Below are 43,324 nucleotides of genomic sequence, written 5' to 3'. Positions count from 1 at the left end.
GGTTCGTCGGCCGGACAAGGGATTGCTCGGCGGGATGCTGGGCCTGCCGACGGGGGAGTGGGGGGCCGTGCCGTCGGGCATGCCGCCCGTCGAGGCCGACTGGCGCGATGCGGGAGCCATCGAACACGTCTTCACCCACTTCAGCCTGACGCTGTCAGTGGCGGTGGCGGTGGTGGAAGGCGAGGGGGAATTCATCTGGACCCCCGAAGACGAGGCGCTCAAGGCCTTGCCGACCGTCTTCGCCAAGGCGCTGACGCGGGGGTTGGCGGGATGATGTCCTCACCGCTTCGCCACCTCATGGTCGCTTCGTAACGGGCGGGAGAGTTAGTCCAGCCCGCCACTCACAGCCGGCGCGCCGGGCTCGCGACGGAGCACGGCCTTGAGCTCGGCGGGGGTCACGGCGCGGAAGGCGATCAGGCAGGCGGCATAGACCAGGCCGCCGACGCCGCAGACCGCCAGCACCGCGATCTCCTTGGCCAGTAGCCATCGTGACAGATCCTCGTAGAAGACGCTGGCGGCGAACAATACGCCGGCCATGGCCGCGCTGGCGGCCAGGACGCGGGCGATGCGCGACACGAACCGGGGCGAGGCGTGCCAGGCCTTCTCGCGGATCAGGGTCCCGCCCAGAAGCGCGACATTGACCCAGGCCGAGACCGAGGTCGCGATCGCCAGGCCCAAGACGCCGTCGACGCCGATCCGGCTGAACCAGAAGAACAGCCCGGCCCCCAGAACCACGGTGATGACCACCGAGGTGATGGCGAAGATCATCGGCCGACGCGTGTCCATCCGCGCAAAGAACGGGGGCGTCAGGACCTTGGCCAGGACGAAGGCGGGCACCCCCCAGGCGAATTGGCGCAGGGCGTCGGCCGTCCGCGCCGCATCGGCGGTGGTGAAGGCCCCGCGCGTCATGGTCGCGTCGATGACCACGAAGGGCATTACGAACAGGGCGATGGCAGCGGGCAGGGTGAAGGCCATGGCCAGGGTGATGCCGTCGTCCAGCGTCCTCTGGCCGCCCTCGTGGTCGCCGGAGACGAAGGCCTTGGTCAGGCGCGGGACCAGGGCCAGGCCGATCGCGACGCCGACGAGGCCCAACGGCAGCTGGTAGAGGCGGTCGGCGTTGTAGAGCACCGAACGCGCGCCGGCGTCGGACCCGGTCAGGACCTGGCTGACCACCGAGTTGAGTTGCAGGGCGCCACCGGCCATGGCACCGGGGATGGCGAGCTTCAGGGTGGTCTTCACACTGGCGGTGACCCTGGGCCAGTGGATGCGCAGGCGCACGCCGAGGCGCCGGACGCCCCACCACAAAAGACCCGCCTGGACGAGGCCGGAGACCGTCACCGCCGCCGTGACGGCCTTGAGCGTATCCGGCTGGCTCATCGGCAGGAATTCTGGTGCCAGCAGCGGGATCAGGGTGCAGACGTTCAGAAACGCGCCGACCCCCGCTGTCAGGGCGAATTTGCCGGCCGTGTTGAGCACGCCCGACAGCAGGGAGGCGATGGTCATGCAGGCGAGGTAGGGCATGGCCAGCTGGGTCGCGGTGATGGCGACCTGCATGACCCCGGAATCGTCCTTCCAGGCCGACATCAGAAGCGGAATGATCCATGGCATGGCGACCTGCATGGCGATGCAGAAGGCGGTCACCACCGCGAACATGAAGCTGAGCGCCTCGGACGCGGTGACGGCGGCGGCCTCCTCGCCCTCGGCGGCGCGGACCCCGCCGTAGATCGGCACGAAGGCCTGGGCGAAGGCACCCTCGGCGAACAGGCGCCGGAACAGGTTGGGCAGCATGATCGCCGTGGCCCAGGCGTCCATCATCGGTCCCTGACCGAACCGTGCCGACAGGGCCAGATCGCGCGCGAACCCCAGGATACGGCTGCCGAGCGTCAGGGTCGACTGGACGATGGTGTTGCGGGCGAGGGACATCGGCGGCCTCTAGCGCGCTTCCGGCGATGTCGAAACGGCCTTTCGCCGGATCGGGCGGTTCAGGTCGGAGACATCGCGGGCGCTGGCCCGGGCGGCGGTGATGCGCCTGCCCGCCGGGGCGGCGGGAGTGCGTTCCAGCACGGCCTCCAGCGCCGTCTGGATCTCGGTCAGGATCTGTTCGGCGAAGACCTTCCGGCCCTTGCGGTCGACGACGTAGAAACTGTCCACAGCCCGCTCGCCATAGCCGGCGACGTGGGCCGAGCGGATCGACAGGCCGAGGTCCGTCAGGGTGCGCGACAGCTCGGCCAGCAGCCCCGGCCGGTCGGCCCCCGAGACCTCGATCACCGTCGCCGTATCCGACGCCGCCGTGTCGATCATCACCACCGGCCGCACGTCGAATACGGCGCGGCGGGGCGTAGCGGCTGGCATCGGTGGAGGCGCGATGGGGGTCTCGCCCCGGGCGGCGGCTTCCAGCGCGGCGACCAGGGTGGTCAGACGGCGCGGCTCGTTCTGGCCATAGGGGGCGTCGGCCCCGTCCTGGACCTGGAACACGTCCAGCACCGTGCCGTCCGGCGTGGTGGCGACCCGCGCGCCCGTCACGTCTGCTCCGGCTGCGGCCAGCGCGGCGGTCAGGTCGGCGAACAGGCCGGGACGATCCCGGGCGGCCAGAGAAATCTGGGTTGTCGATTCGATCCGGCCCGGCCCTTGGCGTGTCTCGACAGCAGCCCCGGTCTGCGCCGCCCTTGCCACCAGGTCGGCATGGTCGGCCAGGGGATCAAGCGCCTGGACGTCCTCGCCCCGGAACAGGGCCTCGGTGGCGTTGTACAGGCTGGTGATCAACTGGCCCTTCCAGCTGTTCCACACGCCCGGCCCCACGGCCCGGATGTCGGCGACGGTCAGGACCTGCAGCAGCCTCAGCCGCTCGGGATCGCCGACCAGTTCGGCGAAGGCGCGGATGGTGGCGGGGTCCGATGTGTCGCGCTTCTGGGCATAGTCCGACAGGGCCAGGTGGTTCCGGACCAGCCAGACCACCAGCTCGATCCGCCGCGGATCGACGCCCAGCCGCTCGCAGGCCCGGCGCGCCGCGATGGCTCCGTCCTCGAGCTGGCCCCGCTCGCCGCCCTTGCCGACGTCGTGCAGCAGCATGGCCAGCATCAGCACCTCGGGATCGGCGATCAGGTGGATGATGGCCGAGGCGTTGGGGTGGTCGTGCTTCAGCTTGCCGCGCGCGATGTCGTTGATGATGCCGATGGCCTGGAGCGTGTGCTCGTCGACCGTATAGGCGTGGTACATGTTGAACTGGGTCTGGCCGACGATCCGCCCCCATTCGGGCAGGAACCGGCCCAGCAGTCCCGTCTCGTTCATGATCGTCAGGACGCGATAGGGCCGCGCGCCGTGTGCCAGGATGTGCAGCAGCGCCGCCGTCGCCTCCGGATTGCGCCTGAGTTTCGGCGTCACCAGCCCCAGCGACCGGGTCACGGCCGAAAAGGCGTGAGGATGGACGTCGAGGTCATGCTGGTCCGCACAGACGAACAGTCTCAGCAGCTTGACCGGATCGTCGGCAAAGACCTCCGGCCCCGTCACCGACAGTCGCCCGCCCTCCTCAATGAAGCCTGGTACGCCCAAGTTGCGCTTCCGTCCCGGGATCAGCCGCGACAGGCTCATCGTCTTCTTCTGCTGGCGCGCTTCCAGGGTGGCGCTCATCGCCCGGGTCAGGGCACCGACGTCGCGGGCGACCAGAAAGTATCGGCGCATGAACCGCTCGACCGCCGGTTCGTCGCCGCGTCCGCGCCAGCCCATCCGCCGCGCCACCTCGGGCTGGAGGTCGAAGGTCAGCTTCTCCTCGGCCCGCCCGGCCGTCAGGTGCAGATGGGCCCGCACCCGCCACAGGAAATCGAACGCCTCTTCGAAGGTCCGCCGCTCCCGCGCCGTCAGCAGGTCGTCCAGCACGGCGGCGCCCAGCACCGAGTTGGGTGCCAGCGAGCGCGCGATCCAGAACAGGGTGTTGAGGTCGCGCAGGCCCCCTTTGCCGTCCTTGATATTGGGCTCGACGCGGTATCGTACGGCTCCGACCTTTTCGTGCCGGGCGGCACGTTCTTCCAGCTTGGCGGCGATGAAGGGCCGAGGATCGGCGTTCGTCACCATCCCCCGGAACCGCCACAGGAAATCCTCGGTCAGCAGCCGGTCCCCGGCCAGATATCGCGCTTCCAGCAGGGTCGTGCGCACCACCATGTCGGTGCGCGACAAGCTCAGGCATTCCTCGACCGCCCGCGCCGCCGACCCGACCTTGAGCCCCAGATCCCACAGCACATAGAGGACGAAGGCCGCCACCGTCTCGGTCCGGGCCGTCGTCTTCCACGGCCGCAGGAACAACAGGTCGAGGTCCGAAAACGGCGCCAGGACGCCGCGCCCGTAGCCGCCGACCGCGATCAACGACAGCCGTTCGGCCTCATTGGGGGCTGGCGAGGGATAGAGGGTCTCGGTGGTGAACCGCCACAGGGCGATCAGGATCTCGTCCGCCGCCTGACAATACAGCCGCGCCACCTCGACCCCGCCCAGCCCGTTCGCCAGTTTCGACCCGATCCTGTGCCGGGCGGCGGCATGGTGCGCGCCCAGCAGGGTCGCCACCTCGGCCCGCACGTTCGGCCCGCCGACCAGGGCGTCAAGACGCCGGTCGAGGTCGGAGAGTTCGGCAATGACGGGGGGGACAGGGGACATCGGCCTGCACACTATAGGCACAATCCTTGACCGTTTGGACGCCATCGACCGGGAATCTGTGGGTCTCGTGCGACACCTCGTCGCCAAGCTTCGCCTGACGGGCGTCTGGTCTGGAAACCCGTGATTTCCTGAGGCAGTGTCGATTCAACAAGTCGGGGCTGACTTCTTGAAACGCTTTCTATTCGCCGCAGCGGTGCTTTGCGCTGCCCCGGGCCTGATGGGCCTGGGGGCGACGGATCGACTCGTGACCGCCATGCCGGCGAGCACCGGCCCCGGTGGGGGTGCCGGCCAACTGTCGCGCGAAGTCTTCGACGAGATGAACCTGATGCGGGCCGACCCGCAGGGCTATGTCGCCGTTCTGCAAGAATACCGATCCCAGTTCCGCGGCGACGTCGTGATCCGTCCGGGCCGAATCTCGATCCAGACCCGCGAGGGCGTCGCCGCCGTGGACGAGGCGATTCGCTTCCTCCAGGCCCAGTCGCCGATGCCGCCGCTTCAGCCCGACACCATCCTGGGCCTGGCCGCCGCCGACCATGCGCGCGACCAGGGACCGGCCGGCTATATCGGCCACCATTCCTCAGACGGCTGGGACTTCGCCACCCGCGTCGCCCGTCGCGGCGGCGAGCCCTATGGCGGCGAAAACATCTCTTACGGCTACGACACCGCGCGCGAGGTCATCATCCAGCTGCTGGTCGACGACAACGTCCGCGACCGTGGCCACCGCGTGAACCTGTTCCGCCCCGGCTATGTCCGCGCCGGCGTCGGCTGCGGCCCGCACACGGTGTTCAGCTATATGTGCGTGATCGACTATGGCTACGCGCCGAGGAAGCCGGCGGGCGCTGCACGGGCGGCCATGCCGTAAATCTTTCTGTTGCCCGTTCGTCGCGTGGCGAACGAATAGGCGAGACGACCTATCGCGCCGTCAAGATTCGCACGTCACCCGACTTTCCGCGCGGCATCAGCACGGTTCCCTCGCCGATACGCTCGAAGATCAGATCGACCTTGGATCCCCCGACCCGCAGGTCGGTGACCGCCAGGCGATCGACCCCGTTCGGCAGGGTGGGGTTGGTGACGGTGACGACGCCGTTCAGTGCATCCACATCCACACCCAGCGCCGCCTGAAGCATCAGGAAGGCCGACCCCGCAGCCCAGGCCTGGGGCAGGCAGGCGACCGGATAGGCGATCGGGCCTTCTCCCGGCTCGCGATCGAAGCCGCAGAACAGTTCGGGCAGGCGCATCTGGAAATGGCTGGCGGCCGTGTAGATCTCGCTGATGATCATGGCCACGGCGTCGCGCTCGCCGTAGCGGGCCATGCCGGCGACGGCCAGGGAGGTGTCGTGGGGCCAGACCGAGCCGTTGTGATAGCTCATCGGATTGAACCGCGCCTGACCCTTGGCCAGGGTGCGCAGGCCCCAGCCCGATCGGAACTCGTTTGACAGCATCCGCCGGGTCACCCGCTTCGCCCGTTCGGCCGAGGGCAGGCCGCTGAACAACAGGTGGCCCGCGTTCGATCCGATCGAGCGGACCTGCTCGCCGTCGCCGTCCAGGGCGATGGCGTAGAAGCCCTCGTCCTCCATCCAGAACCGGTCCTCGACCAGGAACCGGACCTCGTGCGCGTGATCCTCCCAGGCCTGGGCGCGGGCGTCGCCCAGACGTGCTCCCAGATCGGCCATGGCCAGCCAGGCGGCGTAGGCATAGCCCTGAACTTCCAGCAGGGCGATCGGCCCCTTGGGGAAGCGGCCGTCGCGGTGGAAGATCGAGTCCTCGGAATCCTTCCAGCCCTGGTTCGACAGGCCGGTGTCGGCGGCGCGGGCGTAGTCGATCAGGCCGTCGCTATTGGAGTCACCGTAGTCGCGCATCCATTCCGACGCCGCGACCAGATTGGGCCACAGGGTGCGGATCAGCTCCAGGTCGCCGGTCCTGCGGGCATAGGCACCCGCCAGGGCGATGAACAGGCAGGTGGTATCGACCCCGCCGTAATAGAGACCGAACGGTACCTCGTGCAGGGCGCTCATTTCGCCGCCGCGGGTCTCGTGCATGATCTTGCCGGGCTGGCTGTCGCGGAAGGCGGAGACCTCCGTCGCCTGTCTCCGCGCCAGATAGGTCAGGACACCGCGCGCCAGCGACGGATCGAGCCACAGCATCTGCCAAGCACTCAGGATCCCGTCTCGCCCGAACGGGGTCGAGAACCAGGGGGTCCCTGCATAGGGATAGGGGCCGGTGGGCAGGTCGGTGGTCAGCAGGGCGATGTCGGCCCGTGACTGGTCCAGCCAGGCGTTGAACAGCGGGCTGCGTGGTCCTCGCAGGGATGCACCGCGCCGTCGCCTTTGGCGCATCGACAGCTGGGCCTTCAGCGCATTCTGGCGCCAGCGCAGGGCGTCCGGTGCCTCGCAGGCATTGCCGCCGCACTCGATATAGAGGTCGATCCGCTTGCCCATCGGCAGGCTGAACATGAACTCGGCACGGCTGGCGGTCAGGCGGGCGGGGGGCTCGGAGAAGGACAGACAGCTGGTACGCTCGACCTCGTCCAGGCCTGTGTAGCGGAAGGTGACGCGGCGGCCGTCGTGGGTCGGGGTATGCTGGGTGCCGCGCTTCTCGCGCAGCGTCCCGCGCACCTGGAAAATGTCGGCGAAGTCGGCCCCGAAATCGAACGCCAGCGGCAGCAGCACGTCCTCGATGCCGTGGTTGACCACCCGCACCCGCTCGAACATCCGCCGATCCCACAGGAACCTGCGCCGCTCGATATGGAGCACCCCTGCGGGGGCCGAACGCCCGCCCATCGGCGGCAGGGGACGGTTGGTCAGGTGGGCGGTGAAGAAGACGTTGTCGCGCGACACGCCGCTGCTCAGGCGCGACGGCCGCGCCAATCCAGCCGAAAGGGTCAGGCGCGACAGGATGCGGGTGTCCTGATCGAACAGGCCGTCCGCCCCGCCCTTCAGGTCGCCCCAGGTATCGGCCACCAGAAACGTGTCGCCGTCCTTCAGCGCCTGGAGCGTATCCAGCCCGCCGCTGTCCGACGTTTCGGCGGCTGTGGTCTGAACCGAATAGGTATCGTCCATGAGGTCTCTGTGCGCGGCTTGGGGACGAGCGAACGTGTCACCCGAATGCGGCGCTTAAGGGCCGCTCGCGTGACCAATGCTCAAGACCGCGAACGGTTCAGCTTGAACCGCTGACGACCTGTTTCAAGCCACGTGGCCGAAACTGCGCGGCTCGTGCAGGGTGGTCACGACGTCGTTGACCGGGGGCTCGATCACCGGCTGGACGGCCAGAAGGTCGTTGTAGACATCGACGTAACGCCTAGCCATCGCCTGGGCCGAAAACCGAAGTTCGAAACGCGCGCGGATAGCTTCGCGGTCCAGAAGAGCGACCCGGTCGGTCGCCGCAATCGCCTGCTCCATGGTATCGACCAGAAAGCCGGTCGCGCCATCCTCTATGATCTCGGTGGTCGAACCGCATTTGAAAGCCACCACTGGCGTGCCGCAAGCCATGGCCTCGATCATCACCAGGCCAAAGGGCTCGGGCCAGTCGATGGGGAACAACAGGGCGTCGGCGCCGCCCAGGAAGTCGGACTTCTGGTGATCGCCGATCTCGCCGATGAACTCGATCAGCGGGCTGGATTCGATCAGGGGTTTGATTTTCGTCTCATAGTAGACCTTGTCCGCAGCATCGACCTTGGCCGCCATCTTCAGCCGCTTGCCGAGCTTCAGCGCGATCTCGATGGCCCGATCCGGCCGCTTCTCCGGCGAGATGCGACCCAGGAAGGCCAGATAGCCCTTTGACCTTGCGTGGAACCTGTACTGCTCTGCCGGCATCCCGTGATGGACTGTCGCGCGCCAGTTGGCGAAGGCCAGCGGCCGCCTCTGGTCGTCCGAGATCGACACCAGTCCGTATTCGCTGAACCGCTCATACACTTCGGGTAGATCCTTCATGTCGAGGCGCCCGTGAAGGGTGGTCAGGGTCTTTCCCGCGTATTTCCGGAACATCGGAAACTGGATCATGTCGGTGTGGAAATGGACCACGTCGAAATCGTCGATCCGGTCCATGACCTCGCTCAGCATGGTCATGTGCGCCGCCAGATCGGACTTGAGCGGCGAGGGGTCCAGCCGGATCGCCTGATCGCGCACGGGGATCAGCCTCGCCTTGGTCCGCGCATCGGCGCTGGCGAACAGGGTGACGTCATGGCCCAGATCGACGAGGGCGTCGGTCAGATGGGCGACGACCCGTTCGGTCCCCCCGTACAGCTTCGGAGGAACGGCCTCGTACAGCGGGGTGACCTGGGCGATCTTCATGGCGGTGTTTCCCGACCCGTTGAGCCGGGCCGCAGGGATCAACACCTTCCCACGTGCGAAGTTCCGTCAGGCCTGAAATTTCTTCAACGATCCCCGACGCTTACCCGTTGATTAGCGTACGGTTCTGGACGTTGCCCGGAACCAGCCCGTTGATTTCCTTGACGATGGCCTCCGGGCCTACATCGCCGCGCGGATTTCCGACCTCAGGGCGTCGATCGACTTGAAGCCCTGGTCGGTCTTGAACTGCCAGTAGGTCCAGCCGTTGCAGGCCGGGGCGTTCTCGAGCAGGGCCCCCAGTTTGTGGATCGAGCCTGTGAACTCGCCCGACACCAGCGACCCGTCGGCCCTGACCCGCGCCTGACGATCACCCTTGGGCCCATACAGGATATCGCCGGGGGCCAGCATGCCCGCCTCGACCAGGGCCCCGAACGGCACCTTCACCTCGGCCCGCTTGGAGCCCATGACCATCAGGTCCTCGGGGTTGGCGGGGATGACGGCGGCGATGCGGGTCGTGGCCACCTTCGCATAGGTCTCGTCGCGCTCGATGCCGATGTATTGCCGGCCCAGCCGCTTGGCGGCCGCGCCGGTCGTGCCGGTGCCGAAGAAGGGGTCCAGGATGACGTCGCCCGGCTTGGTCGCGGCCAGGATGACCCGATGCAGCAGGGCCTCGGGTTTCTGGGTCGGGTGGGCCTTCTTGCCGTCCTCGCCCTTGATCCGCTCCTCGCCGGTGCACAGCGGGAAGGTCCAGTCCGAGCGCATCTGGGTGTCTTCGTTGAAGGCCTTCAGCGCATCGTAGTTGAAGGTATAGCGCTTCTGATCCCGCGACTTTGCGGCCCAGATCAGGGTCTCGTGGGCATTGGTGAACCGTGTGCCCTTGAAGTTCGGCATCGGGTTGGACTTGCGCCAGATGATGTCGTTCAGCACCCAGAACCCCAGGTCCTGGATCGCCGCGCCCAGCCGGAAGACATTGTGATAGCTGCCGATCACCCAGATCGAGCCCTCGTCCTTGAGCACCCGCCGGCACTCCTTCAGCCAGTCGCGGCAGAAGGCGTCATAGGTCGCGAAACTGTCGAACTTGTCCCACTCGTCATCAACCGCATCGACTTTGGAATTGTCGGGCCTCAGCAGATCGCCGCCGAGTTGCAGATTATAGGGCGGATCGGCGAAGACCATGTCCACCGACTTCGACGGCAGGGACCGCAGGATCTCGATGCAGTCGCCGAGATGGATGATGTCGGTCTTCAGATCGGTCACAGGCAGCCTCGGGGAGAAGAAGCCGCGATGGTGAATCCTTGTGGTTAAGGTGGGGTAACTGCGCGGGGTGTCACTTCGGGCGACCGGTGCCGTTGTGGCCTTTGCCTTGACATCGCCATCTTATGCGCCCATCTGCGCTGCGTCGCACAATTGCGATCCCCGGTGCGCTCCAGCGCGTGTGGGTCTTCACTCCCCAACGAAGACCTGACTGTAGCAGCGGCCGGCCCTCAAGTTCACTACGCTGCCCGGACACGCGGGGCGGCGCCCGATCCACCCCGAAGGCTCCACTCTGGCGCCCCGTCGGGACTGGCGGTGCGCGGCCTTATCTGGCGTTGAGCCATGGCTGATGCGCGTCGCCGCACGCGAAAGAACCACAGCAAGTGACCACCACATTCGAATCCTTCGGCCTGAACAAGGCCCTGCTGCAGGCCCTCACCACCGAGGGCTACACCATCCCCACACCGATCCAGGCCCAGGCCATTCCTTCGGTCATGCTGGGCAAGGACCTGCTGGGCATCGCCCAGACCGGCACCGGCAAGACGGCGGCGTTTGCGCTTCCGATCCTGCACCGCCTGGCCGAGAACCGTGTCGCGCCGCTTCCGCGCACCACGCGCTGCCTGATCCTGTCGCCCACGCGCGAACTGGCCAGCCAGATCGCAGAGAGCTTCAAGGCCTATGGGAAACACCTGGGCTTCAAGGTCGCGGTCGTCTTCGGCGGCGTGAAATACGGACCCCAGGAACGCGCCATCCAGGCCGGCCTCGACGTCCTGGTCGCCACCCCCGGCCGTCTGCTGGACCACATGCAGCAGAAGACCCTGGACCTGTCGTCCACTGAGATTTTCGTCCTCGACGAAGCCGACCAGATGCTGGACCTCGGCTTCGTCAAGCCGATCCGTCAGATCGTGTCGCGCATCCCCGCCAAGCGCCAGAACCTGTTCTTCTCCGCCACCATGCCCACCGAAATCGGCAAGCTGGCCGGCGAGCTTCTGAAAGAGCCCGTCAAGGTTCAGGTGACGCCGCAGTCGACCACGGTCGAACGCATCAACCAGTCGGTCATCCACATCGAACAGGGCCGCAAGCGCGCCCTGCTGACCGAGATGTTCGCCGACGACAAGTTCACCCGCTGCCTGGTCTTCACCAAGACCAAGCACGGCGCCGACAAGGTCGCGGCCTATCTGGAGGCCGGCGGCGTCCAGGCCGGGGCGATCCACGGCAACAAGTCCCAGCCCCAGCGTGAACGCACCCTGGCCGCCTTCAAGGCCGGCAAGCTGCGCGTCCTGGTCGCCACCGACATCGCCGCGCGCGGCATTGATGTGGACGGCGTCTCGCACGTCGTGAACTTCGAACTGCCCTTCGTGCCCGAAGCCTATGTCCACCGCATCGGCCGGACGGCCCGCGCGGGCAAGGACGGCTCGGCCGTCAGCTTCTGCGCCGGCGACGAGATGAAGCTGCTCAAGGACATCGAGAAGGTCACGCGCCAGAAGATCCCGGCGTCCGACCGTCGCAACGACAAGTCGCTGGGTCTGCTGGATCAGTCGATCATGGCCGCCGGCGTCGGCACCAAGGCGACCATGCCCGACCGCGAGGAACGTCCCCGTGGCGAAGGTCGCGGCGCCCGCAACCCGCGTCGCGACGGTGTCAAGCCGGCCCATGGTGGCCAGCCGCATCGCCAGCGCAAGCCCGGCCCGGCGCGTGACGGTGCCCGCGACGGCGCACCGCGCGTCCACCACGACCGGCCCCTGGCCTCGACCCAGCCGTTCGATCCCCTGGCCGCCGACCGCGCCCGCTCGGCCGCGGCCGCCAACCGCCCGGTCTCCGAAGCCAAGCCCGACGGCGAGTTCAAGCGCCGCCCCCGGGGCCGTCGTCCCTCCAACGGCGGCAAGGGTTACGCAGCTTAAGGCCTGATACGATCGACGAATAAGGAACCCGCCCGGTGCGAACCGGGCGGGTTTCCTGCTTTCAGGGCTGGAGCGTCGCCGTGACGCCCCGTTCCCCCAAGGCGTCTGAAAGCGAGGCGACAGCGGCGTCGAGCAGAGCCGCATCCCGCCCTCGCACCACCAGATTGGTGCCGACCTCGCCGTCCGATCCCGCGCCGAACGGATAGGAACCGAACGACAACTGCCGCTCCGCCCTGGCCGCAGCGCCCAGCGTCTCTGCGATCGCGCCTTCGCCTACGCCGGTGACCCGTAGGGTTCGCGAATGGACCACGGCCCCGGTGCGCAGGCGAGGCGCGACGTCTTCCAGCATGGCCGTCATGATCTTGGGCACCCCCGCCATGACGAAGACATTGCCGATCTGGAACCCCGGCGCGTCGGTCACGGGATTGGCAATCAGGGTCCCACCCTCGGGGATCCGCGCCATCCGCCGTCGCGCCGCGTTGAAGTCGTCGCCATAGCGCCGCGCCAGGATCGCGAGGGCCTCGGGATGTTCCGGCAAGGCCACGCCGAAGGCCTGGGCCACGCAGTCGGCGGTGATGTCGTCGTGGGTCGGGCCGATGCCGCCGGTGGTGAAGACATAGTCGTGGGCGGCCCTCAGGGTGTTCAGGGCGTCGATAATCTGGGCCGGGACGTCGCCGACGACGCGCGCCTCCTTCAGGTCGATGCCGAGCGCCGTAACGAAGCGCGCGATGGTGTTCAGATTGGTGTCGGCCGTGCGGCCCGACAGGATCTCGTCGCCGATGATCAGGACAGCGGCGGTGGGGCTGGGTTGGGTCATGACCAAACCTACCGCGTCGGGGGCGGACGGCACCAGCGCCCTTGACGCCTCACCTGTGCCGCGCATGATCGGGAGGCACAGGGGAATCCACGCCATGCCGGCCGAGGCGCTCACCGCCGATCAGACTCCGACCGACACCTGGCAATGGTGGGAGGCGCGACGGCTTCGCTACAACCTCGGCCTTGCGGTCGCGGGTGTGCTGGCCGGAGGGCTGGCGGGCCTGGTGATCTGGAGCTTTCGCAATGACCTTGCGCCGATCGGAATTCCCTGGCTGGCCATCCTTTTTCAAGTCCTGCTCTACCTCGCTTTCATGGCAGCAGCGAACCTCTGCTATCTGATCGGAGCGGTCAGTGAGAAGGTGCTGAGCCCGCGTGACCCGCAGGCCTATCGTCGCCGGATGTGGCGGCTCGGGTTCGGCTTTTCCGTGGCCCTGCCGTTCGCCTATCCCGCCTGGCTCGGGTTCGTCCTGACGATGCTCAGCCGGCTTTGAGCGACGCAGCCCCCGCGCCCCTTCCGGCAAAAAGCCGTAACTCCGGCCACCGCGAGCGGCTGCGCGAACGTGCGGCCAAGGGCGGGATCGACGCCCTGCCTGACTATGAGCTGCTCGAGATGCTGCTGTTCCGGTCGATCCCGTACAAGGACACCAAGCCACTCGCCAAGGACCTGCTTGCCAGGTTCGGCAGCCTGGAGGGCATCGGGGCCGCCAGCCACGAAGCCATCGACGCCCAGGTCGCGGAATCGCTCAAGATCGTGCGTGGCAAGCAATCGCGCGCCACGGCGCTGGACCTGCAACTGATCTTCGATGCGGCGCGGCGGGTGGCGCGCGAACCGGCGTCCAAGCGCCCGGTGATCTCGTCCTGGACGGCGCTGCTGGCCTATGTGCGGGTCGCGCTTCAGCACGAACCGATCGAACAGTTCCGCGTCCTGTATCTGGATAACCGAAACCAGCTGATCCTCGACGAGGTCCAGAACCGGGGCACGATCGACCACGCCCCCGTCTATCCGCGCGAGGTGATCCGCCGGGCGCTGGAACTGTCGTCGCGGAACATCATCGTGGTCCACAACCACCCGGCCGGCGACCCGACCCCCAGCCGCGCCGACATCGACATGACCCGACAGATCGTCGCCGCCGGCCATCCGCTGAACGTCAGTGTCCACGACCACCTGATCGTCGGCCGGGACGGCGTCGCCAGCTTCAAGCAACTGGGCCTGATATGAGCGAGGTCGTCCGCCGCGCCCTGTTCCTGGCGCCCGGTCTGGCCATGGCCTCGGCCGTCTCGGCCCGGACGCCGGTGTCGCGCGCCGTCATGGTCTCCACCTGGGATTTCGGACGGGTGGCCAATGCGGCAGGCATAGAGGTCCGACGCGCGAGGGGCTCGGCACTCGACATGGTCGAGGCGGGCGGTCGGGTCGTCGAATCCGATCCGGACAATACCTCGGTCGGCGTCGGCGGCTATCCGGACCGTGACGGGCGGGTGACGCTGGACGCCTGCGTCATGAACTGGAACGGCGACATCGGCGCGGTCTGCGCGCTGGAGGACATCGCCCATCCGGTCTCGGTCGCGCGGGCCGTGATGGAGAAGACGCCCCACACCATGCTGGTGGGGGAGGGGGCCCGCCGCTTCGCCCTGGACCAGGCGTTCGAGACGGCCGTCATGCCCTCGCCGGGCGCCGAGGCCGCCTGGCGCGAATGGCTGAAGACCTCGACCTATGCCCCGGTCAGCAATCGCGAGAATACCGAGTGGCGGTCGATGCCGGGCGGTCCGGGCAACCACGACACCATCGGCCTGCTGGCCATCGGGCTGGACGGCCACATGGCCGGGGCCTGCACCACCTCGGGCCTGGCCTTCAAGATGCGGGGCCGGGTCGGCGACAGTCCGATCATCGGCGCGGGCCTGTTCGTCGATGACGAGGTCGGGGCGGCGACTGCCACCGGTCTCGGCGAGGACGTCGTCCGCGTCGCCGGATCCCACGCCGTCGTCGAGGCCATCCGTCAGGGCAAGTCGCCGACCGAGGCCTGTCGCAGCGTGATTGAACGGCTGGCGCGTTTGCGCGGTACGGCCATCGCCGATCATCAGGTCGCCTTCCTGGCCCTGTCGAAACAGGGGGAATGGGGCGGCTGGGCGCTCCAGCCCGGTTTCACCTTCGCCGTCACCGATGCGTCGGGCGCGACCCGCATCGAGCGCGCCGGGTCCCTGTTCGAGGCCCGATGACCCTTCCGATTCTCACCACCGAGCGGCTCATCCTGACGCCCGTCGCCCTGGCGGATTTCGACGACCTCATGGCCCTGTGGAGCGACCCCGTCTTCACCCAGGTCATCGCCCATCGCGACCCGATGTCACAGGAAGAGGTCTGGTTCCGCCTGCTTCGCGACATCGGCCACTGGCAGGTGCTGGGCTTTGGCAACTGGGCCCTGCGCCAGAAGACGGACGGGGCCTATGTCGGCAGCGTCGGGGTGCTCGACTACCGCCGGGGCTGCACACCTCCACTGGACGCCCCCGAACTCGGCTGGGGCGTGGGATCGGCGTTTCAGGGCCAGGGGCTGGCGCGCGAGGGTCTGGACGCCGCCCTGGCCTGGGCGGACCACAGCCTGAAGGTGCCCCGCACCGTCTGCATGATCAACCCCGACAACGCCCCGTCCCTGAAACTGGCCGAGCGAACGGGGTTCAGGCCTTATGCGGAGGGGGTGTACTACGAACGGCCGGTCATCCTGCTGGAGCGGTTCGCGAAGGTGGTTGGTGGCTAGTGGTTGGTGCTTGGGTGCGGCAGTCCTGCCTTGGCTTCCATGGCCTGTCGCCGATGCCGCTCGGTGGGTGATCCGGTAACCCCCAGCCACCAGCCACCGATCCCGCCGTATGCCGGACATTAAGGTTTATGCGTCAACCTTGGCGGTGAACCGAGACCGCTCGTCCATGCCAATGTCCGCCGAAACGCTGCACGCCCATCTGGCCGAGGCCTTTCCCGACGCCGAGATCGCCATCGACGATCTGGCCGGGGACGGCGACCATTATCGTGCGCGCATCGTCTCGACCGCCTTTGCCGGCATGCCCCGGGTCCGCCAGCACCAGCTCGTCTATGCCGCCCTGAAGGGCCAGATGGGCGGGGCACTGCACGCCCTCGCGCTCGAAACTTCCGCTCCCCCACCTCCAGTTTTGGCCGGAGACTGATCCATGCGTTACCGCCCCTTCGGCGCCAACGGTGCCTCGATCTCGACCGTGACGCTCAGCGTGGGTCTGGACGCCATTTCGCGCGGGCCGGACGCCGCCGCCGCCCTGATCTATGCGGGGCTGGAGGCGGGCATCAACGCCTACTGCCTGCAAAGCGCCGACCCGGTCCTGGCCGAATGCGTCGGTCAGGCCCTGTCCAGCGTCGATCGCAAGCTGCTGAACGTCAGCCTGACGCTCGGGCGCGGCGACGGCCGTCGGAACAGCCAGCGCGACTTTTCCGCCGAGGGCATGACCCACGCCATCGACCGGGCGCTGCACATCTCGGGCCTGGGCTGGATCGACATGGCCCTGCTGGAACAGCCCGAAGACCATGAACTGCCGCAGTCCTCGCTGAATGCGCTCAAGGCCCTGCGCGCCACCGAGCGGGTCCGCTATCTGGGCGTCTCGGGCGACGGCGAGGTCATGGACGCCTATGTCTCGACGGGGGCCTTCGACGTCCTGGCCACCCCCTATCACGTCGATTCCGAATGGCGGGTACGCAGCCGGATCCGCGCCGCCAAGGAACAGGACATGGCCGTCTTCGCCTACGGCTATTTCCCCGAGGCCATCGCCACGCCGAAAAAGGCCGCCTCGCTGCATCAGCCGAAAAAAGGTCTGTTCGGCCTCGGCTCGGGTCGCCCCAAGAACGATCCCCTGGCCGGCGCGGGAACCTTCGCCTTCCTGCACCAGACTTCGGGCTGGGACGCCGAGTCGATCTCTCTGGCCCACGTGATGACCGATCCCGCGATCTGCAGCGTGATGATCGAGGCGCGCGACGAGGCCCGGATCGCCGTCCTGGCCACCGTCCCCGATCGCGACATGCCGCCCGGCCTGTCGGCCCAGATCGAGATGGCCCGCGTCGGTGCGGCCAGACAGGTCGCCTGATCACGCTCCGGTCACCTTGGCCCCGTCGGCCTTGACCGGCCGGGGCATCGTCCCTAGCTGACGGGCGAACCCGAAAGGCTCCTCCCGTGACCGACCAAGCTGTTGCCGCCGATCCCGTCCACGACTTCATCGCCTCGACCGTCAGGGATCATGAGGTCGTGCTGTTCATGAAGGGCACCCCGGACGCTCCGCGCTGTGGCTTCTCGTCTCTGGCGGTGCAGATCCTCGATCAGGTCGGCGCGCCCTTCGTCGGCGTCGACGTGCTTCAGGACGACGCCCTGCGCGACGGCATCAAGGCTTTCACCGACTGGCCGACCATCCCCCAACTCTATGTGAAGGGCGAGTTCGTCGGCGGCTCCGACATCGTGCGCGAGATGTTCCAGGCGGGCGAACTGCACGCCCTGATGGCCGAGAAGGGCGTGGCGCTCGGTCAGGACTGACCTTGGCCCGTCCCATCCTCGAACCGCGTCCCGACCGCGAGGTTTTCACCGTCCCGCTGGACGTGCTGCCCGAGCACATCGACGCCAACGGCCACGTCAACAATGTCGTCTATGTCGGCTGGCTCCAGGATGCGGGCACGGCCCACTGGAACGCCCGCTTCGACGAAGAGACCCGCGCCCGCTGGTCGTGGGTCGCCTTGCGTCACGAGATCGACTATCTGCGCGCCCTGATGCCCGACGCGACCGCCGTGGCCCGCACCTGGGTCGGAGATCCGCAAGGCCCACGCTTCAACCGCTATGTCCGCATCGAGGACGGCGAGGGGCGACTGTGCGCGCAGGGGCTGTCGGAATGGTGTCTGGTGGACGCCATCACCATGCGGCCCACCCGCATCCCGGCGACCATGCTGCCGACCTTCGAGGCGCGCTGACGCCCGGCAATAGTCGACCGGCCCAAAGCTTCACTGTATTCAGCCGGGCTGATGGACGTTGGCGCAATAAAGCGCGCGCAAGTGCGCGACGCGTGTTAAGGTTTCATCCTGATCGAATGATCGTCTGGGGCGATCTTCGCGCTTCCTCGAAATCTCGGCCGGGTATGGCTCTCGCTCCGCGAGCCTCCGGATCACCTGAAGGGCCAGCCATGGCTGCCCACCCGCCGCTGCATCCCGATGGTCCGCTCAGCCTCGCACTTGCCGTTGTGGGATCCTCGACGGCCCCGCTTCTGCTTCTTGACCAGTCCCTGAAGGTCATCGCCGCCAGCACGTCCTTCTGTCGCACCTTCGACATCGACCCGGATCGGATCATCAATCGTTTCCTGGGCGAGATCGGAACCGGCGAATGGAACAGGCCTCAACTGCGGGTGCTGCTGGAGGCCACAGCCAACGGTGACGCTGCCATCGACGCCTATGAGATGGATCTGAAGGTTCTACGTCAGGGTGTCCGCAAACTGGTCATCAACGCCCAGCGGCTCGTCTATTCCGACACCGATCCTGTCCGCCTGCTGCTGACGATCCAGGATGTCACCGATGCGCGCGCCGACAGCCAACTGCGTGACGACCTCCTGCGCGAGAAGGCGATCCTGTTGCAGGAGCTTCAGCACCGCGTCGCCAACAGCCTGCAGATCATCGCCAGCGTCATCCTGCAAAGCGCCAGGAAGACCACCTCCGACGAGACCAGACTGCATCTGACCGACGCTCACATTCGCGTCATGTCGGTCGCCGCCTTGCAACAGCAACTCGCGACCTCGCGCCTCGGTGAGGTCGAGCTGGCCCCATACTTCATCCAGTTGTGCAAGAGCATCGGCGCCTCGATGATCCACGACCCGACCCGCCTGTCGATCAGGGTCGAGGCCGATGAAAGCGCCACCAATGCCGACATCTCCGTCAGCCTTGGCTTGATCGTGACCGAACTGGTGATCAACGCCCTGAAGCACGCCTTCCCCGGCGGACGCAGCGGCACGATCGTAGTCGGCTATTCCAGCCATGGTCCCAACTGGACCCTGACGGTGCGCGACGACGGCGTCGGCATGCCGAAGGACGCGGCCAGCGCCACGCCGGGCCTGGGCACCAGTATCGTCGAGGCCCTGGCCAAACAGCTTCACGCCCGGATTCAGGTAGAGAGCCCCGGCCACGGCACCCTGGTGTCGGTGATCCACAGCCAGTTGGCGGCGGTCCAGAATCCCTCGCTCAGCGCGAGCGCCAAGGCTTAGGTCTGGGGCAACTGATAGGGGTTGTTGACCGACACCCGCGATCCCGGCGTCAGTCCGAGTTCCTGATACGACCACTGGACCTCGAACCCGTCGTCGAGCGGTGTCTTGCAGCGATCCTCGGAGATGCGGCGCAGGGTGATGACCGAGGCGTCGCCGTGCGTCTCGACCACCGGGGTCAGGTCGTCCTTGCTGGTGCAGCCGTTCGACGACACCCAGAACACCGCGACATTGTTGACCAGAGCTGCGGCGTGGATAGGTTCCAGCTGGCCGGGCATGGGGGGCTGTGTCGCCACCTGGACGTCGTCCGGTCCGAATGGCAGGCCGGCCGGCAAGGTAGCGCAACCGGCCGCCAGCGATGCGATCGCGATCAATGCGACGACGATGCGTTTCATTCCAGCCTCCCGCCGGATCCCGAACCCGGACACATAGTGCGCCTGTTCGCGCGCCAAGGGAACTGACGGTTCCGTAATCCTGACCCAAAGGAAAAGGCCCCGGGTTGCCCCGGGGCCTTCTTCGATTCTGGTCCCATCCCGGCTCAAGTAGCGCGAAGCGCGGTAGCCGGAAAAAGAAAGCGAACTGATCGCGGAGCGATCAGGAGCTGTAGTATTCGACGACCAGGTTCGGCTCCATCTTCACCGCGAAGGGCACGTCGGCCAGTTCGGGGAAGCGGACGAAGCGGACCGAGAAACCACGGTCGCCCAGTTCCAGATAGTCGGGGATGTCGCGCTCGCCGGACTGCTGGGCTTCGAGCACCAGCGCCATGTTGCGGGACTTTTCCTTGACCTCGACGACGTCGCCGACGCGCAGGCGATACGAAGCGATGTTCACCTTCTTGCCGTTGACGGTGACGTGGCCGTGGTTGACGAACTGACGGGCGGCCCAGGGGGTCGGCACGAACTTGGCGCGATAGACCGTGGCGTCCAGACGGGCTTCCAGCAGGCCGATCAGGATTTCCGAGGTGTTGCCCTTGCGGCGGGCGGCCTCGTCATAGGTCTTGCGGAACTGCTTTTCCGTCAGGTTGGCGTAGTAGCCCTTGAGCTTCTGCTTGGCCTTCAGCTGCAGGCCGAAGTCAGAGACCTTGGACTTGCGGCGCTGGCCGTGCTGGCCGGGGCCATACGAGCGCTTGTTGACGGGTGACTTGGCACGACCCCACAGGTTTTCACCCATGGCCCGGTCGATCTTGTATTTGGCGCTGTGGCGCTTGGACATACGTATCTCTTCTTCAGTGATGCGGCCCGGCCTTCCCGAAAGTGGGAGGGCGATCTCAACGGCGGTCCACGCATCGTCCGTAGTCTCTTCGCGCGTTCAGCCGTAAGGCCGACGCGGGAAAGGCGGGCTTATGACGGCCCGCCCTCCCGGAGTCAACGCCGGTCGGACGTTTCAACCCCTGGCGGCTGCAAACCGCTCGTTGGCCTTGTTCCAGTTCACGATCGGCCAGAAGGCCCCCAGGAAGGCCGGGCGCTTGTTCTGGTAGTCGAGGTAGTAGGCGTGTTCCCAGACGTCGTTGACCAGCAGGGGCGTGCCCTTGTCGGGGTTGATGTCCATCAGGGAGTTGTCCTGGTTCGGCGTGTTGATCACCTTCAGCTTGTCGCCTTCCAGGATCAGCCAGGCCCAGCCCGAACCGAACTGGGTCACGCCCGCCTGCTCGAACGCGGTCTTGAAGGCGTCCATCCCGCCCAGGTCGGCGTCGATGGCGGCGGCCAGTTCGGCCGACGGTTCACCCGTTTCGCCCTGGGGTGCCATGCTCTCCCAGTAGAAGATGTGGTTCCAATAGCCGCCGCCGTTGTTGCGCACGGCCTTGGGGAATTTGGAGATCTCGGCGAACACCTGTTCCAGCGACTTGCCTTCGGCCTCGGCCAGGCCGTCCAGCGCCTTGTTCAGGTTGTCGGTATAGGCCTGATGGTGCTTGTCGTGGTGGAACTCCAGCGTCTGCTTGGAGATGATCGGCTCCAGCGCGTCGTGGGCATAGGGCAGGGGGGGCAGTTCATAGGCCATGGGGAGGCTCCGTTCGATCCGGGTGGGCGGTCAGGGTTGTGACGGGCTGCATCTAGGCGGCCCACCTGCCGGACCCAAGCCTGGGACTGCGTTTTCGTTCCTCTTGCGAGTCGTTCGCTAGCCTGCGGGCAGATTGGCTTTCAGACAGTCTCGAATCTGGCGTTTCAACGTCCCGGACGAATTCAGGAAGTCGGCCCCGTCGGCGTCGAGCACCGCTTTCACCGCCGCGTCGAGCCCGTCCGGCAGGGCCGCCATCACCCGCTTCTGACCCTTGTCATGCAGACAGTAACCCAGCTCCTTGCACAGGGCACCGAACATCCCAGCGTGGCGGTCCTGCTCAATGTCGGCGTCGGTCATGATGAGGCTTTCAGGCGCTTGGCATGGAACGCCACATGGTCGGCGATGAAGCTGGCCATGAAGAAATACGAGTGGTCATAGCCCGGCTGCATCCGCAGGGTCAGCGCCTGCCCCGCGATCCGCGCGGCCTCGGTCAGAAGTTCCGGCTTCAACTGGTCGGCCAGGAACCCGTCGGCGTCGCCCTGGTCCACCAGGATGTCGTCGAACCGACCCTTTGCGGCACCGCCCTCGATCAGCAGGGCGGCGTCATGCCCGGCCCAGGCCGACCGGTCGTCACCCAAGTAGGCCTCGAACGCCTTCTGTCCCCACCCACACCGCGTCGGCGAGGCGATCGGCGCAAAGGCCGAGACAGACCGGAACAGGTCCGGGTGACGCAGCGCCAGCGTCAGGGCCCCATGCCCGCCCATCGAATGGCCGCTGATCCCCCGGACGCCCGTTGTTGGAAACTCCGCGTCGATCAGGGAGATCAGGTCGCGGGTGACATAGGTCTCCATGTTGAAATGCGGCACCCACGGCCCGCGCACCGCATCGACATAGAAGCCCGCCCCCTGACCCAGGTCATAGGCCTCGTCGTCGGCCACGCCCTCACCGCGCGGCGAGGTGTCGGGCGCGACGATCATCACCCCATGCTCGGCCGCCGACCGATAGGCTCCGGCCTTGGTGGTGAAATTGTCTTCCGTGCAGGTCAGGCCCGACAGCCAGATCAGGGCGGGGAAGGGGCCCCCTCCCGGCGGCGTGAACACCGACAGGGTCATCGGCGTGCCCGTCGCCGCACTGTCGTGCCGCAGGTAGCGCAGGGTGCCGCCGTGGACGGTGTGGGTTTTGAGGATTTCCATGTCAGGTCCGGCCGATGTGGGATGTGGGCACACCCACCAAGGAGGCGATCTTGGCCATTCGAGCGTCGGCGGTCGCCAGGCGAACGCCCTCCCGCTGAGCTAGAACGACATAGAGGCAGTCATAGACAGGATGATCGTGTTTTGCGCTCAGTTGCTGCGCGGCCGATAGTAGAAGTCTGTCTTCGACAAGGACGATCAGGTCGAAGAGAACAGCGACGCTTTCACAAGCATCATCGATCTGCATTCTGTGGATACGGACATACTTCCAAAGGGCATTCGCGACCTCGGTTTGAAGTATGGCGGGAGCGGTCGCCTCATAGCCTCGTCGAATTTCCAAAGCGCGTTCATGCAGTGGATCGTCGCTGACATACCATCGAACGACCACGCTGGCATCGACGACAGCGACCGTCACCTGTCGCGGTCTTCGCGGATCATGGCGTCGATATCGAGGTTCGCGCCACGCGTCTGTTCGCGTACCCGAGCGGCGACCGCTTCAAACCGTTCTTCCGCGAGCCGAACTTCCCGCACTGCCATGTCGCGAAACTTCTGCTCCAGCGAGATGTTTTCCCGTCGGGCCATGACTTTTAGTCGGGTGATCACCCTGTCGTCGAGATCGCGAACCAGAACCTGTCCCATCTCTTGATGCTAGCACGTCGCTATCATCAACGCCAGTGCCTCACCCCAGCCGGTGCATCGCCACGACCTTATTGCCCGCCGGGTCGCGCAGATAGGCCAGGTGCAGCTTGCCGAAGGCACCGTCCCGCAGGCCGGGCGGATCTTCGATGGCCGTGCCGCCGTGGGCCAGGCCCGCTGCGTGGAAGGCGTCGGCCGCCTCGATCGAGGCGGCGACGAAGCCGATGGTGCCGCCGTTGGCACAGCTGGCGGGACCGCCGTCGATCGGTTTGGAGATGGAGAACAGACCCTTGTCGGAGCGCCACCAGACCCGCCCCTTGGGATCAGCGTTGCCCGGCGCGACGCCCAGGGCGCCGAGCGCGGCGTCATAGAATTTGCGCGACGCCTCGATATCGTCGGCCCCGACCATGATGTGGCTGAACATCGGCTCTCTCCCTATTCTTCCGGCGTGTTGAAGCACGGTTTCATGGCCACCGTATCGGCGATTACGCGCGCGCGCGAGGCGATCTCGGGCGGGGTGTCGGCGGTGATCCAGGCATGGACCTCGTTTGACCAGCCGTCGCATTGCTGGTTCCAGAAATACTCGACCGTCAGATCGCCGACCTTGCGATCCTGACGCCCCGCCGCATGGCGATCGGTGACCCAGTCCCCGACATTGGCCGACCACCCCTCGTAGAGGTTCAGCGCCACGACGCCGTCCAGGCTGACCCGGTACAGATCGAAATCCAGAATCTCCCGCCGGGTCAGGGCTGCCCCCTCGGGCAGTTCGAGCGCGAAATTGTAGGCGGTCGTCGCTGGCCTATAGCCGTCCGCGTCGGCGGGCGCGGCCTGGGGCGGCGTGGACAGGAGCGCAATGGCGAGACCGACCGCGATCATCGGGATTGCCCGCCCACCAAAGTCACTGTGGCGACTCGTTGAGCTTCACGACAACGAGCGCACTCCATGGCGTTCTACTTTGAGCATAGGTTTGCGTCAGCAAGATCGGTCGAACATAGCGCTCGTAGTTTTCTGTGAAATCGCCACGAAGCAATCGGGCGTCCTTGACGGTGCCGTCCTCACCGACGGTGAGTTCCCAGACCCCGCAACCGGCCGGACTACTGATGCTTTCAAATACCGGCGCAGCGGAGGTCTCACCGGCGCTGACCCTTCTGATGCCGGCGTTGGCCATACGCACCTGCTCATCTGCATCTAGCTCGCAGGCGCCGCCAGAGAACAAGGCTGAGAGCGCGAGCGCGGTAAGCATCAGAATACCACCACCGACCGGATGCTCTCGCCCGCGTGCATCAGGTCGAAGGCCTCGTTGATCCGTTCCAGCGGCAGGGTGTGGGTGATCATGGGGTCGATCTCGATCTTGCCGTCCATGTACCAGTCGACGATGCGTGGCGTATCGGTGCGGCCGCGCGCGCCGCCGAAGGCCGAGCCCTTCCAGACCCGGCCGGTGACCAGCTGGAACGGGCGGGTGGAGATTTCCTTGCCGGCCTCGGCCACGCCGATGACGATGCTCTCGCCCCAGCCGCGGTGGCAGGCCTCCAGCGCCTGGCGCATGACGACCGTGTTGCCGGTGCAGTCGAAGGTATAGTCGGCCCCGCCGCCGGTCAGCTCGACCAGATGGGCCACGACGTCGCTCACATCCTTCGGATTGACGAAATGGGTCATGCCGAAGCGGCGGCCCCATTCCTCCTTGGCCGGGTTCAGATCGACGCCGACGATCATGTCGGCCCCCACCATCTTCAGCCCCTGGATGACGTTCAACCCGATGCCGCCCAGACCGAACACCACGGCATTGGCCCCCGGTTCGACCTTGGCCGTATTGACCACTGCGCCGACCCCCGTCGTCACCCCGCACCCGACGTAGCAGGCGGAGGCGAACGGCGCGTCCTTGCGGATCTTGGCCAGGGCGATCTCGGGCAGGACCGTGTAGTTCGAGAAGGTAGAACAGCCCATGTAGTGGGCGATCGCCTGACCCTTGTAGCTGAAGCGCGACGTGCCGTCGGGCATCATCCCCTTGCCCTGGGTGGCGCGGATGGCGGTGCAGAGGTTGGTCTTGCGGCTCAGGCAGCTTTTGCACTGCCGGCATTCGGGTGTGTACAGCGGAATCACATGGTCCCCGACGGCGACGGATGTGACGCCCGGCCCCACCTCGACCACCACGCCCGCGCCTTCATGGCCCAGGATGCTCGGGAAGATGCCCTCGGAATCGAGCCCGTCCAGCGTATAGGCGTCGGTGTGACAGATGCCCGTCGCCTTGATCTCGACCAGCACCTCCCCGGCGCGCGGCCCTTCCAGATCGACCTCGACGATCTCGAGCGGACGTTTGGCCTCGAAGGCGACGGCGGCGCGGGTTTTCATGGGCGATCCTCGTGTGACTCGAAACCCTTGTAGCGAGCCGAAAGCCGGGTCGGAAGAACCGGCGCTAGAAACCGTCACAGTCGGACGCGATGACGGTCTCATGACCCATCGCAATATCGTTGTTCTCACCGGGGCCGGCATCTCGGCAGAATCGGGCGTGCCGACCTTTCGCGGCACCGACGGCCTGTGGGAGGGCCACCGGTTCGAGGACGTGGCCACGCCGGAAGCCTTCGCGCGCGATCCGGCGCTGGTCCAGCGGTTCTACAATCTGCGTCGCACCGCGCTGCCTACGGTCCAGCCTAACGCCGCCCATCATGCCCTGGCCGAATTCGCCGCGCGGTGGGAGGGCGATTTCCTGCTGGTGACCCAGAACGTCGACGACCTGCACGACCGCGCCCACGCCGACCCCTTGCCCGGCATGGGGTTCGAGTTGATCCACATGCACGGCGAACTGCTGAAGGGACGCTGCACCCGCACGGGCCTGGTCAGCGACTGGCCCGGCGACATGGCCGCCCACGAGCCCTCGCCCGATCATCCGGAGGGTCGGATGCGGCCGCACATAGTCTGGTTCGGCGAGATGCCCCTGCACATGGACAGGATCGAACGGGCGCTGTCGGCCAGCGACCTGTTCGTCTCGATCGGGACGTCGGGCGCGGTCTATCCGGCGGCGGGATTCGTCGATCTGGCGCGCAGGGCCGGGGCGCGCACGGTCGAGATCAACCTGGAACCCAGCCTCGGGGCAGGGCTGTTCGACGAGGGACTCTATGGGCCGGCGACGGAGGTTGTGCCCGGATTTTTCGCAGCGCTCTAGTCTTTCCCGGCCTTCTCCCGCGCCAACCTTTCCAGAACCCGACCCCGCCCCTTCGAAAGCGCCGTGATCACTCCCCGGAAGGTCGCCACCTCCTGCGCCGAGAACGCGGCGCGACCCAGCATGACCCTCAGGTTCTGGCTCATCGAGCGGAACTTCTCGGGCGGATGGAAGAAGCCGGCGGTGTCCAGCTCCTTCTCCAGATGCTCGTACATCCCCAGGGCCAACTCACCCGACGCCGGCGGATCGCCTTCGCGGAAGTTCGGCGGCGGGGCGTCCAGCACCAGCGTTCGCCACTCATAGGCGTTGATGGCCACCGCCTGGGCCAGGTTCAGGCTTTGATGCCGGGGGTCGATGGGGATGGTGACGATGCCGTGGCACAGGGCGATGTCGGTGGTCTCCAGCCCCGCCCGCTCGGCCCCGAACAGCAGCCCGATCGCAAGGCCCGAAGCGCGACCGTCATACAGAACCCGCGACGCCTCGCGCGGGGTGCGCACCGGCTGGCGGGTTTCGCGCGGGCGGGCGGTGGTGGCGAAGACGGTGTTAAGGTCGGCGACGGCGGCCGCGACGCTGTCGAACACCTGGGCCCCCTCCAGCACCCAGTCGGCGCCCGACGCAGTGGCCCAGGCCCGTTCCTGGGGCCAGCCGTCGCGCGGGCTGACCAGCCGCAACCGGTCCAGCCCGAAATTGGCCATCACCCGCGCCACCGCGCCGATGTTCTCGGCCATCTGGGGCCGGTCCAGGATGATGACGGGTGGGGTCAATGCAATATCCGCTCATCCCGGCGAAAGCCGGGACCCAGTTCTGTGGGCGATCGGTACCACCGAGTCGGCCCCGAAATCGATCCCACGCGCCGGTGCCTCGCGAAAGCACTCGCCGGGATGAGCGGAATCTAGTGTTCCAGCGCCGTTCTCAGCCCATCCAGATGCGCCTCATAGTTCCGCCACCGTCCCGACGACTTGCGATAAAGCGGCTGGCGGATTTGCCAGACACTGGCGGTGCGCACCGCCCCGCCGGCCTTGTGGAAGTCCAGCACGGCGTCCTCCCAGTCCAGGCCGCAGTGCGCCAGCACCCGCTCGATCTCCGGTCTCGGATCGGCGACCAGGGCGTCGTAGTCGACCGTCAGGATGTCGGGATACAGCGTCTTCCAGTGCGCCATCAACCGGTCGTGCTGTTTCAGCCAGTGCGCGATGTCGGACAGGTCCGTCGCATGGGCCATCGACCGGTCCAGATGCAGGAACAGGTTGGACAGACAGACGTCCATCGGATCGCGCACCGTGTGGATGATCCGCGCATCCGGGAACATCGCCTTGATCAGCCCGACGTGCAGGAAGTTGTCGGGCCGCTTGTCCGTGACCAGCCCCTCGCCCGGTCGTGCCGCCCGCAGGCCTTCAAGATAGGCCCCCCGCCACCCCTGAACCGTCTCGGCCGAAGCCCCGCCTACCGCCTCCGGATAGGGCGCGATTCCTGCCACCACGCGCGGCAGCAGGGCCAGTTCGCCGCCCGAGATCACACCGGAATGGGCCGCCAGGATGCGCTCGACCAGGGTCGATCCCGACCGGAACATCCCCAGGATGAAGACCGGCGCACCCGTCGAACCGACTGCTTTGGCCGGCGCCGCGTGGGTCGCGATCGACCGGTCGACGAAGGCTTTCTGCGCGGCCCGGTCATAGCGTGCACCGGTCGCCGCGCGGCTGGCGGCATTGGCGTCCGCGTAGGCGGCAAAGGCCCCGTCATACGCCTCGACCTCGTCCAGCGCCCGACCGAGCGCAAAGCCGAGTTCGGCCCGGTCTGCGTGGCTTGCGCCCGGTGCTGCCATCGCCGCCCGCAGCTGTGTGATCATTGGATCCGCCGCATTCTCGAACCGCGTCGCATTGGCCAGCCGCGCCAACGCCAGCGGGGCCTCGGGCGGGGAGGCGACGGCCAGCGCGCGGGAATAGGCCGCCCGCGCCGCATCCCGCTCGCCCTTGTCCTCATGCAGATTGCCCAGGTTGAGCAGGGCGGCCAGATAGTTCGGATCGATCGCCAGCGCCCGATCCAGCTCGAGTTGCGCCGCGTCGGCCTGACCCAGATCGTCTGAATAGATCACCGCCCGGTTCAGATGGACCTCCTCCGGCCCCCGGATGCGGCGATCCAGCGCCTGTTGATAGGACGCCAAAGCCTGGGCCGGTCGCCCCGCCTGCCGCTGCATCAGGGCCAGGTTGAACCAGGTGTCGGGCAGGTCGGGCTTGATCGCCAGCAGGGCGGCATAGGCGTCCGCCGCCTCGCCCGCCCGTCCGGCCGCGCGGTGGCCTTGCGCCTCCCGCAACAGGATTTCGGCTTGTTCGCTCAAGCGATCAGTCCTCGCCGATCATCGACAGCCAGGGGTCGGCCGTGCCGGCCTCGACCTCGGCGACCTTGACGGCCGGCCAGCCGATGGAGGCTTCGCCCGACGCAGCCCAGGCTGCCACCAGCATGTCGCGCAGTTCGCCCGCGCCGGCGCCCAGCCGCTGGTTGACGAACTCGGCACCGCGCGGATCGGTCTCGACGAACCCGCCGGCCTTCTCCAGCCGATAGAAGGGAATCACCGTGCCGAGCGTGCTCTTCATATAGCCGACGACGCGAGGCTTCATCTCGAACGGCTCGGCCGCCGGGGCCGGCATGGCCGCCTCGACCTGATCGAGCCGCGCGACCCGGCGCGCGAAGGCCCCCTCGAACATCCCGTGGGTCTGGCGCGAATTGGTGAAGCCCTCGGGGTTCGGGAAACTGCCCCAGCCATTGTAGTGGATCGACAGGTGATGCGGCTGCGATCCGTCGCCGACATAGTGGGACAGCACCCCGATGTCGCGCAGCGTCAGCGCCTCGCGCCGCACCCGGTCCTCGCGGTACCAGGCGCGTCTGGCGGGATCGGTCTCGCGCTGCTCCATGGCATGGACGACGCGCCAGCCGGCCAGATCGCGCACCACCTGCTGCCAGCCGTCCATGATGGCATAGGGCAGGTATCCCGCGTCATTGACCTTGATCCCGGCGGCCAACAGTTGCGCGTCGTATTCGGACTTCAGCTCGGGCAGGGCGTCGATCGACATGCCGGCCGCGTTCATCACATGGCCGTCGTCGTCCAGATCGACGAAATGGGCAGTGTCGCGCTCGCGGTCGTGCGGCTGGCCCGCGCCCTTCCACCGATCGGGCTCGCGCGACAGCTCGCCGACGTCGGCGATATTGCCGGGATCGCGCAGGAAGGCCGGCAGGGTGTCGGGCAGGGCCCGCATCGCCGCCACCCCGATCAGCCGGTGCCCGGTCGACCCCCAGGCCATGACCTGCATGGCCGATCCGGCCAGGACCGCCACGCAGGCGGTGGCGAGGGCGAGGCGTTTCGTCAGGCGTTTCATGGCGACCGTCCGGGGAGGTGGGGTGTGGCCTGCGCGGTTAAAACCAGGATGCAGCGGCGTCTATCGGTTTCTTGGCGACCGGGGTTCGCGCCGCCGCTTGACGGTTCGGGGGCCGCCGATCAAACCGGGCCAAAGTCCTTCCGGAAACGTCTCATGCTGAACCTCCGTACACTTTTAGTCGCAGGCCTCATCGCCGCCTTCGCCACGGCGGGTCAGGCGCAGGAGGCCTGGACGGTCAAGCCCGCCTGGGTCAGCGCGCATGAGAATTTCCTCGCATCCCCCGCCCTGCGCGGCCGAGGCAGCGCGACCCCGGACGAGGTCGTCGCCGCCACCTATGTCGCCTCGGTGTTCGAGCGATACGGCCTGACGCCCGCCCCCGGCATGACCGGCTTCCTCCAGACCGCGCCCCTGACCAGGTCCACCCCCAGCGGACACGCCACGCTGACGATCGGCGACATGGCGGTCGCGCAAGGCGAGGGGCTGTCGATCCTGTCGGCCTCGGGCACGCGGATCGAGGGTTCGGTCGCGGTCGGATCCGACCCCGCCGCCATGCCCAGGGCCGACATCGTCCTGATCGCTCCACCGGAGGGACCGGGGTTTCGTCCCCTGATGGGGGCGGCGCGTGCGGCGGGCGCAAAGGTCATCGTCCTGCGGGAGACCGACACCCTGAAACAGGCGGCCGCACGCTCGCGTCAGCGCCCGACCTACACCCTCGTCGGTGCTGAGCCCTGGTCACGGCCCGACATCCTGGTGCTGTCGCCTGACGCCTTCGACCGCCTGGCCGCCGCGACCGGACCCGCCGTCCTCGATCCCGGCACGCCGACGGTCGAGGACGCCTCGACCGTCAACGCGATCGGCTGGCTGGAAGGCTCGGACCCCGCCGCCGGCGTCGTCATGATCTCGGCCCATCTGGATCATCTCGGGGTCGTGGACGGCGTCCTGATGCCCGGCGCCAATGACGACGCCTCGGGCACGGCGGCGATCATGGAACTGGCCCATGCCCTGGCGGCGGGCCCGCAACCCAAACGCAGCATCCTGTTCGTCGCCTACGGCGCCGAGGAGATCGGCCTTCTGGGCTCCCAGTATTTCGGTGAGCACCCGCCTGTGCCGCTGGACCGTATCGTCGCCAATCTGGAGATCGAGATGATCGGCAAACAGGACCCCAACCTGCCCGCAGGCGTCATGATGATGACCGGTTTCGACCGGTCCGATTTCGGCCCGCTGATGAAGGCGCGCGGGGCCCTGGTCACGGCCGACCCCTATCCGGAACAGCAGTTCTTCCAGCGGTCCGACAACTACGCCCTGGCTCTGAAAGGCATCGTCGCCCACACCATCTCCGGCTGGGCCACCATCCCGACCTATCACTCGGCCGAGGACACGATCGCCAACCTGGATATCGGCTTCATGACCGCCGCGATCCAGTCCCTGGTCGAACCCCTGCGCGCCTTGGCCGATGGTGCGTTCACCCCCAAATGGGCCGAGGGCGGGCGACCGGTCGAGCGCTAACGGCTCCCTCTCCCTCTGGGAGAGGGAGCATGTCGTCACCAATACGCCCCGATTCCCAATGCCCTCTCGACCCGCGCCACCCACGCCCGCACCCCTGGCCGCGCGGCCAGATCAAAACCCCCATCGCCCGCCATCCGCGTGTAGGCGACCAGCGCGATGTCGGCCAAAGAGACCGCCTCACCGACAAGCCACTCCCTCCCGACCAGCGCCGCGTCCAGGCGGTCCAGTGCGGCGTCGCCTCGCTCCATGATCCGCGCCTCGACCTCGGTCTTGCCAAGGTACAGCCGCTGGAACCGCGCCACCGCCACATAGGGTTCGTGGCTGTACTGCTCCCAGAACAGCCACTCCAGCATACGCGCCCGGTCATAGGGATCGGCCGGGATCAGGTCCGTACCCTCCGCCAGAAGCAGCAGGATCGCGTTCGACTGCGCCAGCGGCCGGCCGTCCTCCAATACAATGACCGGAACCTGCCCCGCACCGCTCATGGCCAGGAATTCCGGTGTTCGGCTACCGCCCGACATGATGTCCACCTCGACCCAGCGATAATCACGCCCCAGCCGGTCCAGCAGCCACTTGACCTTCAAGCAGTTACCCGAACGAATATCGCCATACGCAGTAAGCATCACGTCCTCTCGAAGGTCACAGATCGCACGAATACTGATATCGCCATCTCAAACGATGCCATACCGCGATTCCGCTCTGCTATCGATAAGGGGGACTGATCCGTCGCGGGTGTGGACAGACCGTCGCACCGGGCCGCGTTGCCACATTCTCGACACAGGTTAAAACGACACAGCCGATGCCGCCACGGTACGGGGTCGGCGCCACCGTGAGCCGTGTCCATGCGTTTCGTCGCCGCTGCCGTCGTCGCCTTCTGTGCGTTCGCGCTCCCCGCCATGGGTGAGCCGATCGCCTATACCGAGGTTCTGGCCGCCGAACAGGCTGCCCTTCAAACCCCGGATGCGACGGTTGGTTCCAGCGGCGATGTGGCGGATGCGGGTGTCGAACTCAGCGCTGAACAAGCCGAACTGATGGCCCGCGACGGCGACTGGCGCGCCCATGCCAGCCTGTATCACGCAGGCGGAGGCGGGGCGACCGGCAACGATTCGCTCGGCTGCCGTCCGATCGCGATGCGTACCGTGGCCGTCGATCCGCGTGTCATTCCCCGTCGCACCCGTCTGTTCATCCGCGAGACGGTCGGCATGCGGATGCCCGACGGTACCCTGCATGACGGCTACTGGTACGCCACCGACACCGGCGGGGCGATCAAGGGCCAGCGCGTCGATCTCTATACCGGCCACGGCCGTGGCTCGATGCAGCCGGCCATGCGCTTCAACCAGCGCGCCCTGACGGTGATCAACGCGGGTCGTTTCGACGGCTGCCCGCCCGCCTGGGGTCGCACCGTGCCGGTCACCACCCAGACGGCCCAGGCGTCCGCCTCGGCTCCGATCCAGATGGCCTCGAACTGATCTAGAACTTCCGCTGGCCGGACAGGGTCTCGAACCACATCCGCCAGTCGCCCATCAGGCTCCACAGCGGGTATCTGAAGGTCGCCGGCCGGTTCTTCTCGAAGAAGAAATGTCCGATCCAGGCCGCGCCATAGCCGACCACCGGCATGGCCAGAAGCCACCACGGGTTCATCGTGAACAGGAACCCGACGAACGCCGCCAACACCACGGTCGTCCCCACCACATGGATCCGCCGACACGTCCGGTTGGAATGCTCGTGGATATAGTAGGGATAGAAGGCCTGAAAAGATGCGTAGCGTTCGGGTGCGGGCTGGCTGCTCATGGGCCGATGCTGCGCCCGAATGTCGCAACTGACAAGATCGACCTCACGCCTCCTGGACGGGCTCGGGCCCCAGCAACCGCCGAATACGCGGCCACAGGGTCGACAGGGCCGAGAAGAATCCCACCACCGTCGCCGCCCCCTGGAACAGGGTCCACACCGTCTGGAAGGTCGTGCCGAACACCGCCTGGGACACCGGATACAGGATCTCGCTGATCCGGATCTGGAAGGCGGCATAGACCTGGGAATATTCGATCGACCGGTCGGCCAGAAACGCCGCGACCACCGCTGCCGAAACCGGCCCCCACAGCAAAGGCATCGCCAGCAGGACCGCCAGCAGCACGACCACCAGCTTGGTCCCCAACGTCTCCTTCGACATCAGGCTGACCACGACGCCGACGCCCAGTCCCAGCGCCGCCAGACCCAGTCCGACCGGCAGCACGAGGTCGATGATGACCATCAGGTCGTCGAAAAACACCCCGACCCCGATCGCAGCCCCACTCAGCACGAACGCCGCGACCCACAGCGCCCCGTACTGGCCCAGACGCGTCTTCAGATATCCGATGTTGAACATGGCCGCCTGATCCCCGACCGCCCCCGCCGTCCAGCGCCACCATGCCCCCGGCGCGCGCCGGTGTCGACCGGAAGAACGCGGGTCTGTGGCGAGCGGGGGGAGCACCGGACGGAGAGGCCGGGTTGACGACCTTCCTAAATAACTTCATGGTTAAATACAGCCTGGAGAACTTGCGATGCCCGACAAGATCACCCCCTGCATCTGGTACGACCTGGGTCAGGCCCGCGCCGCCGCTGAATTCTATGTCTCGCTGGGCCTGCCCGACAGCCACGTCGACACGGTCCACGACAGCCCCACCGACAACCCCTCGACCCCTGCGGGCGAGGAGCTGGTCGTCGAGTTCACCCTGGCCGGACGCACCTTCATGGGCCTGAACGGCGGCCCGATGTTCGCCCAGACCGAGGCCGTGTCCTTCATGGTCTACACCGACGACCAGGCCGAGACCGACCGTCTGTGGAACGCCATCGTCGGCAACGGCGGGGCCGAGAGCCAGTGCGGCTGGTGCAAGGACCGCTGGGGCGTCAGCTGGCAGATCACGCCCAGACGTCTGATGCAGTTCCACTCCGACCCCGACCCCGCCCGCGCCAGGGCCGCCTTCGAGGCCATGATGACCATGAAGAAGATCGACATCGCCGCCCTGGAAGCCGCCGCCGACGCGGTATCCTGACGCCTTCGTACAAGACGCCTGCCTGCCGCATCATCCACCCATAGGCGCTCAAGCAGCGAGGCTCCGCGAGCCGAGCGTTAGCGCCTCCGAAGGAGCACCAGAATGCCCTACGTCTCCGGCTTCCTCATCCCCGTAAAGATCGCCGACAAGGCCAAATACATCGCGTCCGCCGAGGCCAGCTGGCCGATCTTCCAAAAATACGGTGCCCTGGAACAGGTCGAGACCTGGGGCGAGGACATCCCGCCCGGCAAGGTCACCGGCTTTGACCTGGCCGTGAAGCTGGAAGAGGGCGAGGCCGTGGTCTTCTCCTGGATCAAATGGCCCGACAAGGCGACCGCCGACGCCTGTTTCGCCACCATGGAAAGCGACCCCGCCTGGGCGAACATGGACATGCCCTTCGACGGCAAGCGCATGATCTGGGGCGGCTTCGGGACGGTGTTCGCGAGCTGAGCGAGGCGCCGCGGGGTCGGTCGGGGTTTACACGGCCACGGATCGGGCCTTTGCTGGCCGATCAAACGAAAAGCCACGGAGCACGCGTGGACGCGAGGGCGGACGCTGACCATCCGGACCGGATCCGGCAGGCGCTGGACGACGAGGCGGGCCCGGCGCGCTCGGCCATCGCCGCGTCCTGGCGGCGGTCCATGACCGTTCACGGACTGGCTCCGGAGGACGGCGGGCGCGCCCGCACCGTCACCGCCGAACGCCTGCGCGAGGCCCGCCAGGCGATGGAGCCCCTGACCCTGGCGGCCCAGCCTGTGCTTGACCGGCTGTTCCTCGCCGTCGGCGATACCGGCTGCTGCGTCCTGCTGACAGACGCGCAAGGGATCGCGGTCGATCGACGCGGTGCTCCCGTCGATGACGAGACCTTCCATTCATGGGGCCTGTGGCCGGGCGCCGACTGGTCCGAGGCCGCCGAGGGGACAAACGGCATCGGCACAGCCCTGGCCGAGCACCGGCCCGTCACCATCCACCGCGACCAGCATTTCCACACCCGCAACACCGGCCTGAGCTGCACGACCCACCCGATTCACGACCATTTGGGACGGCTGGCCGGGGCGCTGGACGTCTCCTCCGCTCGCGCCGATGCGACAGCAATCATGCTGGGCCTGATCTCCAATGCGGTGGGGGACGCCGCTCGCACGATCGAGACGCAAGCGTTTCGCCAGGCTTTCGCCGAAGCCCGCATCGTGCTGGCGGGCGACGGTGCCGAACGTTCGGCGGCCCTGCTGGCGGTGGACCGCGACGACCTCGTCATCGGGGCCACCCGCGCGGCGCGGCAGGCGCTCAAGATCACCGACGCCCGCATCGCCGCCCAGCTTCCGGCCTCGGACCTGCTGGGTCGCGTCCACCCCGCCGATCTGCTCGAAGCCGAACGCGGCGCGGTCCGTCGTGCGCTGGCTCGAACGGGCGGCAACGTCTCCGCCGCCGCGAGGGCGTTGGGCGTCAGTCGGGCGACGATGCACCGGAAGATGAACCGTTTGGGCCTCTGAACCTGCCACGCCGGGGAAAGTCCGGACCTGTCTCACGCTTGCGACAGGTGTGCGCCGCAACATGGTCCGCGCATCTTTCTTGTGACCGTTCAAAGGCGCTCTGTGTCGCCAACGACGACGCCGACCAACCGGCGCGCCTGGAAACGAACGGAGACACCCGATGACCAAGCCCGAATTCATCCGCAGCGTGACGCCCAAGTTCAAGCCCCGGTACGAAAACTTCATTGGCGGTGAATGGGTCGCCCCCGTCGCCGGCCGCTATTTCGAGAATACCTCCCCGGTAAACGGCCGTGTCCTGTGCGAGGTCGCCCGCTCGGACGCCGCGGATGTGGAGCTGGCGCTCGACGCTGCTCATGCCGCCAGGGCAGCCTGGGGCAGAACGTCCGTCACGGAACGATCGATCATGTTGAATCGCATCGCCGACCGGATGGAGCAGAACCTCCAGGCCATCGCCGAGGCCGAGACCTGGGAAAACGGCAAGCCCGTGCGCGAGACGCTCGCCGCCGACATCCCTCTGGCCATCGACCACTTCCGCTATTTCGCCGGCTGCATCCGCGCCCAGGAAGGCGGCATCTCCCAGCTCGACAACGACACCGTCGCCTATCACTTCCATGAGCCGCTGGGCGTCGTGGGTCAGATCATTCCCTGGAACTTCCCGATCCTGATGGCCGCCTGGAAGCTGGCCCCCGCCCTGGCCGCCGGCAACTGCGTGGTGCTGAAGCCCGCCGAACAGACGCCCGCCTCGATCCTTCTGGTCATGGAGCTGATCCAGGATCTGATCCCGGCTGGTGTGCTGAACATCCTCTCGGGCACTGGCAAGGAGGTCGGAGAACCCTTGGCCACCAACCCGCGCATCGCCAAGATCGCATTCACCGGCTCCACCGCTGTGGGCCAGAAGATCATGGAGTACGCGACCCAGAACATCATCCCTGTCACGCTGGAGCTGGGCGGCAAGTCACCCAACATCTTCTTCAAGGACGTGATGGATCACGACGACGCCTTCCTGGACAAGGCGCTGGAGGGCTTCGCCATGTTCGCCTTGAACCAGGGCGAGGTCTGCACCTGCCCCAGCCGCGCACTGATCCACGAGGACATCTATGACGCCTTCATCGAGAAGGCGATCAAGCGGGTCGAGGCGATTGTCGCGGGCGACCCGCTCGATCCTAACACCATGGTCGGTGCCCAGGCTTCGGACGTGCAGCTGAAGAAGATACTGTCCTATCTCGACATCGGCCGCGCCGAGGGTGCCGAGGTGCTGACCGGCGGCGACCAGCCGGAGCTCTCGGGCGATCTGGCCGGCGGCTATTACGTCAAGCCGACCATCTTCAAGGGCACCAACGATATGCGGGTCTTCCAGGAGGAGATCTTCGGTCCAGTCCTGTCGGTCACCACCTTCAAGACGCTCGAAGAGGCTATCGAGATCGCCAACGACACGGAATACGGCTTGGGCGCCGGCGTCTGGTCGCGCGACATGAACACCGCCTATCGCGCCGGGCGTGGGATCGAGGCGGGTCGGGTATGGACCAACTGCTATCATCACTATCCGGCCCACGCGGCCTTCGGCGGCTACAAGAAATCCGGCATCGGTCGTGAAAACCACCGCATGATGCTGGATCACTACCAGCAGACCAAGAACCTGCTGGTCAGCTACAGCCCCGACAAACTCGGCTTCTTCTAGGCGCGGACCCGCGCCCTCCCCGACCTGAGGGCGGCGTCCAGCAAGGACGCCGCCCTTTTTTGGAAGAGAATGGAAAAAGGGCGGCTCCGTCGGAGCCGCCCTTGGGTCGTCTGCGCCGAAAACGCTTGGATCAGCTGTCCAGGAAGGACCGCAGCTTGCGCGACCGGCTGGGGTGTTTCAGCTTCCTCAGCGCCTTGGCCTCGATCTGGCGGATGCGTTCGCGGGTGACCGAGAACTGCTGGCCGACCTCTTCAAGCGTGTGGTCGGTGTTCATGCCGATGCCGAAACGCATGCGCAGGACCCGTTCCTCGCGCGGCGTCAGGGACGCCAGCACGCGGGTGGTGGTCTCGCGCAGGTTCGACTGGATGGCCGCGTCGATGGGCAGGATGGCGTTCTTGTCCTCGATGAAGTCGCCCAGGTGGCTGTCCTCCTCGTCGCCGATCGGCGTCTCGAGGCTGATCGGCTCCTTGGCGATCTTCAGGACCTTGCGGACCTTCTCCAGCGGCATGGCCAGTTTTTCGGCCAGTTCTTCCGGGGTCGGCTCGCGGCCGATCTCGTGCAGCATCTGGCGGCTGGTGCGGACGATCTTGTTGATCGTCTCGATCATGTGGACCGGGATGCGGATCGTGCGCGCCTGGTCGGCGATCGAGCGGGTGATGGCCTGACGGATCCACCAGGTCGCATAGGTCGAGAACTTGTAGCCGCGGCGGTACTCGAACTTGTCGACCGCCTTCATCAGGCCGATGTTGCCCTCCTGGATCAGGTCCAGGAACTGCAGGCCGCGGTTGGTGTATTTCTTGGCGATGGAGATGACGAGCCTCAGGTTCGCCTCGACCATTTCCTTCTTGGCCTGACGGGCCTCGCGCTCGCCCTTCTGGACCGTCTGGACGATGCGGCGATAGTCGTCGATGGGCAGGCCGGCCTCGATCGCCACGGCGGCGACGTCGGCGCGGATCTTGGCGATCTGGACGGCTTCGTTGTCGCTGAACTTGGTCCAGCGCACGCCCATTTCCTTGACCCGTTCGGACCAGTTGGGGTCCAGTTCCGAGCTAAAATAGGCCTTGAGGAACTCGGGGCGGCTGATGCCATAGCTGTCGGCCAGGCGCAGCAGGCGGCCTTCCAGCCCGATCAGTCGCTTGTTGATCGCATACAGCTGCTCGACCAGGGCCTCGATACGGTTGTTGTTCAGCTTGACCGTCTTCAGCCGGTCCGAGATGCCGACCGACAGGGTCTCATAGGCCTTGCGGTCCTTGGCGCTCAGCTCCTCGCCCTTCAGACGCGTCTCGACCAGCCGCTCCTGCAGCTTCCTGAAGGCATCGAAATCGTTGGCGATCGCGTCCAGGATCTCCATGACCCCGTCACGCAGCTCGGCTTCCAGCGCCGAGATCGACATCCCGCCGCCGTCGTCGAAGTCCTCGTCCTCTTCGTCGTCCGTCTCGGGCTTGGGCTCGGCGCCCTCGACGGGTTCGGGGGCGACCACGATCGGCTGGGGCTGACCCGGAATGGGCTGTTGCGGCTGGTTATGGGGCAGGGAGGCAGGGTTGATCACGCCGTAGGTGGCGTCCAGATCGATGACCTCGCGCAGCAGGATGCGGTTGTTGGCCAGTTCGTCGCGCCACACCATGATGGCCTCGAACGTCAGGGCACTTTCGCACAGGCCGCTGATCATCGCATCGCGACCGGCCTCGATCCGCTTGGCGATCGCGATCTCGCCCTCGCGGCTCAGCAGCTCGACCGAGCCCATTTCGCGCAGATACATCCGCACGGGATCGTCGGTGCGGTCATAGGTCGGCTTGGCGTTCTCGGCCGAAATCTCGGTCTCGGCCCGCGTCGTGACCTCGCCGCCGCTCTCGGCTGCGTCTTCTTCCGCCTCGACGACGTTGACGCCCATCTCCGACAGCATCGCCAGGGTGTCTTCGATGGCGTCGGGCGTGACTTCCTCGGACGGCAGGACCTTGTTCAGCTCCTCCATCGTCACATAGCCGCGCGCCTTGGCCTGCTTGATGAACTTCTTGACCCCGGCATCGGTGAGGTCGAGCAGCGGCCCGTCCGTCGTGGCTTCGGTCTGTTCCTGCGTATCCGTCATGAAGTCTCAAATCTCCGTGTCCGTGGCGATCTGGCGACCGATCCGGACCTGAATGCCAAAGGCTGACCCCTGGCAAAATTGCAACGCCTGCGAAAAAGACAACGCGCCCGGCCACCGTTTGTTACGGCGACCGTCCGGATCGGCCTCATTCGCTTCTTTGGTCAGGTTTGTCACAGCCCGCCGCACGCCGCCCCCAGCATGCTGCAAGCGGTGACGGTCGCGCCCGTCAGGGCCGCCGTGACGGTTCGGACCTCAGCCATCGGCGAGGGGCGCTGCTGCGGCCAGGAAAGGCGCGCCGGACGATGCCGCCGCCTTCTCGACCTCGCGCACGAATGCAGGATGATCCGAATGCGCCAGATGGCGAGCGACCGCCGTCCTGTCAAGGGTTGCAGGCGTCAGACCCGGTCGAGGCGCGGATTGGTCCAGACCTGTCCGCCGTCGCGTGTGGTCCAGCCGGTGATGTCGGCGATCTCGGTCCGATAGCTGAACTGGCAGGGCCGCTCGCGCACCAGGGTCCAGCCCCGACCGTGCAGCAGGTCCAGCAACTCGCCCTCGATCCGGCGGGAATGGGTGCCGATGAACAGGGTGCGCACCCGGGCGTCCAGCAGGTCGATGTTGGCGCTCAGCAGCCGCCCCTCGGTACCCTGGATGTCGACATGCAGAAGGTCGGTGATCCCCTCGGCCAGCACCTGATCCAGGGTGTAGGCGGTGACCGCCTCGTGCTCGACTTCGCGGCCGATGTAGTCGTGATCCCGCGCCGTCTCGACGGCCTGGCTGCCGTTGTCGTTCAGGCTGTGGACCTTGGGGAAGTACAAAGTGCCCGCCTCGGTCGCGATGGCACCGTGGACCAGGTTCAGCTCGGCGTTCTCGGCCGACACGCCGTTTGTGGCCAGGTGGTACTGGATCTGTTCGAAATGCAGGTGGCTGGCCTCGACCGCCGTCAGGCGAACCCGCGGCATCCCGCGATGGCGCGCCTCGACCGCCGCGGCGCAGACCCAGGGTCCGAACGAGGCACCCAGTTCCGCGATGGTGAAGCTGTCGGGCCCGGCCCGGTCGAAGGCGTGCAGCAGGGCGAAATATTCGATCGCCTCGGCGCGCAACTGGTCGTCGGGGATGGGCAGGTCGTCGAACACGGCCCCGTCGTGCCAGGCGGCCCAGGGATGCAGGCCCGTGGCCGTGCGCGTGCCCAGGAAGTCGGTGATCGTGCCGGGTTGCGCCGTTGAGGACCGACGGGCGCCCTGGAACAGGGCGATGTCCTCCTCTTCCCACCCGCCGTAGAAGTCGTTCGGGTGCTCGCGCCGGAATTCGACGGCCGACTGGACGCGCGGGGACAGGGGGCTGGTCCCGGGGACGTCCGTCACGGCCTGCGGCACCGGTTCGGCCGGTGTCACGGGCGTCTCGGCGGTAAGGTGTCTGCGAAGGCGACGAAACATCCGGAAATCCAGGCTCGACGCCGGTCGAAAAGGCGAGACCGGCGCGTCTTCCTTACAATCCCGCGCGGGTTGCGAGCTACCGTAAATGTCGCGATCTCAGCCCTCGCGCAGCCAGTTCTCGACACGCAAGCCCGGCACGCGCCGAAACTCGCCGTCGTTATCGGTGACCAGGATGCAATCCAGGGCGAGTGCGTGGGCGGCGATCAGAAGATCCATCTGGCCGATTGTACGGCCGCGACTTTCTATGTCTGCGCGGATCATTCCATAGATGGCCTCGGCGGGAGAACCGAAAGGAATAACCACCAAGCTTTCCAAAACCGCCTCCACTCTTGAGGTCAGCCGAGCCGATTTCCGTTTGGCGAGGCCATACCGAAGCTCGGCCGCGACAACCACACTTGTGCAGATCATCGTCCGACCGACCAGATCGACGCGAACGCCGATGGCCCCCGCCGGCTCGCGGACCATTGCCGACACGGCATTCGTGTCGAGCAGATACAAGGTCAAAGATCGAAGGGACGGGGCGGTGAATCCAGAATTTCTGGCATACACTCGTCATCGTCGAGGGGGCCTTCAGCGGCCCACTGTGCGAGCAACTCGCTCAGCGACGGTTTTGCAGCCCCGAGTTCCGCTGGCTCGATGATCAGCCGCTCGCCGTCCTGTCGCATCACGGCGTTGTCGCCCGGCAGGGTGAATCCTGCGGGAATATCGACGGCGTGGCCGTCACCATGGCGGAAGAGTTTGACGGGCTGCGATCCATCCATGGCTGCACGCTAGCACAGCCGGCTGATCCCGAAAACGCCGTCAGCCCGCGCCCCAGATCTCCCCCGTCCGGACCGCACGGCGCAGCGCATCGCGTTCGGCCTTCAGGCGGCTGAAGGCCGGGGCGTCGAAGGTCTGGTCGGCACCCGACTTGGCCGAGGCCAGGGCCTGTTCCAGCGCCGCGACCCGGGTCAGGGCCTCGAACCCCTGAGCCCAGCTCAGGCGGGCGTCGGCGGTGCTGGACGTGGCGTCCAGGAACGGCGCCCCCGACTTGGCGGCCGCCTTTTCGACTTCGCGCAGCAGGTCGTCGTGGCCCGAGGCCGACAGCCGCCGCCGCAGCAGGGCGGAATCCATCGCCGCATCGGAGAACCTCAGCCGCACCAGCTCATGCGCCAGCCCGTCCAGCGCCGCATCGCCGAACCCGTGTGAGGAGATGGCCTCCAGATGGTCGTCCATCCGCTCGGGGTCCTCGATGGCCCCGTGCGCCAACGCCGCCGCCACCGGCTCGATCGAGCGCGACAGCGACTGCATGGCCTGCGCCCCCTCCGACGTCTGGCCCAGTTTCGGCGGCGGGCCCGGTCGCCAGCGTCCGCCGGCTGGTTGCGGCCGCGCCTGTGGCGCCGTCCGGCTGGGAAACAGGCCGTCGAACCGGTCGAACATCTCGTGCCGGTACTGTTCGGCCAAATCCTTGTCCTGGATCAGGGCCGCCGCCGCCCGCAGCCGGCCCTTCAACCCCGCGCGCCGTTCGGGCGTATCCAGCGGCTCGACCTCGACCTCGCGCCGGAACAGCATCTCGGCGAACGGCCGTGTCTCGCCCATGGCCTGACGCAGGGCCGGCGCCCCCTTGTCCCTCAGGATGTCATCCGGATCCTGCCCGCCTTCCAGCAGGGCGAACCGGAAGGATCGGCCGGGCTTCAACAGGGGCAATGCGCGCTCGATCGATCGGAACGCCGCCCTCTGGCCCGCCCCGTCGCCGTCGAAACACAGCACCGGCTCGGACGACGTCCGCCACAACAGGGCCATCTGATCTTCGGTCAGGGCCGTGCCCATCGGCGCCACGGCCGGCAGGCCCGCCCGCTGACAGGCGATGACGTCCATATATCCCTCGACGACGATGATCGCCGCCTTGCCCTTGGACTCGGCCCCCAGAATGCGCCGCGCCTCGGGCAGGCCGTAGAGGGTCGCTCCCTTGTGAAACAGCGGACTCTCCGGCCCGTTCAGGTATTTGGCCCGGTCGTCGGGGTTCATGGCCCGGCCGCCGAAGCTGACGATCCGCCCACGCGCGTCCAGGATCGGGAACATCAGCCGGTCGCGGAACCGGTCATAGGGCTGACCGCCGCCTTCGGGAGAAATCAGCATCCCCATCTCGACCAGGTCGCCGGGCTTGGCCCCGCGCTGCACCAGCGCGCTTTTCAGCCCCTCGCGGTCGTTGGGCGCATAGCCCAGGCCGAACCGCTCCCACTGGTCCTCGGGCAGGCCGCGCCGCTCCAGATACTCGCGCGCCGCCTTGCCCACCGACCGGCGCAGATTGGCCGCGAACCATTTCTGGGACAGGTCCATCCAGTCCGACAGGCCCTGGCGCTTCTGCTCGCGCTCGGCGGCCTGCGGGTCCTCCGCCGGCATCTGCATCCCGGCCTCGGCAGCCAACCGTTCGACGGCCTCCGGGAAAGACAGCCGCTCGGTCTCCTGCAGGAAGCTGATGACGTCGCCGTGCTTGCCCGAAGAGAAGTCGTGGAAGAAACCCTTGTCGTCGTTGACGAAAAACGACGGCGACTTCTCCTTCGAGAAGGGGCTCAGGCCCACCCATTCCCGTCCCTGACGCTTGAGCTTCACCGACCGCCCGATCACGTCGGACGGGCGAA

General features: G+C 66.9%; 47 protein-coding genes. 19 read left to right on the top strand and 28 right to left on the bottom strand.

All coding sequences use genetic code 11. The features are described from left to right. Positions 1-274: NUDIX domain-containing protein (locus tag JHC99_RS03985; protein ID WP_292152166.1), on the top strand; the 274-nt coding region annotated here is incomplete at its 5' end. A 50-nt stretch (positions 275-324) separates the two neighbouring features. Here the strand turns inward: JHC99_RS03985 and murJ are convergent. Next, positions 325-1,923, bottom strand: coding sequence for a murein biosynthesis integral membrane protein MurJ (gene murJ, locus JHC99_RS03980; RefSeq protein ID WP_292152165.1), 1,599 nt, complete (start codon positions 1,921-1,923; stop codon positions 325-327). Positions 1,924-1,932: 9 nt separating this feature from the next. After that, a complete protein-coding gene (glnD, locus tag JHC99_RS03975) occupies positions 1,933-4,641 on the bottom strand; it encodes a [protein-PII] uridylyltransferase (RefSeq protein ID WP_292152164.1) in 2,709 nt (902 codons plus the stop codon). 166 nt (positions 4,642-4,807) lie between these two features. On the opposite strand from glnD, the gene JHC99_RS03970 reads away from it, so the two are divergent. Then, entirely contained in the window at positions 4,808-5,503 is a 696-nt protein-coding gene (locus JHC99_RS03970) for a CAP domain-containing protein (protein ID WP_292152163.1), read from the top strand. A 49-nt stretch (positions 5,504-5,552) separates the two neighbouring features. Here the strand turns inward: JHC99_RS03970 and JHC99_RS03965 are convergent, their stop codons facing one another. From JHC99_RS03965 to JHC99_RS03955, 3 genes are all read right to left on the bottom strand, one after another. Next, entirely contained in the window at positions 5,553-7,700 is a 2,148-nt protein-coding gene (locus tag JHC99_RS03965; RefSeq protein ID WP_292152162.1) for an amylo-alpha-1,6-glucosidase, read from the bottom strand. Between the two features lie 123 nt (positions 7,701-7,823). Continuing rightward, entirely contained in the window at positions 7,824-8,930 is a 1,107-nt protein-coding gene (locus JHC99_RS03960) for a glycosyltransferase family 4 protein (RefSeq protein ID WP_292152161.1), read from the bottom strand. A gap of 177 nt (positions 8,931-9,107) precedes the next feature. Further along, a complete protein-coding gene (locus JHC99_RS03955) occupies positions 9,108-10,184 on the bottom strand; it encodes a site-specific DNA-methyltransferase (RefSeq protein WP_292152160.1) in 1,077 nt (358 codons plus the stop codon). Between the two features lie 380 nt (positions 10,185-10,564). On the opposite strand from JHC99_RS03955, the gene JHC99_RS03950 reads away from it, so the two are divergent. Then, positions 10,565-12,082 carry a DEAD/DEAH box helicase gene (locus JHC99_RS03950; protein ID WP_292152159.1) on the top strand — a complete coding sequence of 506 codons (1,518 nt, stop codon included), beginning with the start codon at positions 10,565-10,567 and terminating at the stop codon, positions 12,080-12,082. 61 nt (positions 12,083-12,143) lie between these two features. Here the strand turns inward: JHC99_RS03950 and JHC99_RS03945 are convergent, their stop codons facing one another. Next, the gene (locus JHC99_RS03945) at positions 12,144-12,899 is read right to left on the bottom strand and encodes a competence/damage-inducible protein A (RefSeq protein WP_292152158.1); all 756 of its coding nucleotides are present in this window, start codon (positions 12,897-12,899) and stop codon (positions 12,144-12,146) included. Here JHC99_RS03945 and JHC99_RS03940 point away from each other — a divergent pair. The 9 genes from JHC99_RS03940 to JHC99_RS03900 all read left to right on the top strand — a co-directional run bounded on the left by JHC99_RS03940 (position 12,898) and on the right by JHC99_RS03900 (position 19,135). Continuing rightward, complete coding sequence (locus JHC99_RS03940) at positions 12,898-13,389, top strand: hypothetical protein (RefSeq protein WP_292152157.1); 492 nt, start codon at positions 12,898-12,900, stop codon at positions 13,387-13,389. The genes JHC99_RS03945 and JHC99_RS03940 overlap by 2 nt on opposite strands. Next, on the top strand, positions 13,386-14,117 hold the full coding sequence (gene radC / locus JHC99_RS03935; protein WP_292152156.1) for a DNA repair protein RadC: 732 nt from the start codon (positions 13,386-13,388) through the stop codon (positions 14,115-14,117). Before JHC99_RS03940 ends, radC begins: the two co-directional genes overlap by 4 nt. Further along, positions 14,114-15,112: a N(4)-(beta-N-acetylglucosaminyl)-L-asparaginase gene (locus tag JHC99_RS03930; RefSeq protein WP_292152155.1), complete on the top strand. Its 999-nt coding sequence runs from the start codon at positions 14,114-14,116 to the stop codon at positions 15,110-15,112. Before radC ends, JHC99_RS03930 begins: the two co-directional genes overlap by 4 nt. Beyond that, positions 15,109-15,645: a GNAT family N-acetyltransferase gene (locus tag JHC99_RS03925; RefSeq protein WP_292152154.1), complete on the top strand. Its 537-nt coding sequence runs from the start codon at positions 15,109-15,111 to the stop codon at positions 15,643-15,645. The genes JHC99_RS03930 and JHC99_RS03925 overlap by 4 nt, the downstream gene beginning before the upstream one ends. A gap of 166 nt (positions 15,646-15,811) precedes the next feature. Next, positions 15,812-16,066: a BolA family transcriptional regulator gene (locus JHC99_RS03920; protein ID WP_292152153.1), complete on the top strand. Its 255-nt coding sequence runs from the start codon at positions 15,812-15,814 to the stop codon at positions 16,064-16,066. Between the two features lie 3 nt (positions 16,067-16,069). Then, the gene (locus tag JHC99_RS03915) at positions 16,070-16,990 is read left to right on the top strand and encodes an oxidoreductase (protein ID WP_292152152.1); all 921 of its coding nucleotides are present in this window, start codon (positions 16,070-16,072) and stop codon (positions 16,988-16,990) included. Positions 16,991-17,076: 86 nt separating this feature from the next. Continuing rightward, the gene (gene grxD / locus JHC99_RS03910; protein ID WP_271146773.1) at positions 17,077-17,430 is read left to right on the top strand and encodes a Grx4 family monothiol glutaredoxin; all 354 of its coding nucleotides are present in this window, start codon (positions 17,077-17,079) and stop codon (positions 17,428-17,430) included. 2 nt (positions 17,431-17,432) lie between these two features. Next, on the top strand, positions 17,433-17,858 hold the full coding sequence (locus JHC99_RS03905) for a thioesterase family protein (RefSeq protein ID WP_292152151.1): 426 nt from the start codon (positions 17,433-17,435) through the stop codon (positions 17,856-17,858). 209 nt (positions 17,859-18,067) lie between these two features. Continuing rightward, positions 18,068-19,135, top strand: coding sequence for a sensor histidine kinase (locus JHC99_RS03900; RefSeq protein ID WP_292152150.1), 1,068 nt, complete (start codon positions 18,068-18,070; stop codon positions 19,133-19,135). Here JHC99_RS03900 and JHC99_RS03895 read toward each other — a convergent pair. The 11 genes from JHC99_RS03895 to JHC99_RS03845 all read right to left on the bottom strand — a co-directional run bounded on the left by JHC99_RS03895 (position 19,132) and on the right by JHC99_RS03845 (position 25,305). After that, the gene (locus tag JHC99_RS03895) at positions 19,132-19,527 is read right to left on the bottom strand and encodes a hypothetical protein (RefSeq protein ID WP_292152149.1); all 396 of its coding nucleotides are present in this window, start codon (positions 19,525-19,527) and stop codon (positions 19,132-19,134) included. The genes JHC99_RS03900 and JHC99_RS03895 overlap by 4 nt on opposite strands. Before the next feature lie 199 nt (positions 19,528-19,726). Then, positions 19,727-20,344, bottom strand: coding sequence for a 30S ribosomal protein S4 (gene rpsD / locus JHC99_RS03890; RefSeq protein WP_292152148.1), 618 nt, complete (start codon positions 20,342-20,344; stop codon positions 19,727-19,729). 171 nt (positions 20,345-20,515) lie between these two features. Further along, the gene (locus JHC99_RS03885; RefSeq protein ID WP_292152147.1) at positions 20,516-21,130 is read right to left on the bottom strand and encodes a superoxide dismutase; all 615 of its coding nucleotides are present in this window, start codon (positions 21,128-21,130) and stop codon (positions 20,516-20,518) included. A 117-nt stretch (positions 21,131-21,247) separates the two neighbouring features. Continuing rightward, a complete protein-coding gene (locus tag JHC99_RS03880) occupies positions 21,248-21,487 on the bottom strand; it encodes a hypothetical protein (protein WP_292152146.1) in 240 nt (79 codons plus the stop codon). Continuing rightward, positions 21,484-22,323 carry an S-formylglutathione hydrolase gene (gene fghA / locus JHC99_RS03875; protein ID WP_292152145.1) on the bottom strand — a complete coding sequence of 280 codons (840 nt, stop codon included), beginning with the start codon at positions 22,321-22,323 and terminating at the stop codon, positions 21,484-21,486. Before fghA ends, JHC99_RS03880 begins: the two co-directional genes overlap by 4 nt. A gap of 1 nt (position 22,324) precedes the next feature. Beyond that, complete coding sequence (locus tag JHC99_RS03870; RefSeq protein ID WP_292152144.1) at positions 22,325-22,735, bottom strand: type II toxin-antitoxin system VapC family toxin; 411 nt, start codon at positions 22,733-22,735, stop codon at positions 22,325-22,327. Then, entirely contained in the window at positions 22,732-22,959 is a 228-nt protein-coding gene (locus JHC99_RS03865) for a hypothetical protein (protein WP_292152143.1), read from the bottom strand. Before JHC99_RS03865 ends, JHC99_RS03870 begins: the two co-directional genes overlap by 4 nt. 40 nt (positions 22,960-22,999) lie before the next feature. Beyond that, positions 23,000-23,380, bottom strand: coding sequence for a VOC family protein (locus JHC99_RS03860; protein ID WP_292152142.1), 381 nt, complete (start codon positions 23,378-23,380; stop codon positions 23,000-23,002). Positions 23,381-23,391: 11 nt separating this feature from the next. After that, the gene (locus JHC99_RS03855) at positions 23,392-23,832 is read right to left on the bottom strand and encodes a hypothetical protein (RefSeq protein ID WP_292152141.1); all 441 of its coding nucleotides are present in this window, start codon (positions 23,830-23,832) and stop codon (positions 23,392-23,394) included. Between the two features lie 22 nt (positions 23,833-23,854). Then, positions 23,855-24,199 (bottom strand): hypothetical protein, encoded by a 345-nt coding sequence (locus tag JHC99_RS03850; protein WP_292152140.1) that lies wholly within the window; start codon positions 24,197-24,199, stop codon positions 23,855-23,857. Continuing rightward, a complete protein-coding gene (locus tag JHC99_RS03845; protein ID WP_292152139.1) occupies positions 24,199-25,305 on the bottom strand; it encodes an S-(hydroxymethyl)glutathione dehydrogenase/class III alcohol dehydrogenase in 1,107 nt (368 codons plus the stop codon). The genes JHC99_RS03850 and JHC99_RS03845 overlap by 1 nt, the downstream gene beginning before the upstream one ends. Before the next feature lie 100 nt (positions 25,306-25,405). On the opposite strand from JHC99_RS03845, the gene JHC99_RS03840 reads away from it, so the two are divergent. Beyond that, on the top strand, positions 25,406-26,116 hold the full coding sequence (locus JHC99_RS03840) for an NAD-dependent deacylase (RefSeq protein ID WP_292152138.1): 711 nt from the start codon (positions 25,406-25,408) through the stop codon (positions 26,114-26,116). Here the strand turns inward: JHC99_RS03840 and JHC99_RS03835 are convergent. The 3 genes from JHC99_RS03835 to JHC99_RS03825 all read right to left on the bottom strand — a co-directional run bounded on the left by JHC99_RS03835 (position 26,113) and on the right by JHC99_RS03825 (position 29,481). Further along, on the bottom strand, positions 26,113-26,877 hold the full coding sequence (locus JHC99_RS03835; RefSeq protein ID WP_292152137.1) for an RNA methyltransferase: 765 nt from the start codon (positions 26,875-26,877) through the stop codon (positions 26,113-26,115). The two genes, JHC99_RS03840 and JHC99_RS03835, sit on opposite strands and share 4 nt — an antisense overlap. Before the next feature lie 128 nt (positions 26,878-27,005). Beyond that, positions 27,006-28,445 (bottom strand): sulfotransferase, encoded by a 1,440-nt coding sequence (locus JHC99_RS03830; protein WP_292152136.1) that lies wholly within the window; start codon positions 28,443-28,445, stop codon positions 27,006-27,008. Between the two features lie 4 nt (positions 28,446-28,449). Then, a complete protein-coding gene (locus JHC99_RS03825; RefSeq protein ID WP_292152135.1) occupies positions 28,450-29,481 on the bottom strand; it encodes a S1/P1 Nuclease in 1,032 nt (343 codons plus the stop codon). A 153-nt stretch (positions 29,482-29,634) separates the two neighbouring features. Here JHC99_RS03825 and JHC99_RS03820 point away from each other — a divergent pair, with 153 nt between their 5' ends. Continuing rightward, entirely contained in the window at positions 29,635-30,987 is a 1,353-nt protein-coding gene (locus JHC99_RS03820; protein WP_292152134.1) for a M28 family peptidase, read from the top strand. A gap of 35 nt (positions 30,988-31,022) precedes the next feature. Here JHC99_RS03820 and JHC99_RS03815 read toward each other — a convergent pair whose 3' ends face one another. Further along, positions 31,023-31,610 (bottom strand): glutathione S-transferase family protein, encoded by a 588-nt coding sequence (locus JHC99_RS03815; RefSeq protein WP_292152133.1) that lies wholly within the window; start codon positions 31,608-31,610, stop codon positions 31,023-31,025. A 219-nt stretch (positions 31,611-31,829) separates the two neighbouring features. Between JHC99_RS03815 and JHC99_RS03810 the strand changes: the two genes are divergently transcribed. Beyond that, complete coding sequence (locus tag JHC99_RS03810) at positions 31,830-32,456, top strand: 3D domain-containing protein (protein ID WP_292152132.1); 627 nt, start codon at positions 31,830-31,832, stop codon at positions 32,454-32,456. A 1-nt stretch (position 32,457) separates the two neighbouring features. On the opposite strand, the gene JHC99_RS03805 is transcribed toward JHC99_RS03810, so the two are convergent. Together JHC99_RS03805 and JHC99_RS03800 are read right to left on the bottom strand one after the other, a co-directional pair. Beyond that, on the bottom strand, positions 32,458-32,778 hold the full coding sequence (locus JHC99_RS03805; protein ID WP_292152131.1) for an Mpo1-like protein: 321 nt from the start codon (positions 32,776-32,778) through the stop codon (positions 32,458-32,460). Between the two features lie 43 nt (positions 32,779-32,821). Further along, positions 32,822-33,349 (bottom strand): hypothetical protein, encoded by a 528-nt coding sequence (locus JHC99_RS03800; protein ID WP_292152130.1) that lies wholly within the window; start codon positions 33,347-33,349, stop codon positions 32,822-32,824. 175 nt (positions 33,350-33,524) lie between these two features. On the opposite strand from JHC99_RS03800, the gene JHC99_RS03795 reads away from it, so the two are divergent. The 4 genes from JHC99_RS03795 to JHC99_RS03780 all read left to right on the top strand — a co-directional run bounded on the left by JHC99_RS03795 (position 33,525) and on the right by JHC99_RS03780 (position 37,184). After that, positions 33,525-34,016 carry a VOC family protein gene (locus JHC99_RS03795; RefSeq protein ID WP_292152129.1) on the top strand — a complete coding sequence of 164 codons (492 nt, stop codon included), beginning with the start codon at positions 33,525-33,527 and terminating at the stop codon, positions 34,014-34,016. A gap of 102 nt (positions 34,017-34,118) precedes the next feature. Then, positions 34,119-34,466 carry a DUF1428 domain-containing protein gene (locus JHC99_RS03790; RefSeq protein WP_292152128.1) on the top strand — a complete coding sequence of 116 codons (348 nt, stop codon included), beginning with the start codon at positions 34,119-34,121 and terminating at the stop codon, positions 34,464-34,466. An 86-nt stretch (positions 34,467-34,552) separates the two neighbouring features. Then, positions 34,553-35,506, top strand: a complete 954-nt coding sequence (locus JHC99_RS03785) for a GAF domain-containing protein (RefSeq protein ID WP_292152127.1) — start codon at positions 34,553-34,555, stop codon at positions 35,504-35,506. A gap of 160 nt (positions 35,507-35,666) precedes the next feature. Next, positions 35,667-37,184: an aldehyde dehydrogenase family protein gene (locus JHC99_RS03780; protein WP_292152126.1), complete on the top strand. Its 1,518-nt coding sequence runs from the start codon at positions 35,667-35,669 to the stop codon at positions 37,182-37,184. A 130-nt stretch (positions 37,185-37,314) separates the two neighbouring features. Here the strand turns inward: JHC99_RS03780 and rpoD are convergent, their stop codons facing one another. The 5 genes from rpoD to dnaG all read right to left on the bottom strand — a co-directional run. After that, a complete protein-coding gene (gene rpoD / locus JHC99_RS03775; protein WP_292152125.1) occupies positions 37,315-39,270 on the bottom strand; it encodes an RNA polymerase sigma factor RpoD in 1,956 nt (651 codons plus the stop codon). Between the two features lie 395 nt (positions 39,271-39,665). Next, positions 39,666-40,703: an FkbM family methyltransferase gene (locus JHC99_RS03770; RefSeq protein ID WP_292152124.1), complete on the bottom strand. Its 1,038-nt coding sequence runs from the start codon at positions 40,701-40,703 to the stop codon at positions 39,666-39,668. A gap of 96 nt (positions 40,704-40,799) precedes the next feature. Beyond that, the gene (locus JHC99_RS03765; protein ID WP_292152123.1) at positions 40,800-41,201 is read right to left on the bottom strand and encodes a PIN domain-containing protein; all 402 of its coding nucleotides are present in this window, start codon (positions 41,199-41,201) and stop codon (positions 40,800-40,802) included. 2 nt (positions 41,202-41,203) lie between these two features. Beyond that, complete coding sequence (locus tag JHC99_RS03760) at positions 41,204-41,464, bottom strand: hypothetical protein (protein ID WP_292152122.1); 261 nt, start codon at positions 41,462-41,464, stop codon at positions 41,204-41,206. A 40-nt stretch (positions 41,465-41,504) separates the two neighbouring features. Beyond that, positions 41,505-43,324 (bottom strand): DNA primase (dnaG, locus tag JHC99_RS03755; RefSeq protein ID WP_292152121.1); only part of this gene is annotated, 1,820 nt, incomplete at its 5' end.

Origin of the sequence: Brevundimonas sp., from assembly GCF_016463485.1 — a bacterium.
In the GTDB taxonomy this organism is placed as follows: domain Bacteria; phylum Pseudomonadota; class Alphaproteobacteria; order Caulobacterales; family Caulobacteraceae; genus Brevundimonas.
This window is presented reverse-complemented; position numbering and strand designations above follow the sequence as displayed.

What these genes read in the sequence shown, in the direction of transcription:
- JHC99_RS03940 (WP_292152157.1), top strand. Translation starts at nt 12,898, where the DNA reads ATGACCAAACCTACCGCGTCGGGGGCGGACGGCACCAGCGCCCTTGAC.
- JHC99_RS03885 (WP_292152147.1), bottom strand. Translation starts at nt 21,130, where the DNA reads ATGGCCTATGAACTGCCCCCCCTGCCCTATGCCCACGACGCGCTGGAG.
- JHC99_RS03945 (WP_292152158.1), bottom strand. Translation starts at nt 12,899, where the DNA reads ATGACCCAACCCAGCCCCACCGCCGCTGTCCTGATCATCGGCGACGAG.
- JHC99_RS03780 (WP_292152126.1), top strand. Translation starts at nt 35,667, where the DNA reads ATGACCAAGCCCGAATTCATCCGCAGCGTGACGCCCAAGTTCAAGCCC.
- JHC99_RS03810 (WP_292152132.1), top strand. Translation starts at nt 31,830, where the DNA reads ATGCGTTTCGTCGCCGCTGCCGTCGTCGCCTTCTGTGCGTTCGCGCTC.
- JHC99_RS03795 (WP_292152129.1), top strand. Translation starts at nt 33,525, where the DNA reads ATGCCCGACAAGATCACCCCCTGCATCTGGTACGACCTGGGTCAGGCC.
- JHC99_RS03855 (WP_292152141.1), bottom strand. Translation starts at nt 23,832, where the DNA reads ATGATCGCGGTCGGTCTCGCCATTGCGCTCCTGTCCACGCCGCCCCAG.
- JHC99_RS03850 (WP_292152140.1), bottom strand. Translation starts at nt 24,199, where the DNA reads ATGCTTACCGCGCTCGCGCTCTCAGCCTTGTTCTCTGGCGGCGCCTGC.
- JHC99_RS03880 (WP_292152146.1), bottom strand. Translation starts at nt 21,487, where the DNA reads ATGACCGACGCCGACATTGAGCAGGACCGCCACGCTGGGATGTTCGGT.
- JHC99_RS03900 (WP_292152150.1), top strand. Translation starts at nt 18,068, where the DNA reads ATGGCTGCCCACCCGCCGCTGCATCCCGATGGTCCGCTCAGCCTCGCA.
- JHC99_RS03925 (WP_292152154.1), top strand. Translation starts at nt 15,109, where the DNA reads ATGACCCTTCCGATTCTCACCACCGAGCGGCTCATCCTGACGCCCGTC.
- JHC99_RS03860 (WP_292152142.1), bottom strand. Translation starts at nt 23,380, where the DNA reads ATGTTCAGCCACATCATGGTCGGGGCCGACGATATCGAGGCGTCGCGC.
- JHC99_RS03965 (WP_292152162.1), bottom strand. Translation starts at nt 7,700, where the DNA reads ATGGACGATACCTATTCGGTTCAGACCACAGCCGCCGAAACGTCGGAC.
- JHC99_RS03915 (WP_292152152.1), top strand. Translation starts at nt 16,070, where the DNA reads ATGCGTTACCGCCCCTTCGGCGCCAACGGTGCCTCGATCTCGACCGTG.
- fghA (WP_292152145.1), bottom strand. Translation starts at nt 22,323, where the DNA reads ATGGAAATCCTCAAAACCCACACCGTCCACGGCGGCACCCTGCGCTAC.
- JHC99_RS03845 (WP_292152139.1), bottom strand. Translation starts at nt 25,305, where the DNA reads ATGAAAACCCGCGCCGCCGTCGCCTTCGAGGCCAAACGTCCGCTCGAG.
- JHC99_RS03865 (WP_292152143.1), bottom strand. Translation starts at nt 22,959, where the DNA reads ATGGGACAGGTTCTGGTTCGCGATCTCGACGACAGGGTGATCACCCGA.
- JHC99_RS03825 (WP_292152135.1), bottom strand. Translation starts at nt 29,481, where the DNA reads ATGAAACGCCTGACGAAACGCCTCGCCCTCGCCACCGCCTGCGTGGCG.
- rpoD (WP_292152125.1), bottom strand. Translation starts at nt 39,270, where the DNA reads ATGACGGATACGCAGGAACAGACCGAAGCCACGACGGACGGGCCGCTG.
- JHC99_RS03920 (WP_292152153.1), top strand. Translation starts at nt 15,812, where the DNA reads ATGCCAATGTCCGCCGAAACGCTGCACGCCCATCTGGCCGAGGCCTTT.
- JHC99_RS03840 (WP_292152138.1), top strand. Translation starts at nt 25,406, where the DNA reads ATGACCCATCGCAATATCGTTGTTCTCACCGGGGCCGGCATCTCGGCA.
- JHC99_RS03820 (WP_292152134.1), top strand. Translation starts at nt 29,635, where the DNA reads ATGCTGAACCTCCGTACACTTTTAGTCGCAGGCCTCATCGCCGCCTTC.
- JHC99_RS03800 (WP_292152130.1), bottom strand. Translation starts at nt 33,349, where the DNA reads ATGTTCAACATCGGATATCTGAAGACGCGTCTGGGCCAGTACGGGGCG.
- JHC99_RS03930 (WP_292152155.1), top strand. Translation starts at nt 14,114, where the DNA reads ATGAGCGAGGTCGTCCGCCGCGCCCTGTTCCTGGCGCCCGGTCTGGCC.
- JHC99_RS03895 (WP_292152149.1), bottom strand. Translation starts at nt 19,527, where the DNA reads ATGAAACGCATCGTCGTCGCATTGATCGCGATCGCATCGCTGGCGGCC.
- JHC99_RS03770 (WP_292152124.1), bottom strand. Translation starts at nt 40,703, where the DNA reads ATGTTTCGTCGCCTTCGCAGACACCTTACCGCCGAGACGCCCGTGACA.
- JHC99_RS03805 (WP_292152131.1), bottom strand. Translation starts at nt 32,778, where the DNA reads ATGAGCAGCCAGCCCGCACCCGAACGCTACGCATCTTTTCAGGCCTTC.
- JHC99_RS03790 (WP_292152128.1), top strand. Translation starts at nt 34,119, where the DNA reads ATGCCCTACGTCTCCGGCTTCCTCATCCCCGTAAAGATCGCCGACAAG.
- JHC99_RS03960 (WP_292152161.1), bottom strand. Translation starts at nt 8,930, where the DNA reads ATGAAGATCGCCCAGGTCACCCCGCTGTACGAGGCCGTTCCTCCGAAG.
- JHC99_RS03760 (WP_292152122.1), bottom strand. Translation starts at nt 41,464, where the DNA reads ATGGATGGATCGCAGCCCGTCAAACTCTTCCGCCATGGTGACGGCCAC.
- glnD (WP_292152164.1), bottom strand. Translation starts at nt 4,641, where the DNA reads ATGTCCCCTGTCCCCCCCGTCATTGCCGAACTCTCCGACCTCGACCGG.
- rpsD (WP_292152148.1), bottom strand. Translation starts at nt 20,344, where the DNA reads ATGTCCAAGCGCCACAGCGCCAAATACAAGATCGACCGGGCCATGGGT.
- murJ (WP_292152165.1), bottom strand. Translation starts at nt 1,923, where the DNA reads ATGTCCCTCGCCCGCAACACCATCGTCCAGTCGACCCTGACGCTCGGC.
- JHC99_RS03815 (WP_292152133.1), bottom strand. Translation starts at nt 31,610, where the DNA reads ATGCTTACTGCGTATGGCGATATTCGTTCGGGTAACTGCTTGAAGGTC.